The sequence below is a fragment of the Larkinella harenae genome (assembly GCF_054780515.1).
Map to the genome: position 1 here is coordinate 1 of NZ_BAAGWE010000001.1, position 57671 is coordinate 57671.

Here is a 57671-nt window from a genome sequence, read left to right on the forward strand (position 1 = left end):
GTTTGGCGAGCTTGAATTTGAGGAGCTGACATGGTTAGGGTTAAAAAGGAATAGCTAACCGAAAATAGTCTTTTTCTCAGAAACTCAGCATACCCCTAACTGTAGCGGATGTTGCGAACCATCACACCTTAACTTACTTTAACTTTTTGAGGTATGTATCAACTTCTCTTTTGTAAAACGGTGAAAAGTCGGGTGGAACAGACCGCAACAACTCAACTTGTTTTTGCTTATCCTTTACCAATTGCTCGTATTGCGGTGGTGGTTTTCGCATAACGGATTTGGCGGATTCGGCTTTGCGTTGCATATCCTCTTCCTGTTCTTTCATGGCTTTTTCTGATTCCAGTAGCCGAACCAAAACATCCTGCTGACGTTTCAGTGTGTTTTGATTAACTCGTTTATTGACAAGATCCGTTTCGGTCTCATCCATTTTGTTCATAATGTCATTAAATTCACCACCGAGCTTTTTGCCGAGTTCGGTGCCTTTTTGTGCATCCTGAAGCTCTTTCAACATCTTCCGCATCATGGCTTGCTCCGCTGCCAACCGCGAAAGCTCTTCGGACATACCGCGTCCCTGCTTCCCTCCTTGCCCTTGATTTTGGCCTTGCTTCATGAGTTGCTGCATCCGCTCATTCAATTGCTTTTGCATTTCACCCATCGCCATGCTTTTCGGCTTGCCCTTTTTCTTGCCTTTCCCGGAGCTGGAGGAAGACATTTGGCTCATTTGCTCCTGCATTTGCTTAAACACATCACTGAGCATTAATGCTAAGTTATTAATGGATGTCATCGCAAATTGCTGCTTGGACGTTGCTACATTCAATCGACGCTCACGGATAAATTTTACGCTTTCATCCATATAACCTTTCATGTTATTTAGCTCTCGCGTAACGAATGATTGAATTTGCAGCACTCGGTTGGCCAATGCGTAAAGGCTGTCCTCAATGATTTTGGCGTCATCCTGGAGCTTCAACTGATCCTGCGCAAGCTTTACAAAACGTGGATCCTGCAGCGAAACCGCTTTAAAATCTTTCATTACGCGTTCCTGATCAAAGGAAAGCTGAATGAGGTTTTCAAGAATGTCCCGCAAATCGTCAATGTTTTCCTGAGCTTCTTCCATCTCCGACGATTGCATTTGCTGTTGCAATTGTTCGCTCAGTTGCTTCATTTGTTTGGCCGCTTTTTTCTGCGATTTGGAAGCTTTACTGTTCTGATTTTGCTCCAACTGTTTCTGGCTCTCCTGCTGCTCGTTGCTTATTTCGTTTTGCATATCCTGATGCATATCCTGCTCCGGACTGTTTTTCATGTCCTGAGCCATCTTCTCTATATCCTTCAGATCCTGACGAGTTTTCTCAAACTCTTTGCTCAACTCTTCCTGCTTCTTGCTCAAATCCCCATCTTCCTTTTGAGAATTGGCATTATCCTCTTTTTTTGCCTGTTGCTCGTCGTTCTTTTTTGATTGAGCATCATCTGCTTTCTTTGACTGAGCACTATCTTTTTTCGATTGAGGATCGTCTTTTTTAGGCTGCGTCTTATCGTTTTGCGCTGATTGGTTCTCTTTTTTCTCTGTTTCAGCGGCTAATTTTTCCTGATTCTCGGCTTGCTTTTGGAGGTCTTTGATGGTGTTTTCCATCTTTTGCTCCATCTGCAATTGCTTGAAAAGCTCCAGTGCCCGCTCCAGTTCTTTCTCTAAATTCTTTTCTTTATTTTTTAGTTGATTGAGTTTATCGATCATCTTATCATCCTGCTTCTGCTCCAGAAGTTTCTTAAGCTCCTCGTAAAGCTTCTGCGTTTCCGGATCCATCAGATCGTTCATCAACTTCTGTAGTTGCTCAAATTTTTGGAGCAATTCCGGATTCTGATTGTTAAACCGTTGCTGGCGTTCGTTATTGGTTTTGTTTTGTTCCTGCAATTCTTTCAGTTCTTGCAGCAATTCTTCCCGTTTCTTCAGTAAATCTTCAGCCTGCTTTTTGTCCTGAAAATCGAGGTTTTTCTTAGTTTGAAGGCGGTTTTCGAGCGAATTTAGCTCCTTCTTAAGTTGCTGAGCTTTTGATAGAGACTTGCTAATCTGGTTCTCGGTCTGTTCAGACGAACGTTGAGCCTCTTCAGCCAGCTTATTTTGATCGGGAACGGCAAATTGGGCAAAGCTCGAACGGGCGCTCTTGTAACCATTGATGACGTCATTATCCCAAACCTGAACAAAATATTCCAGCCGGTCGCCGGGTTGCATCTTCAGACTATCAAGTCCCCATTGGTAGTAGAAGTTCTGCGTAGAAGCCGACCGATTAAAAGGAATGGCGCGGGTAAGAAATCTGTCCGGAGCATTTTGACCTGCCCGAATCACTTTGTACATCACCTTCAGATTAGAAAAACCGTAGTCGTCCGTAATGGTCCCTCCTAGCATCACATAATTGTAGAACGTCGTATCCTTAAAATTCTCCAACGATACTTGTGGGAATTTGTCATTAACCACGTTCAGCGTATACTGAATATTGTCCTGATTGGCGGCCACTTTATTCTTCAACGAGACGGAATACATGGATGAACGCTTGACCATTCGTGAAAACTCGAACTCATCAGCCGACTGTTTATCGGCTACCAAACTGCGTGGTTCGCCCGCAAACTGAACCAGCACCGAATCGGTATTGGCTGCTGAAAACCGCCAGGTCACCTGGGTCCCTTCCGGAACGAGCAGGTTACCAACATTCGAGAGTTGTTCAGACGGTTTATTGAGATAAGAGGGATAGACCAGGCTGACATCGAACGATAGCAACCCCGGACGATCCAGAACCGTTACTTTGTACCCCGCCGAATTGAATCCGGCCGCTTCAAAACGAAATGGAATATCCCGCTGGACGTTGTCGAAAGTGTGCGTGAAAAGTCCCTTACCATTGTTGGTTAACTTAAACCGGGTATTGTTCGAAACCAGGTAAACGTCCTGAGGTAAAGCACCGCCTTTCAGTTGCAGTTCCAGGGTATAATCTTCATTGCGAAAAGCTTTGAGATCTTTATTCTGCAACAGAAATTGAAAAGGAGCCTCTTCCACAAATTCCTGATCGTAGCTGATAATCCGTTTCGACGTGCTGGTTAGAAAGGCGGGATAGAGTAATAATAAACCGCCAATAATAATTGCCGGAATGATGGCGTATTTGACAAACCGCCGGTTTTGATTAATCTGAATAGCGTCAGCAAATCGGACAATCAACAATTGCTTGGATCGTTGGTTAATACTGGCCTCCAGTAAGTCACTTTCCTGGCGGTTAAGGGCTCGTAACTGCAACGTATTGAGTAGCTTATCCCCTATTTCTGGGAAAAACCGTCCAATGTGTTGTGCTGCTTCCTCATTCGTCAACGACTTGCCAATTCCATAAAGATGAATCAGGGGGTTGACGATCCAATAATATAAAGCCAGCAGCATCACCGTGAGCGATCCGAAAAAGAGCACACCGCGCACCGGCGAGCTGAACCGACCAAAAAACTCGGCCGCATTCATCACTAAATAAATCGATAGCGAAAAAGCTATAAAGAAAATAGCCCCTTTGGCGATCTGATTGATGTAAAATTTCTTTCTGTATTCCTCAATACGCAGCAGCAGCGTTTGAATGGAGTCTTGCATCTGCATCGGCTTCTTCTTAAAGGGTTAATACTGCTCTCCTATTCACGGTTCTAAATCCTACTGAAGTTAATCATTTGAAATCAGACTTCCTTCTGATAACGAAGAAGATCGTTAGACAATTTTATCAGATGGGCCGGCCTGATCACTTTCGTTCAAATCGAGGTAATCATTAAAGTATTTGATGACGTGAAGCTTCAGAAAGCTCTCCTGACTGAGCAAATCAACGTAAGGAACTTTCTGCACCAGCCGCCAGTGGGGCCAGCCATCCTGATCGGTGCCTATCAATTCGTAATAGCCGGAGTAGCTCAGAATTTTACAGATGGCAATGTGCATCAAATCCTGCTTTTGCTCCTTCGTAAAAATTTGTGTTCCACGACCTAATTCCTGTATACCGATTAAAAACAAAACGCTGTTCAAATCCGCGGGGCGCTTACCGATGGCTTTTTCAAGGTAGTCTAGAACCTGCTCCCATTCTTGTTCAATTTCCTGTGTAATCATTTTATACCTAGAATAAAGAGTTTTTCAACCCGTATTTATGACTTTTTGCGTGTTTGTTCGTCACATAGCGTAGACGAAAGAGCAACGGAAGAATCTGACCGTTGCATGTAAACTTTATTTGCTGACCAAGTTCGTGAAAACCGTCGGAAAACTATTCAAAGGCAGTATCCAGGACATTCTTAATCTGTTCTATCCAAACCCCTGTTTGTTATGCGGAACTACGTTGCAGAATCAGGAAGAATTCGTTTGTACAGGCTGCCGGATTGAACTTCCGGAAACCGGGCAACATTTGAATAAATCACTCTTATCCGGCCAGCTAAAATTTGCAGGAAAAGTGCCGGTGGAGTTTGTATATGCTTACCTCTATTTTACCAAACAGGGAAAGTCCCAACGGCTGATTCATGCCTTAAAATACCGCAATCAGAAAGAAGTTGGTCGGTTGCTCGGACGATGGTAAGGTTTTCAGCTGAGAAACGAATGTCAGCTTCACGAAAACATTGATTTGATCGTTGGCGTTCCGCTGCATTCGGCTAAGATGCGGCAACGCGGTTATAACCAAAGTGACTGGTTTGCAATGGGATTGTCGGAAGTGCTGCAAATACCGTGGAGTGATCAGGCGCTGGCGCGCAACCAGTATACGATTAGCCAAACCGGAAAGGACCGCTTGGGGCGCTGGGAAAACGTCAGCCACGTCTTTCAGGTCAAAACTCCCAATTTAGTGCGTGATAAACGCATTTTGCTCGTTGATGATGTTCTGACTACCGGTGCCACATTGGAGGCCTGTACGAGCGTTTTATTGGCCTCCAATAGCCGTTCGGTAGGGATTGTAACAATAGCGGCCGCCCGATAGTCGAGCGGCCGCTTGGAAATCCAGAAAATCAGCGATTATTTGTTCCGTCCTCCGGCAATCATGGCACAACGGAAACCGATTGTCGCCGTAGCCGAATCCTGCATCATAAACCGACGGGTACCCGGGGCCAGCCAGTAGGCTACGTCAGCCCATGACCCGCCTTTATAAACCCGTAATTTATCACTGATGATGGAGTTGGCGTTTTTGGTATCGTAGTTTTTCTCTTCATCCAGGTAACCGTCCCGACGCAGCGGGTTGAGGTCGTTCATATCCTGGTACGAGAGCGGACGATAAACGTCGTATACCCATTCGTTAACGTTTCCGGCCATGTTGTACAAACCGAAGTCGTTCGGGGGGTAGCTGTAAATTTCGGCGGTGATGATAGCAGCATCATTCGACTTTCCGGCAATACCGGCGTAGTCACCGCGACCGCGTTTGAAGTTGGCCAGCATTTGCCCTTGTTTACGACCTTTTTTCGCATTCCGGATGGACGAACCGTCCCAGGGATAAATCCGCTGATTGGATTGGTTCTCGTCCAGGTATTGCGTACCAATCATGGCTTTTGCTGCGTATTCCCACTCGGCCTCCGACGGCAAACGATAGTTAGGCAAAATATTGCCGCTTTCCATCGCGTGGGTGGTCTGCGAATTCTTAGCTACAGGTTGTTCTGCTTCGCCAGCGGGTGCCGCTTCTTCTTTCTTCTTCCGTTTCAATGAGAATCCTTTCTTGCTGCTACTTGACCCTTTTGCCGACATGTTTGCGTTCACCGCGTCGGTTCGCCAGGTCGAGTAATCCACGGCTTGCTCCCAAGTTACCCCTACCACGGGATAATACCGGAAGCCGGGGAAACGCAGGTACTGCGTCACGTAAGGATCGTTATACGACAGCGGGTTTTTCCAGACGTTGGTATCCGGCAGAGCGCGGGTGTAAATTTCCTCCGAAGAGTCCCGCTGAATGGCGTCGAGGTATTCGAGGTAGTGAATGTTCGCGATCTCGGTTTCGTCCATATAGAACGATTGAATACTAACCGTGCGCTCGCGGTTATCACGCGAATTCATGACATCTTCTTCCAGAGCACCCATCGTAAAGCGACCACCTTCAATGAAAACCAGGTTTGGCCCCGCTGTTTGTCCTCTGTACTTAGCTACCTGAAATCCATTTTCTTTATTATAATTAATACCGGTCGCGGTACTTTGCTTACCCGGTTTCACGCTGGTCGGGTGCTTGGACTTACACGCGCCTAATACCGCGGCAAAAGCCAGCAGGTAGACCATTGAACGTAACGGTTGTGTTCGATTCATTGCGATTTGGTAACTAATAGAAGTTCAAAATTACAGTATGTCAGGCAAACTTTCACGATTACGAAAAACCGGAGTCTAAATTCCGGCTATCATTCTACTATCTGGCTCAGCACTTCGTCCATCTGATCGACTGTATTTATGTCGCGCTGCGTAAAAATTAGCTTTCCTTTATAGTCTTTTAATGAGCAGGTTGCCGAATATTTCTTGACGTAATCAATTACTTTGCCAAACTGCCCGGAGTTGAAGAAAACGTCGTTCCCAGAAGAAACGAAGGTACCCTTCATGATATTATTCTTGAGCGTCAATTTTTCGAGTTGCAAACGTTCGGCTTTCCAGCGAACCGTAACCAGTTTGATCAGGTTTCCGACTTCTTCCGGTAAAGCCCCGAACCGATCAATCATCGAACGCTGAAAATTTTCCAGTTCGGTCTGGTTTTGAATGTTATCCAGCTGATTATACAACGACAAACGCTCGGAGATATTGGCTACGTATTTTTCAGGAATGAGCACCTGCAAATCCGTCTCGATCAGCGTATCCGGCAGCAGCGTCTTCAGACTATCTTCGTTCGGCATGAAGAGGTTCTTAAACTCGGTTTCTTTCAACTCCTGAACGGCTTCGTCGAGAATCTTGTGGTACATCTCAAAACCGAGGTCGTTCACAAAACCGCTCTGCTCGGCACCCAGCAGGTTGCCGGCCCCCCGAATGTCAAGATCCCGCATCGCAATTTTGAAGCCTTCGCCCAGTTCCGAAAAGTCTTCGAGTGTTTGTAGCCGTTTGCGGGCGTCGGATGTAATGGCCGAAACCGGTGGCGTCATCAGATAACAAAACGCTTTCTTGTTGGAACGCCCAACTCGACCGCGCATCTGGTGCAGGTCCGACAAACCAAACATATGGGCCTGGTTAATGATAATGGTATTAGCGTTCGGAATATCCAGTCCTGATTCAATAATGTTGGTAGAAACCAGTACGTCAGATTCGCCCTCGATAAACCGCGTCATCACCCGCTCCAGCTTTTCGCCTTCCATCTGGCCGTGCGCCACGGATACCCGGGCATCGGGAACCAGGCGCATGATCAGGTTGGCAATGGAGTCGATATCACTGATGCGGTTGTGCACAAAAAACACCTGCCCACCCCGCCGGACTTCGTAACTGACGGCGTCGCGCACAACGGTTTCGCTGAATGTATGGACTTCCGTCGTAACGGGTTGGCGGTTCGGCGGTGGGGTTGCAATAACCGAGAGGTCGCGGGCACCCATCAGCGAAAAATGCAGTGTTCGGGGAATGGGCGTGGCCGTGAGTGTCAAAACATCCACATCAACGCGCATTTCTTTCAAACGATCCTTTGTTTTAACGCCAAATTTCTGCTCTTCATCAATGATCAATAGCCCCAGATCTTTGAATTTGATGTCTTTGTTGACAATCCGGTGCGTACCGATCAGAATGCCGGTTTCACCCGAAGCAACCCGTTTCAGCGTTTCTTTGATCTGGGTTGCTGTTCGAAACCGATTGATGTATTCTATTTTGACCGGAAAATTAGCCAATCGTTCCCGGAAAGTGTTGTGATGCTGCATTGCCAGAATTGTGGTCGGCACCAAAACCGCCACCTGTTTGTTGTCTGCAGCTGCCTTGAAAGCCGCCCGAATGGCCACTTCGGTTTTACCGAAACCAACATCGCCACAAACCAGCCGATCCATCGGATGCGATTGCTCCATATCGACTTTCACGTCCGCCGTAGCCTTGGCCTGGTCGGGCGTATCTTCGTAAATAAAGGACGATTCCAGTTCGACCTGCATAAAACTATCCGGTGAAAAGGCAAAACCGGGAGCCTGCCGCCGTTTGGCGTAAAGAGCAATCAGCTCTTTGGCAATATCCTTGACCTGCTTCTTGACCCGCGACTTTTTCAGTTCCCACTCCTGCGAACCGAGCTTACTCATAACGGGTGGTGTACCTTCTTTACCCGTGTATTTTGCAATCTTGTGTAAGCTGTGAATACTGACCAGCAGAATGTCATTATCGCGGTAAATCAACCGGATAGCTTCCTGTTCGCGGCCGCCTACGTCCACTTTCTCCAGACCCGCAAACCGCCCGATACCATGATCGACGTGCGTGACGAAATCGCCCGGTTGCAGGGTTTTGAGTTCCCGCAGGGTCAACGCTTTGGACTTCGAGAACTTATCCCGAACCCGGTATTTATAGTAGCGGTCGAAAATCTGGTGATCTGTATAACACACCACTTTCGTCTGCTCGTCGATAAAACCTTCTTTGAGTGAAATGCTCAGCGGTTGAAACTTCAGGAACGGATCAAGTTCTTCAAAAATGGTTTTTAGCCGTTCCTGCTGTTTGTACGATTCGGCCGCAATAATGTTGGTATAACCTTTCGACTGGTTTTCAGACAGGTTTTCAACCAGCCGCTTAAACTCTTTGTTGAACGATGGCTGTGCTTTGGAAACATAAGCCAGTTTGTTGTCGGTCTTGAAATAAAACCGTCGGCCAAACTCAACCGTCCGGAAGGTCTTTACCTGATTTAGAAAGCCCCGGCGGGTTTCAAATAGTACGTTCGGATCTGAAACAATCTGGATGCCGCCTTTACTGCCCAACAAACTGGTCAGATTATGCTCGGCTTTTTCAAAGTTTTTCTCAATGATTTCGAGCGTAAGTTCCACGTCCTTAAACCAGAGCGTGGCTGTTTGAGCGAAAAAGTCCAGGAACGGTTCCCGAGTTTCGTGGATTAATTTGTTTTCGATATTAGGAATAATGCTGATGTGATCAACCGCATCGGTAGAAAGCTGGCTTTCAGGGTTGAACAGACGAATGCTTTCGATTTCGTCGCCGAAGAGCTCAATTCGGTACGGAAATTCGCTGGCAAACGAAAAAACGTCGATAATACCACCGCGAATCGAAAACTGGCCCGCTTCGTACACAAAATCCGTCTTCTCGAAATCGTAGCTATTGAGCAGTTCGTTGATGAAATTGGCATCCAGTTTATCGCCGGTTTTGACCGACAACGTGTTGGCGCGCAACGATCGTTTGTTGATTACTTTTTCCGATAACGCTTCCGGATACGTCACCACGATGACGTTCGATTTGGCCTCGGAATTCAGTTTATTCAGTACTTCGGCCCGCATCAGCACATTGGCGTTTTCAATCTCCTCGTACTGATACGGTTTTTTATACGACATCGGAAAAAACAACACTTCCTCGCCCAGCAGATTTTGGAGGTCGTTGTAGAAGTAAGAGGCTTCTTCCCGATCGCTTAAAACAAATAAAAACGTGGATGGATGCATGCGGTAAACAGACGCAGCCAGCACAGCATCTAAGCTGCCGGTGATGCCTTTCAACTGAATGCGGGAAGGCTCGGCGGTGTGTGTTTGGCGGAATTGTTCACCAATAATTTTGATGAAGCTATCTTCGGTATAAAGCGTAATTAAATCAGCTACTTTCATAAAAATATAAATACCAAAAGCCGCAGAGAGCACCATCTCCCTGCGGCAAAAGGCAACAGATAAACCGTTTCATGTCGGTTTTGTTGCAAAAACTAACTTATAGAATCGTAGACAAATCCTTCTTTATTCAGCAAGGCCGCCAACGAATCGCTGGGTTGAAATAAAATTACTAATTGCCGGGCCGAAAGTCCTTCTTCGTCCTCGTCCACCCATTTCCAGTCTTCGGCGGCTACGTCCAGGATGTTCAATAATTCGCCTTTGCGGGCTTCTACCTTTTCCTGCGACAGAAAGGCGTCTGGGTGCGTAACATAAATTGCAATCTTATCGTCATCCAGCCACTCCAGATCGTTCAGGGCTTCGTCCAGCGATTCCAGGTTGAATTCAAAGTAGTCGGGAAACCGAAGCTCGCGGGCAATCTGGTCGAAAAACTGTTTCAGCGTTTGGGCTTTCTGACCATTGATCCGGGCAATTCGAAAGTCAACGTAGTCTTTCAGCTCCGAATCCGATTGAATGAATCTAAAATTTGCCATGAACAAGAAAAAATAACCCGGCAAAAATAGTTTAATTCAGTGAAAACAGGGGCATTCTTAATGAAACGATATTATTGAACATCAACTCCGTAATGGTTGGATCCATGAAGTTGATCAACGGAAATTCGGAAACAATTTCCATTACCTCAAATTCCGTCTGCGCTTTCACCACGCACCATAATTTCTGGCGGTCGAGAGATAGCGCATACGTAACGAGTTTTCCGTTTTCCATCAATTCATTTACTTTCAGCCGCTGGAGCGGAATCTTAACCGTAAAATCCTCGGTCATTTCAGCCGGGAGATCGAATTCTACCATAAACTGGCTCATAGGGCGTGGTAGTTTTAGGTGTACAATTCACGGACGGGCGCGCCGGATGTGGGCGAACCGTCAATCAACTGATTAACAATCTTTAGCTCATCTTCGTTGACCGAGTGCGCAAAATTTGGATATAATTTCATTTTTACCCCCGCACCCATCGACCGGAACACACCTTCTGACTCAATAACACGCTCTTTCGGAATGTGTGGATCGATATCGCTGCAGCCCAGAAAAACCGGTGTTTCTTCCAGTTCGCCCTCGTACAAGCGGGGTGTACCCGGCGGGCCGATCAACCCGCCACTTAAGCCGAAAACACCTCCGTACGGCATGGCATTGCGAGCCACGAACTCCAGCGCCAGACAGGCACCCTGCGAAAAACCGAGCCAGAATATCTGCGGTGGTTTAAAATTATAGTCCGACTGTAACCGCGCCCGCAAACTGCTCAGTACCTGAAGAGCCGCCGACAAGTAGGGTTCATTCTCTTCAAGCGGACTCATAAACGAATATGGATACCACGTTCCCTGGTGGGCCTGCGGAGCGATGAAGGCAAAATCCTGGTCTTCGATATAATCTGACAACGACAAAATATCGCGCGCCGACGCCCCGCGGCCGTGCACCATTACCATCACTTTTGAAGCTTTTTCCAGCGGTTTTCCGGCTGTAAGGAAGTTATTGGGATCGTGTATCATAGTGTTTGGGAATATGGGCCTGCGATAAAAGGTGCGGGGCGGAGGGTCGTTTTTTCGTACCCTCACCCCGCCACCTTCTGCTCGTTATTTCACTTCAATTTTCGGTAGAGCCGCTTCTATTTTTTCACGCCGGGGTTCGTACCACTCCGGCAATTTAAGCGTTTTACCCAATTCGGCAACGGGTTCATCCACTGCAAAGCCCGGAGGATTGGTAGCGACTTCGAACAGAATGCCGCCCGGCTCGCGGAAATAAATGCTGTGGAAATAATTCCGGTCCTGAACGGGCGTCACCTGATAGCCTGCTTTCAGCAATTGCTGTTGCAAAACAAGTTGCGATTCGTCCGAATCCGTCGAAAACGCCACGTGGTGAACCGAACCGACGCCCTGGTGTGCCCGAAGCTCGTTCGCAGCGTGCCGCACATCCACGTAATTGCCAGAACCGCCTTTGCCCGCCTGGAACCGAAATAAACCGGTTTCTTCTGATACCAACGTATGACCCAGGTATTCAGTTAATAATTTTATGGTATCGTCCACTTTGACCTCGTTCAAGGTAACGGTGTGAAAGCCTTTGACGGCGAATTCGGTCGGAATAAAACCGTTCGACCAGCCCGGCCTTGTATCCTGATCATGAGCCACCAGCTCGATACCCATGCCGTCGAAATCGTCAAACCGCAGGTAGGTTTCGTTAAACCGTTGGTATGGGCCGGTAAATGGAATATTAAACTCATGCAAGCGATTAATCCAGAAACTCAGCGACGCCGTCGGAACCGAAAACGCCGTATAGGTCAACTGGCCCCCACCCTTCCGACCGCGAATGAGGCCTTTCCCGTATGGGAAGAACGTCAGAATACTACCCGGCGATCCGGTTTCGTCACCGTAATACAGGTGGTAAACATCCGGGGCGTCAAAATTGATGGTTTTCTTGACCAACCGTAGTCCTAGAATGTGCGTATAAAAATCGACATTACTTTGGGCATCACCGGCGATAGCCGTAACGTGGTGTAATCCATTAACGAGCGTTTCCATGGTCTGAGAGTTTTAATGAGTAATATGAGTCTTTTTCTTTAAATGTATCGACATTTAATGTAAATACATTTAATTTTTTGCTAAAGTTCACTACTACCTAATATTTCTGTAAATATGCTTTTTTGAATTACCTTTGCAGCGCTAATCTTACAAAAGGGGTGCCTTAATACAACGGGCTGAGATTATACCCATTGAACCTGCACCGGGTAATGCCGGCGAAGGGAACGTATTCACAGATGGTATACCTGTGCGTACTATTTACTCAAAAATCAACTAATTAGCAGATAGGTTGGCCCTTGCCTATTGTGACTTTTTCGTGCATCATGAAGAAAATTACAATTCGGCACCATGTCATCTATTTTACTGGCTTGCTAGGGCTCTTTTTTCTATCGGCGCTACCGGCCTGGGCGCAATTTTCCATTTCCGGAACTGTCAACGATGTTGAGGGCGGAGTGTTGCCCGGCACAGCCATTACCGTCGAGGGGACCTTTAAAGGCACGTTTGCCGACGCCAATGGCGAGTTTCGCCTGACCAACTTAAAACCGGGCGCGGTGAAGTTACGGTTTTCGCTGCTGGGTTATGAACCGGTTTTACAGACAGTGGAGCTCAATCGGAACGAGCAGCTGGTTGTGGCGTTGGCTAAAACCGTTGTGGTGGTGGATGAGGTGGTTGTAAGTGCCACACGCGCTAACCAGAAGTCGGCAGTTGCCTATACCAATGTTTCAGGGCGAGAACTTACCAAACAGAATCTGGGACAGGATATTCCGTTGCTCCTGAACTTTACGCCATCGCTTGTGACTACCTCCGACGCGGGCGCAGGTGTTGGCTATACCGGTTTCCGGATTCGGGGTTCGGACGCAACGCGGATCAATATAACCGTCAACGGGATTCCCTACAACGATGCGGAATCACAAGGTACGTTCTGGGTCAACATGCCGGATATTGCCTCATCGGTGAGCAGCATTCAGATTCAGCGCGGAGTGGGAACATCTACCAATGGCGCGGGCGCTTTTGGGGCTTCGGTCAACGTGCAAACAAACAGTTTCGAGAAAAATCCGTACGGCGAAGTCGACGTTTCGGGTGGCTCTTTCAATACCTTAAAAACCACGGTAAAAGCGGGTTCTGGCTTGTTAAAGTCGGACGCGACCCCGGGACATTTTGTGGTGGATGCCCGGCTGTCCCGAATCGTATCTGATGGTTATATCGACCGGGCATCGTCCAATCTGAAATCGTTTTATGTCTCCGGCGGCTGGTACGGCAAAAAGAGCTTCGTGCGTTTAAATGTGTTCTCAGGCACGGAGCGCACCTACCAGGCCTGGGATGGTGTTCCGGAAAGTCTTCTGAAAACCAACCGAACCTATAACGCTTATACCTACGACAACGAAGTTGATAATTACCAGCAGGATCATTACCAGCTCATTAGCTCCCACGAATTAAGCCGAAACTGGCGTCTGAATGCTTCGTTACATTACACAAAAGGCCGGGGTTACTACGAACAATTCCGGGCCAATAACCGGCTTTCCGACTACGGTTTGCCCAACGTGGTGATTGGCGATTCCACCATCAGCCGCACGGATTTGATTCGTAGACGCTGGCTGGATAATGACTTTTACGGAGCGGTTTTTTCGCTGGATTACAACAGTTTCGGTAAACTGACCGCCAACATCGGCGGGGGTTGGAACCAGTATACCGGCAAGCATTTTGGAGAAGTAATCTGGGCGCGGTTTGCCAGTACGAGCGACATTCGACACCGGTATTACGACAACGACGCAACCAAAACGGATTTCAACCTGTACGGGAAAGCCTATTACCAGTTCAGTTCAAAATTCAATGCGTACGTTGATTTGCAGGTGCGAACCGTTGATTACTCATTTTTAGGATTTGACAACCAGCTCCGGAATGTACAGCAGGACGATAAGCTAAGCTTTTTCAATCCGAAAGCTGGGATTACCTACACCCTGAACGACCGCAGCAGTGTGTATGCTTCATTTGGCGTTGGTCACCGCGAGCCCAACCGCAACGATTACACACAATCGACGCCGGCCAGTCGCCCCAAAGCCGAACGACTGAATGATTGGGAAGCCGGTTACAAAATGCAGACCCAGCGCCTGGCTTTCTCAGCCAATCTGTACTACATGAAATACAAAAATGAGCTGATTCTGACCGGGCAGATCAACGACGTGGGCGCGCAAAACCGGGTAAACGTGCCGAATAGTTACCGCGCCGGGGTTGAACTGGAAGCCGGAACTGTGCTGGCGAAGAACCTGCGCTGGAACGTCAACGTGACTTTTAGCCAGAATAAAGTGAAAACCTTTACGGAGTTTCTGGATAATTACGATACTGGCGAACAGCAGATCAACCAATATACCAACACTAACATTGCGTTTGCGCCAAACACCATTGTTGGATCGCAACTACTGTATACGCCCGCGAAAGGGCTGGAAATCGGCTTGCTGTCGAAGTACGTCGGGAAGCAGTACATGGACAACACCTCCAACGAAAACCGCAAACTTGATGCGTATTTTGTCAACGACCTGCGGTTTATTTATACCATACAGCCCAAAGGCATGAACGAAATCGCGTTTTCGCTGCTGCTGAATAACTTCCTCGGCGAACTGTATGAATCGAACGGCTACACCTATAGCTACCTTTCGGAAGGCCAAATCGTCACGGAAAACTTCTATTATCCGCAAGCCGGCCGGAATTTTCTGGCGGGTGTGAGAATCAAATTTTAGTTCTGAACGGGGTGAATCAAGGCTGGCATTCGATTGTAATACGGCCAACCGGAACGTAACGTCCTAATGTTCTGCTGAGTTCTTCAGAGGGGCCTCTAGAACTAGCCGATCAGTCGCATTGATTCATCTTTAATGGATGAGTCAATGCTTTTTAAAAGTCGTTCAATCGCGGCAGAGAGCATGCAATAAAGTAACATTTAGGGCTGCTTGCGCGTTAAATGCCTATGACTGATCGAAACAAAACAATCTGGGAATCGTTGGGAAGCGGCCTGGTTGGTGCCTGTGTGCTGACGGCTCTCCACGAAACCGCCCGTCACTTTATTGATGAGGCTCCCAGAGCTGACATTCTGGGGATGCGGGCTATTAAAAAGGGAATGGTGAAAGTAGGCGCTGAACCACCCTCCGACGAAAAATTGCATGACTGGGCACTAGGGGGAGATATTGTTTCCAATACGCTCTATTATAGCCTGATTGGGCTGGCCAAACCGCAGTACGCCATACTAACCGGAGCCGCTCTGGGGCTTGCTGCCGGGGCGGGTGCCGTTAGCCTGCCTGGGCCGCTGGGATTAGGGACAGCTCCCACTCAGCGCACTACCTCAACGGCGGTGATGACAATTGGCTGGTACCTGATCGGTGGATTAGCTACCGCGGGCGCATACGCTCTTCTAAAGCGCCGTTGAACGCAACGAATTGCGCAGTTGCGGTGCTACTTGGTTGGTATGAGTTAATAACCTTGCTATGCAGTTATAGCATAGCAAGGCCGGATTGGTAGTACTGTAATTCGCGAAATGATTGACCCTAATCGCCGGGGATACTTTTTTAAGTCTTGCGTTTTTGCAGCCTAACTTGAATAGCTTACCCGATTGCCTGTTCCAAATCCCCAATCAAATCGTCCGCGTCTTCAATTCCAACGCTTAGGCGGATCAGCGTATCTTTCAAGCCGTTTTTTTCCCGCTCTTCTTTCGGAATACTGGCGTGAGTCATTGAAGCCGGATGCGTGCAGAGGGATTCAACCCCTCCCAAGGATTCTCCCAGCGAAAAAACTTTAAAACTTTCCATTACACGCACAGCTTCCGGCAGCGAATCACCGTGTAATTCGAATGATACCATACCGCCAAAGCCGCGCATTTGCTGCTTCGCCAGTTCGTGCTGCGGATGATTTTCCAGACCTGGATAATTCACCTGGCTAACTTTTGGATGCTGGCTCAGGTACTGCGCAATTTTTAAGGCATTTTCGCAGTGCCGCTGCATCCGGATATGCAATGTTTTGATGCCGCGTAAAACCAGAAAACAATCCTGCGGCCCCGGAACGGCCCCGCAGGCATTCTGGATAAATTCGAGCCGTTTCGTAAGCTCGTCGTCGTTCAGCACAATCGCTCCCATCACGGTATCCGAATGGCCACCCAGGTATTTTGTAACGGAATGCATCACTATATCGGCCCCTAGATCCAACGGATTTTGCAGATACGGTGACGCGAACGTATTATCAACCACCAGCAGCGTGTTTTTGGCCTTAGTAATGGCCGCAATAGCCGCAATATCAACGATGCGCAGCAACGGATTCGTCGGAGTTTCGATCCAGACCATTTTTGTCGCGGGTGTAATTGCATCATCCAGTGCCGACGGATTTTCCAGGCCGATAAATTTGAATTTCAAACCAAATTCCTGAAAAACCCGCACCATAATCCGGTACGTGCCGCCGTACAGATCGTTGCTGGCAATAATCTCGTCACCCGGCTTAAACAGTTTCAGGATGGCATCGGTGGCCGCCAGCCCAGATGCATAACAGATGCCATGTTTGCCGTTTTCCAGGGCCGCCAGGTTGTTCTGTAAAGCCGTTCGGGTTGGGTTTTGGGTGCGGGCATATTCGTAGCCTTTGTGTTTGCCCGGCGACTCCTGTACGTAAGTCGAAGTCTGATAGATCGGCGTCATGATGGCGCCCGTCGTAGGGTCCGGTTCGACGCCGGCGTGGATGGCTTTGGTTGCGAATTTCATCCTCTAAAGTAACACGGTTTTATGAATGGTGCCAGTCATTGCCTGGAAATGCTGTAAGTTTGGGGTGTGAAAAAAGTACAGTTCAAAGCGATATCGGGACCAGCTCTGGCGGGTGTGATTCTGTCGGTGGTTCCTCTCTTATTTAGTTCGGCGCTGACTTATCTGACGGTTTCGTACGAAACCGTTGTGGCGCAGTTTGATGCCTGGGAATGGCTGGGATTGACGGTGGCCTGCTGCTTCACCTCCGCTTTTGCCCTGACACCTCCGACTTTTCTGGCCCTAATTTTTGGGTATTTTCTGGGCTGGAATTCGTTGCTACCACTGTTTGCGCTTAACATGATCTGCATTTTACTGGTCAATCGCATGGTAAACTGGGTAGATCAGGATCGATTTGTGCAGTTTATCGAACAGAATCCAAAGGCTCGAAATGTGCTGGAGCGGATTCGGGAGCAGGAGCTAAAAGTGATTTTCTTCACAAAACTGTCACCGGTTTTGCCATTTGCCGTCACCAATCTGGTGTTTGCTTTATCGGGTGCGCGTTTACGGAATATCTTGCTGGGCGGCTTTTTGGGCATGATTCCCCGCACACTTGTTGCAGTCTGGACAGCTCAGCAAGCCAAAGAAATCCGGACATTGGTCGAGAATCCGAATGCCGGAAGCTGGACCCAGATTTCCATCGGCGTGTTACTGCTGGCGTCTGTGGTAGGGTTGTATGCGGTTTTGAACCGGGCTTTAAACCGTTAAAGGAGTTTAGCCACTTTTTCAATCAGGCGATTATGGCCAGTTTTCAAAACCGTCAGCTCGTACGCCTGTAACCGGCGGGTCAGGGGAAACAGGAACGAAACTGGCAAAACCTGATCAAAATAACCCGCAAAAAACCGTATGCGAATGGAGCTATGGTTGAGCGTTGAACCGAGTTGGCGGAGGTTAAAACTCAGTTGCCGGAAATACACCCAGGAATTGTACACCTGCGCCCGTTGCGCATCCGTGGACAGGGTATTCTCGGCAAATTTTAACACACTGCGGTTGATCACACCCATCGACAAAAAGAACCCGCCAATTCGGTGCATCAGCGGCATATGGTTCAATAAATAACGGAAAATCGCTCGACCTAGCCCCGTACTGGTTGCCAGGCGATACCAGGGGCTGATGGTGATACCGTCAGGGGCTAGTAAGATCAACTCATCGATTTGTTGGTGAAAAAAATCGGCGGTGGCCAGAGCAAACCGCCCACCCATGCTAAAACCGACGACAGAAAACCGTTCGAACTGATGTTGGCGCAAAAACGCCTGAATAATTTCGTGGAAGGTTTGTTTGGTCAGTACATCGCCGATGTCCTGGGCAGGTTGCGCGCCGTGGAAAAAGAGGTCGAAAGCGTAAACGCTATACCGCCCTTCGAGGGCCTGCGCCAGCGGTTCAAAAGCACGGTGATCCTGGCCAATTCCGTGAAATGCCAATAAAGGAACGGAGCCGTTTGACAGCTTGAAAACCGGGAGCATGGCCAAACATACGATAAACGAATGTCCCCGACAACTTTCGGCTTGCCGGGGACAGTGTTGCTTAATCCTGCATCAACAGGTATGATTTGATGAATCCATCCAGGTCACCGTTCAAAACCGCGTCGGTATTGGAGGTTTGGAAACCGGTGCGGTGGTCTTTCACCCGGCGGTCGTCGAGGACATAACTCCGGATTTGCGAACCCCACTCAATTTTTTTCTTGCTGGCTTCCACTTCGGCCCGGGCCGCGTTGCGTTTTTCCACTTCGATCTGATACAGCTTCGATTTCAACAGCCGCATGGCCACTTCCTTGTTCTGCAACTGGCTTCGCTCCTGCTGACACTCAATGATCAGCCCCGACGGTTTGTGACGCAGCCGAACGGCGGTTTCCACTTTGTTAACGTTCTGCCCACCGGCCCCGCCCGAACGGAACGTATCCCATTCGATATCTGCCGGATTGACGTCAATCTCAATCGAATCATCGATGAGCGGGTAGGCATAAACCGAAGCAAACGACGTATGACGCCGGGCGTTGGCATCAAACGGTGATACCCGTACGAGCCGGTGAACGCCGTTTTCCGACTTCAGAAAACCATAGGCCAGCGGTCCGTCGACTTCCAGTGTGGCCGACTTGATGCCCGCACCGTCACCGGGTTGGTAATCGACCTGCTTTACCTTGTAACCGTGTTTTTCGGACCACATGAGGTACATGCGGTACAGCATATCGGCCCAGTCCTGGCTTTCGGTTCCGCCCGCACCGGAGTTGATTTCCAGCACAGCACTGAGTTGATCTTCCTCGTTGCTGAGCATTTTTTTTAGCTCCAGATCATCCAGCGCGGCTTTTACTTTCTCCCCTTCGGCATCGATTTCCTCTTCCGAAACATCACCGGCTTCGTAAAATTCAAAAAGGGTTTCCAGATCCCCCAGCAGCGAATCGACGTGCTCATAACCCGTAGTCCAGCCTTTCAGCATACGGACCTGTTTCATGGTTTTTTCGGCACCCTCGGCGTCTTGCCAGAATTCGGGCTGGCTGGTACGGTCTTCTAAATCAGCGAGTTGTTCTTTCTTGCTATCGTAGTCAAAGATACCCCCTCAGGGCCTCTACTCTGGCCCTCACGTCCTTTAATTGGTCGGTCGTCATAATGCGTGAAACAATGTTTTAAGTAAAAATCAGTCCGCAAAGATACGGTTTTACGAACGGCTATCCGAATTCCTTCAAAACCGTCGGTTTCGGAAAGCCTTCCTTATACAACGCTTTGGCGGTTTTTTGGTTGCTTTCGCCCGCCGATTACGACTGAATTCCGACCAGATTGAGGATGAACGCATACTCCAGTGCAATTTCCTTCAACGCTTCAAACCGTCCGGATGCCCCGCCGTGGCCCGCTTCCAGATTCGTATGCAGCAACAACTGGTTCGTATCGGTTTTCATCGTCCGGAGTTTGGCAACCCATTTGGCCGGTTCCCAATACTGAACCTGCGAATCGTGCAAGCCAGTCATAACCAGCATATTCGGGTAGGCCTGTTCTTTGACGTTGTCGTACGGCGAATACGAAAGCATGTAATCGTAATACTTCTTGATTTTCGGATTGCCCCATTCTTCAAACTCGCCCGTTGTCAGTGGAATGCTTTCGTCGAGCATGGTGGTGACCACATCAACAAACGGTACGGAGGCCACCACACCCCGGTAGAGTTCCGGCTTCTGGTTAACAACCGCGCCCATGAGCAACCCGCCGGCGCTGCCGCCCATCGCAAACAGCCGATCGGCGCTGGTGTATTGACTGGCAATCAAATGGGCCGACACATCCACGAAATCATTGAAAGTGTTTTTCTTCTTGAGCATCTTGCCGTTGTCGTACCATTTCCGGCCCATCTCCTGCCCACCCCGGATGTGAGCAATGGCGAACAGAAAACCCCGGTCGAGCAGGCTCAGGCGCGTGGAGCTAAAGCTTGGATCGATCGAATAACCGTAGGAACCGTATGCATATTGCAGCAGCGGAGCCGAACCGTCAACGGGTGTATCTTTGCGATACACGATCGAAACCGGCACTTTGGCACCGTCCCGGGACTTGACAATAATGCGTTCTGAAGTATAATGATCCGGGTCAAAATCGCCGAGTACTTCCTGCTGTTTCATCAGCGTTTTTTCCTTCGTATCCATGTTGTAATCGAAGGTGGAGCTCGGTGTGGTCAGCGACGAATAGCCAAACCGCAGAATGTTCGTGTTAAAATCGGGATTGTGCCCAATACCCGCAACGTAGGCCGGTTCGCCGAAATTGAGGTAATGTTCTTGTTTGTTCCGCTGGTCGATCACCCGCAGGTGGATCAAACCGTCTTTCCGCTCACCCAGCACCAGGTGATTTTTGAACGCATCCAATTGTTCCAGATACACATTGGGCCGGTGCGGAATCACTTCTTTCCAGGCCGAACGGTCGTTCGTTTTATTTTCTTTTACTTCCATCAGCCGGAAATTGTCGGCTTTCCAGTTGGTTCGGACGTAAAAGGTCGTTTCCAGGTGCTGGATATCGTATTCGTGCCCTTTTTCGCGGGGCAGAAATACCACAAAGCCTCCCTTCGGATTGCTGGCTTCCAGGAGCCGGTATTCCGTCGCAACGCCGTTGTGATCCGAGACCACCGCAATGTACTTCTTCGACTTCATGCGGCCCAGACCAAGGTAAAACTGGTTATCCGTTTCTTCGAACAGCAGCACATCTTCGGCCGGATCGGTGCCCAGCGTATGGCGGAATACCTGATAGCCAAGTAGCGTTTGCGGATCTTTTCGGATGTAAAAAAGCGTCTGATTATCAGCCGCCCAGGCATAACTGCCGCCTTCCGTGTCTGGAATGGCGTCGGGGTAAATTTCGCCGGTTTTCAGGTTCTTGATCCGCAGGGTATACATCCGGCGGCTGACGGTATCTTCGCCGTAGGCCACCAGTTCTTCGTTGTCCGATACTTCCAGCCCGCCGATGTTGTAATACGGGTACGGTTTTGCCATCTCGTTTACATCCAGCACAATCTCTTCGTCGGCATCCAGCGAACCCGGTTTCCGGCAGTAGATGGGATACTCACCGCCCTCCACAAACCGGGTATAGTAATAAAAATTACCTTCTTTATACGGGACCGACTCGTCCTGCTGCTTGATGCGCCCTTTCATTTCGTCGAACAGCTGTTCCCGAAACTCTTTGACGGGTGACAGAACCTGTTCCAAATACTCATTTTCGGCTTTCAGGTAATCGAGCACTTCGGGGTTTTCCCGTTCATTGAGCCAGTAATAATTATCGATGCGGGTGTGACCGTGGTTGATCAATTCGGTCGGTTTTATGGCGGCTTTTGGCGGAATTGGTGTCGTCTGCGCGTTTTTCATAGAAGGATACGAACTAAGCTAAACCCAATAAACACGTTTTTTTCGCGATTCGTTGAGTTGGGTTGATCCGGCAAAGAAACTGAAAGTTTTTTAGGTATTTACAAATGGCATTCAGCGGGTTTTTTGTTATTTTGAAGAGTTATACGGCTAGCCTCACTATGCGCAAAAAAGTTTACGTTTATTTACTGCTTTCGGGCGGTATTTATTTGTTAAGTTCCCACACCCTGCGAAAATCCGACGACTTACTTGACGGTGGACAAAACCAAAACCGTTCGTCGCTGCAAAAAGTATTTTCAAAAATTAATCAGGAGGTACTCCAAAATGGCCGCGCCTACGAAACATTAACCGAAGCTACCCAAAAAATAGGCCACCGGCTGACGGGCAGTCGCAACGGTAGCCGCGCGGAAGAATACACGCATAATCTTTTCAAACAATACGGTTATTCGGAGACGAAATACGCCCCGTTTGAAGTAGAATCATGGCTTCGGGACACGGTGACGCTGGCGGTTGTTCCCCGGAAAAGTGATAATTTCCGGGATGTTGAAGTGGTGGCGCTGGCCCATTCTCCCGTCGAAGCGCACGTGCAGGGCGACATTGTGGACGTAGGAAACGGTCTGGAAGGTGATTTTGCCGCCGTAAAAGACAAACTGAAAGGCCGAATCGCGCTCGTTAACATCGGGTTATCAGCTCCCACGAAAGGCGCCCGCAACCTGCATCGCTCCGAAAAAACGGCCCTGGCCGTGCAGCACGGTGCCTCTGGCGTCATTATGGTCAATCTGGTGCCCGGCAATGTGCTGTTGACCGGAACCGCTTCCGTTACGGGGAAACTGATTCCGATTCCATCGGTTTGTATCTCGATGGAAAGTGGACAGGAAATCCGGCAATGGATGCAGGCCGAAAAGAATTTACAGGCGTTGATCGACATGACCAACGTGAGCAAAAAAATCAAGGCGCGGAATGTCGTCGCAACGCTGAAAGGTACCAAGTACCCGGAGGAGAAAATCATCATCGGCGGCCACCTCGATTCCTGGGACCTGGCCACCGGTGCGATCGACAACGGCATCGGTTCGTTCTCGGTACTCGACATTGCCCGGACGTTCAAGGCGCTCAAAATCAAGCCAAAACGCACTATTGAGTTTGTGATGTTCATGGGCGAAGAGCAGGGGTTGCTCGGCTCGCGGAGCTTCGTTGAGGACTTAAAAAAGAACGGTCAGCTGGATAATGTGCGGTGTATTCTGAACCTGGACATGACCAACGATCCCAGCGGTCTGAACGCGTTTGGCCGCAGCGAAATGATGCCATTTCTAACCGAAATTGGCGAAACCATCAAACAGGTCGAACCCAATTTCCAGAATGTCATGTCTAATCAGGCGGGTTTGCACAGTGATCACCAGCCTTTTATGATGGAAGGCGTGCCGGTTGTGGGCATGAGCGGTCACCTTGAGCGAAATGTCCTGGATTGTTACCACGCAAATTGTGATAACATGAAACTGGTTAATAAGGATCAACTGAAAAATACCGTTCGTTATTCGGCCATGTTGCTGTATGCGCTGGCTAATGCTGATGAGATTCCGACCAAACGGATGGACGATGCCAAAACCCGCGAATTTCTGATTGCACAGGGTCTGCGAACCCCCTTGCAAATTGCTAACGAATGGCGCTGGAAAGAATAACAGAGCAAACTCAATGAGCGGAAAAGCCACGTTGATCCATTTCGGAACGTGGCTTTTTCATTTTAAGGGCCGCAATTAGACAGATCGGGTACTGGTTTTGGGCCTGATATGACCATTTATGAAGTCTTCTTGCAAAATGCCAACTATTTTTAAGACCTTTCGCCGTTCTTTACCGTAACCGTTTGTTAACCATGAGGATGCCTCTGCGCCTGTTTGTTGCTGCCTCTGCGCTATTCCTGCTGACTACCTGTTCCCACCTGAGTAACTCCGTTCGGCTTATCAATCAAAACTTTGAGGATGAAGTGGCTCAAAATCAAAATCTAGTTTTTACGTTCAGCAAAGATTTGGTATCGGAAGGGCGACTTAACGAATGGGATTCAACGCAATACATCACGTTTTCGCCGGCTGTTGCGGGAAGTTTCAAATGGACCGCGCCCAACGAACTGGTTTTTTCGCCCGCTGTATCCTTTAAACCGGCCACGGAATACAAAGCTGAACTGAACAATACGCTGGTTCGGCAGCAAAATAGCACCCAATACAGCCTTGACAACGAAACGATTGCATTTCATACGCCGTATCTCCAGCTGACAAACGTGGAGTTCTGGTGGACGCGCGGGGAAGCAGGACGCCCGGTTGCCAAAGCAAAACTGAATTTCAACTACCCGGTGAGCGGTTCTGAACTGGCGGGGTTGTTGAAAATGGAAGCGCAAGAAAAACCGTTGTCTACGCAGGTTTTGCAAGCAGCTCCTACCGAAACCATCCCGGTTGTGGTGGTCAATGCGCCGTCGGCCCGGAACGAAATGCCGGTGAAAATACAGGTTGGAAAAGGGCTGAAAATACCGAACACCACCTTCAGCACGAAAGAAAATTTTGAACAAACCGCGGCCCTCCCTTCGCCCCACAAACTGGACATCGTGGATGTGAAAACCGGTTTTGAGAACAACGAAGGTGTTATTCGGGTCATTACCACTCAGGAGTTACGGGCCGACCAATTGAGTGCGTATTACACGTTGTCGCCGGAAGCCGAAACCCGTGCCGAACTCACAGAAAACGGTTTTATCATCCGGGGCGCGTTCAATGAAACGGAAACCTACGTGCTGACGCTGACCAATCAGGTTAAGGGGGTACTGGGAGCGCAGCTGGAAGAGGGCGTTTCGAAGGACGTATTTTTCGGAAAAATGCCCGCCGGTATTTCATTTGTCAATAAAAGGGCGGTTTACCTGACGTCGAAAGGCGCGCGAAACGTGGGCGTCAGCATCGTGAATGTGCCGAAAGTTGAGGTGAAAATCGCGAAGATTTACGAGAATAATATCCTGCATTACCTGCGCTCCGGGCGTTATGAAGAATACGGCGAAGTAGACGGAACCTGGCAACCGCTCGGTACGCACACGTATTACGAAGACGAGCAACAGAATTACAGCGATCTGCTCGTTCATAAAACCGTTGAAACGGCCAATCTGCCTAAAGTGAAAGGCGTTGCTGCGCTCAATCTGTCGCTTCCCGATCAGGTTGCCGTCCGGCCGAATCCGCCCCGTGGCATTTATCTGGTCACCGTCAGTTCAAAAGAAAATGTTTACATCAACGCGACCAAGCTTATTTCGGTGTCGGACATTGGCCTGATAGCCAAGCAGGGGAAAGACGAGGTCTGGGTGTTTGCCAATTCCATCAAAACCGCTGAGCCACTGGCCAATGTATCCATTTCGCTGATTAGCAGCAATAACCAGGAAATGGCTACGGTCCAGACCAACGGCAAAGGCGTAGCACACTTCGAGAAAATCACGGAGAAAAATCCGGGTTCGAAGCTGGCGCTGGTGTTGGCCAAAACCGACGACGATTTTAATTACCTGATGCTAAAGGATGCGAAAGTAGAAACATCGCGGTTTGAAGTGGAAGGCAAGCGTGATAATTCAACGGGTTTTGACGCCTTTGTGTACGGTGACCGTACTATTTATCGGCCCGGCGAAACGATTCATTTCAATACTGTTATTCGCAACGCGGTTTGGGAAACCGTCGGCGAAATCCCGCTGAAAATCAAAGTGTTGTCGCCCAATGGCAAAGAATACCGGGTGCTCCGGCAAACGACGAACGGACAGGGGGCCGTGGTAACGGATGTTCCGATTGATTTGGCGGCTGTGACGGGTACCTACGTAACCGAGATTTACAACGCCAATGAAGTGTTGCTGGCATCACGTACCATCAGTATTGAAGAATTCATTCCGGATCGCATCCGGGTAGAAACCCACACGGAGCGCGATGCTTACAAAACCGGCGAAACCATCACCATGACGGCCACCGCCACGAATTTATTTGGCCCCCCCGCCACCGGACGAACCTACGAAATGGATTTACAACTCAAACAGCGGGTGTTTACGGCCAAACAGTTTCCCGAATACACCTTTGCCATCCAGAGTGATGCATCGTTTGAGAAGAATCTGCGCCAGGGGGTTACCAACGCTGGCGGGCAGGCCATAGAACGGTTTCCGATACTGGCCAGCTACCGCAATATCGGTGTGCTGGAAGGAAAGCTATTCGTAACGGTTTTCGACGAAAACAGCCGCCCGGTAAACCGCCTGAAACGACTTGACGTATTTACCCAGGAAACCTTTTATGGCATCCGGCTGGCCGATTCGTACGTAGGCACCAACGCTCCATTGCCCGTCGAAGTCGTGGCCGTAGACCGAAACGGAAATCTTCAGAAAGGCGCAACGGCGCTGGTGGAAGTGGTGCGGTTCGAATACCAGACGGTTATTGAAAAACAGTACGAGCAGTTGCGGTACGTATCCAAAAAGCGCGAAAAAGTCGTCTACAGCAACAGCATGACATTGGGCGATGGACGCGCTCGATTCAGCTACGTGCCGACGGTTTCGGGCGAGTATGAAGTACGCATCCGGCGGGCGGACCAAGCTGGAGAGCGAACGGCGGCTTACACGGCAGCATCGTACTACGCCTACGGCTGGGGAGCCACCCAGAGTTCCTCATTTGAAGTCAGCACGGAAGGCCAGGTGTTGATGGAATTTGATAAAGAGCAGTATCAAGTGGGTGACAAGGCGAAAGTGCTTTTTAAGACCCCGTTTGCCGGCAAACTGCTGGTGACCCTGGAGCGCAACAGCGTATTGGAAACGCACGTGCTGGAAACCGATCAGAAAGCCGCCGAGCTGTCGTTTAAGCTGACGGAAGAGCACCTGCCAACGGTTTATGTGACGGCCACGCTCATTCGGCCCGTTGATGATTCGAATCTACCCCTCATGGTGGCCCACGGTGTGGCTCCTGTTCCGGTGCAGAATCCGGATACAAAACTGCCGGTAGCGATTACGGCGGTAGCGCAGTCCCGTTCCAAAACAAAGCAGCGTATTGCCATCAAAACCAAACCCAACGCGGAGCTGACGGTTGCCGTTGTCGATGAAGGGATTCTGCAACTCAAGAACTACCAAACACCCGATATACACGGCTATTTTTACCAAAAACGCGCGCTGGAAGTCAATAGCCACGATTTGTATTCATTCCTTTTCCCTGAATTGACCATCAGTGGAAGTTCGTCGTTTGGTGGCGATGGCTACGAGCTGGGCAAACGCATCAATCCGTTGAGCAACGGGCGGGTAAAGCTGGTGGCGCTCTGGAGTGGCGTCCTGAAAGCTAATGGCAACGGGGAAGCCAGTTTTGACGTAGCCATTCCGCAGTTCTCGGGGGATTTGCGCGTGATGGCCGTAGCGTATAAGGACAAGGCGTTCGGATCGGCGAGCAAAAACATGAAAGTAGCCGACCCAATTGTCATCAGCACGGGTGCGTCCCGGTTTTTAAGTCCGGGTGACGAACTGAGCCTGCCCGTTACCATTAGTAATACCACCCGCCAACCCGCCACCGTTACGGCCTCGCTGAAGCTGAATGGTGCTTTGCAAATGACAGGGTCGACCACTCAGCCGCTAACCATCGGGCCTGGTCAGGAAGCCCGCGCAACGTTTGCCGTAAAAGCAAAAAACGCCATTGGAGCGGGCAACATCACGGTTTTGGTGAAGGGGTTAAAAGAGACCTTTAGCGAAAGCATTGACCTGACGGTGCGTCCGGTAACGTCACTGCTGAAAACCGCAACATCGGGCGTAGTAACGACTAATCAATCCCAAATCATTGACCTGACAAATGCATTCATGCCCGGCACGGTGCGGAGCCAGCTGCTCGTCAGCCGGTCGCCGATGGTTCAGTTGGGCAAAGAATTATCGTATTTACTGGGGTATCCATATGGGTGTATGGAACAGACAATTTCCAAGGCGTTTCCGCAGCTTTACTTCGCCGAATTGCTTAAAACGGTAGGCAAACCGGGGACGTATTTCGTGCGGTCGGGCGAGAATGATTTAAATCCGAACTATACTGTTCAGGCAGCGATCCGGCGCATAGAATCTATGCAACTAGCCGACGGTGGTTTTAGCATGTGGCCGGGTACACCCAAGGAAGACGGCTGGTCTTCGGCTTACGCGGTTCATTTCCTGACCGAAGCCCGGCGTGCCGGTTTTGAAGTGAATCCATCCGTTTACAGCAAAGCACTAGATCGTCTGACGACGCGCACCAACAATCCGGCGCTGGAAGAGGAAATCATTTATCAGGAAACCGGAAACATCGTTCGCAAGATTGTTAGCCGGCAGAATCTGTACAGCTTATACACGCTGTCGTTGAGTGGGCAACCTAATCGATCGGCCATGAATTATTACAAAAACACGGCGCTGCGTCCGAACGACGCCCTGCTAACGGCGGATAGCCGGTATTTGCTGGCAGCAACCTTCTACCTGACCGGCGATACGCGCAGTTATGAAGCACTACTGCCTAAAAAGTTTACCAACACCACCAACCGGCGGCAATCGGGCGGGAGCTATGCCTCTCCTATCCGCAATCTGGCGCTGGTATTGAATACCCTACTGGAAACCGATCCCGACAACCTGCAAATTCCGGGGCTGGCCCGGCAACTGTCACGGGCGTTGAATTCCAGCGCGTATCTGAACACGCAGGAATCCGTTTTTGCGGTTCTGGCGCTGGGCAAAATAGCCAAAAAAGCTGCTACATCAACGGCTATAGCTACCGTGTTGGCCGACGGGCAGCCCGTTGGACAATTTACGGGCAAACCGCTGACCCTGACGAACGGTATTGCTAACCGGAAACTGACGTTGAAGGCGCAGGGCCAGGGCAATCTGTACTGGTTTGCTCAAACGGAAGGACTGAGTACTACGGGTAGGTACACGGAAGAAGATGCGGGTTTGCGAGTTCGTCGGGAGTTTCTGAACCGGGATGGGCTTCCAGTCACGTCGTTCAAGCAGAATGATCTGGTGGTGGTCCGGATTTCACTGGCGAGTGACAACGGGCTTCCCGTCAATAACGTGGTGATTACGGATATGCTGCCCGCGGGTTTTGAGATCGAGAATCCGCGCCTGACCGAACCCCGCGAAATGCCGTGGATCAAGGGTGCTTCAGTGCCTGATCACTTCGACGTACGCGACGACCGCATTCACTTTTTTACCGCAGCCGCCGGCACAACGCCAAAAATATTTTATTACCTGGTGCGCGTCGTTTCAAAAGGGCGATTTGCCTTGGGGCCGGTATCGGCTGATGCCATGTATGATGGCAGTTTACGGAGCTATTCGGGGGGGGGAACACTAACCACAAACTAACAAAAGAAAATCGAAAAGTGACTTTTGGGGCTAAGTTGCGTCTATTAAGTATATCTCACCATTTTTGCTTACTTCCTTAGAACGATCAAACAAACGGTTTTCTCCTGATTTGGAGGCAGTTGTTAACGAGAATCTGTTTGAACGGGTTGGAGGGTGTTTTTTTGTAGACTAACTTTGTGCCACCGAAAAGTAAGTACTCTTATGCAATACAATCAATACTACCTCTTATCCAGCATGATGGGTGACGAAATTTATCGCCAGCATTCCTCCAAAAAGGATCAACCCGTTGAGGAAAGAGAGTTTTTAGAGAAGCGTTATAATATCCTTTCTGAAATTCCGCTGGATGAATTTATACGCAGTGGTATGCCGTGGCTGCGTATTCTCGAGATGCTCGAACGGCGTTGTTAATCCCCTTCCGAAAAAGCTATTAACTATATCCATACATGAACCCATTTCCAGTAATCGATTAAAGCTGGAAATGGGTTTGTTCATTTATAGGTCCTTGTCTTCGGCGAACGGTAAAAATCGTAACTTGCCTATCGATGAGGAAATTATTTTTGCTGTTTGTACTTCTTATAGGAATTATAGGGGTTTTTGCATTTCGGTCCACGCAGGATGAACAAGCCTGGATACGAATTAATTACCTAGGCTATCGCCCCGCCAGCCCCAAAGTGGCAGTATGGGCCGGAAAAACGGAAAATGTAACCGTTCCGTCTTTTCAGGTTGTCGAGGTGGCCACCGGAAAGGTCGTTTATGAGCATACGGCCGGAAAAGATTTTGGCGCTTATGGCCCGTTCTCCCAAACGCATCGCCTTGATTTTTCGGGTTTTCGTAAACCCGGACGGTATTACCTTAGAGCCGGGTCTGTCCAATCACCAGAGTTTCGAATCGGCGAAGACGTATATAACGGTACGGCTGATTTTTGTTTGCGCTACATGCGCCAGCAGCGCAGTGGTTACAATCCCTTCCTGAAAGATTCATGCCATACTCACGACGGATACACGATGTATGGTCCCATGCCCGACAGCACGCACATTGATGTGTCGGGTGGCTGGCATGATGCCTCGGATTACCTGCAATATGTGACAACTTCTGCCAACGCCACCTATCACCTCCTGGCCGCTTACCGCGATTTTCCGAAGGTATTTGCTGATCAGCACCTGGCAAACGGGCTGGCGGGCAGTAACAACCAGGCCGATGTGCTGGACGAAGCCCGCTGGGGCCTCGACTGGCTGCTGAAAATGCATCCGAAAGACGATTGGATGTTTAACCAACTGGCCGACGACCGGGATCATGCCGGGCTGCGAATTCCTAAACTAGATTCGGCCTACGGCAAAGGGTATGAACGACCCGTTTATTTTGCCACTGGCAAACCACAGGGCCTCTTTAAACACAAAAACCGGGCAACGGGCGTTGCTTCGACCGCGGGAAAATTCAGCAGTGCCTTTGCGCTGGGTTATCAGATGCTCCGCCGGCGCGATGAGGATTATGCCGAGAAATTGTGGCAACGGGCTCAATCAGCTTACACGCTGGGCATGCAAAAACCTGGTGTTTGTCAGACGGCGCCGGGTCGCACGCCCTATTTTTATGAAGAAGACAATTACGTTGATGATATGGAGCTGGCGGCTGCCGAAATGTATAATGCCGCTCGTGTTCAAGGCTATAAAGCCGCCGATTATCTCAATAGTGCTTATGCGTACGGCCTGATTGAACCCATAACACCCTGGCTGGGAGCCGATACTGCCCGACACTATCAATGGTATCCTTTCATCAATATCGGCCATTATGAAGTAGCCAAGCGGTTAGTCGATTCGCGTCGGCAGCACATTGTCGGCTTTTACCGCAGTGGTATCGAGAAAGTCCGGCAAAAAGCCGAGGGAAACGCTTTTTATCGGGGGATTCCGTTTATCTGGTGCAGTAACAACCTCACGACTTCGTTTGCTATTCAGTGTTATTGGTACCGCAAACTGACGGGCGACACGCGTTACGCACAGCTTGAGCAGGCGTGTTTTGACTGGTTGTTTGGTTGTAATCCGTGGGGAACCAGCTTTGTGTACGGTTTGCCCGCTGGGGCGGATACCCCCGCCGATCCGCATTCGGCTTTCACGCACTTAGCCAATTACCCCATTGATGGTGGTTTGGTCGATGGTCCCGTGTATGGCCGAATTTACAAAAATCTCATTGGGATTGAGCTGAAAGAACCCGATGAATACGAAGCGTTTCAGAGTGATCTGGTTGTCTACCATGATGATTACGGTGATTACAGCACCAACGAACCGACGATGGACGGCACGGCGTCGCTCATTTACCTGCTGGCGGCCAAACAGGGCGAAACAGCCGCGACGGAAACCGTAGCGCCGGTGGCTACCAAAGTGGTTAAAAAGAAACCAACAGCCGGGCGAAAATCGGTGAAGAAAAAACCGTCTGGTCGGAAAAAGGCGCCGGTTAGACGTTCATCGGGCAAGTCAAGCAAGAAGAAGCGGAGACGTTAAGAAGCGGTTGCGGGTAGGCTATCGATAGGAACTGTGCCATAGTAGCTTTAAAAGATACGGGGCATCAATATCTGTTCAATAGCCAAAAACGGCCAGAAGTAAAGTTTCTGGCCGTTTTTGGCTGGTTTTTAGTTTCGATCCAGGATGATCCGCTTCATTTTTGTTTTGATGTCAAATAATTGCGCAAACCGTTGCCCACCCGAGCGTACCTCAAAGCTATAGGTACCATCCTGCAGCGTTGAAAGATCGAAAGTAGTGACGCGGAGCTCGTGGTGTGAATAGTTATTGGCGTAAAGGATTTGCCGGTTATCGCTCATGATAAAAACAGCAACGTTATCATGCAGCTGCAACAAGGGCTGCGTAATTTCCAGCCGAAATTTCAGTTTACCTATTTCCCGGAAAGACAATTGCATGGCTGGCGTGTCTTTTTCAGCCAAAGAAACAGGTGCCTGAGCGTGCGCCAGATTAGTGTCTAACCAAATCGTTAATACGAGTATTGGCCATACTTTTTTCAGATTCATGTGCTTGTAAATTTTCCTTTTCATGGTTGTATTAAATTTGGGTAAATAAATAAAGTACAATTAAAACTATTGCCACTATTTTAAATAGATAATAGAAAGTATTGGTAATTCAATTTATAACTTATTTGAGTGCAATGTATTGCCAATCAATAAGGTTGCTAAAAGTTGTTTTTATTGTTACGGTTTGTGACGGAATTGTTCAATAAAAAATGGTTTTTTGCAAGTACGCCCTTGAATAATGAAATGAGATTTTAACCGTATCTTTACCAATTATTCGATTCATTTATAATACAATACAGGTTCATGGTTACTGAAACGGCTGAAAAGGCGGTATCCGCCGAGGTACTGGCAAAGTATGAGTTGGTAATTGGGCTGGAAGTGCACTGTCAGCTGCTGACCGCCACAAAAATCTTTGCCGCCGATTCCAATCAGTTTGGCAGCGAGCCGAATACCAACATTAGTGTGATCACACTCGGGCACCCGGGCACGTTGCCAAAACTCAATCGCAAAGCCGTTGAACTGGCGGTTCGGATGGGGTTGGCCTGCCGCTCGGCGATTACGCAATACACGGTTTTTGCCCGTAAAAACTACTTCTACCCTGATCTCCCCAAAGGTTACCAGCTTTCGCAGGATAAAACCCCTATTTGCGTTGGGGGTGAGGTGCCGGTCAAATTCAAGGATTCGAGCGGCCAGACCATTGAGCGGGCGGTTCAGTTGCACCACATTCACCTGGAAGAAGATGCCGGAAAAAGCATTCACGACAATGACTGGAACACGCTGCTCGATTACAACCGGGCCGGAACTCCGCTGATTGAAATGGTGACCGATCCGGTGATTCAAAGTGCGGAAGAAGCAGCGGCTTACCTGACCGAAGTTCGGCGGCTGGTGCGTTACCTGGATATTTGCGATGGTAACATGGAAGAAGGCTCACTGCGCTGCGATGTCAACATTTCGGTGCGGCTGTGGGGCGCTGAAGCATTCGGAACGAAAGTCGAGATCAAGAATATGAATTCCATCCGCAACGTCCAGCGAGCGATTGAAAGCGAGCTACGACGTCAGGTGGACCTGATTGAAAAGGGCGGCACCATTGTGCAGGAAACCCGGATGTTTGACGCCACTACCGGCCTGACTCATGGCATGCGGATGAAGGAAACCATGAACGATTACCGGTATTTTCCGGATCCAGATTTGAGCCCGGTGATTATTTCGGACGAATGGCTGGCTTCGATTCGTGATCAAATGCCCGCTTTGCCGAAAGAACGGTATGAAAAGCTTCTGAGCCAGTACGGTTTGCCCGAATACGACGCCACCTTGCTGGCGGATATCAAAGAACTGGCGGATTATTTCGAAGCCGTTAGCCAGAAAACTACCAACTACAAAGCGGTCTCTAACTGGATAATGGGGCCGATCAAAGCGCAATTGACCGAAAAAGCTCTGCGCGACGGACAGTTTCCGCTGATCGCCGAAAAACTGGCGGAATTGATTAATCTGGTGGATTCCGGCAAGGTGAGTTTTTCGTCGGCCAGCCAGCGGATTTTCCCAGTATTGATTGAACAGCCCGAAAAGTCGCCGGAGCAAGTGGCGCAGGAACAGAATTTGCTGCAAAATCGCAATACCGATGCCTTACAAACGTTGGTAGATGAGGTGCTGGCAGCCTGGCCCGATAAAGTCAAGGAGTTCAAAAAGGGCAAAAAAGGGTTGATGGGCCTGTTTGTGGGTGAGGTGATGAAAAAGTCGAAAGGCAGCGCCGATCCTAAACTGACCAATGAGTTGCTTCAAAAAGCGTTGTCTTCTCCCTCATAATGTACAAGGTAAGATGAAAAAAAATCGGATTGGGTTTGTCGCTTTACTGGTTTTGACCTTGCCGTGGGCAACGGTAGCTCAGGATGCCGGAAAAGAGTTTACGGTTTCGGGTACAGTTCAAAACGCCCGGCCAGGTAGCAAAGCTTATCTGGAAACGAACGAACAGCTTTCGAAAAAACTCGATTCGGCTCAGATCGACGCGTCTGGTAAGTTTGCCCTAAAAGGACGTGAAATGAACGGCGGCAGTTTCTTTAAATTAAACATTGCCAACGAACAGACGGCTAGTTTACTGGTCGATGGGGGCGAAAATCTGGTTGTTACTGCCGACGCCAAAGATAAAAGTAAGTTACAGGTAACGGGTTCCACAAACATGGAGTTTTATCCAAGAATTGTGGCTATCGATACCCGGATGCGGGAAAAGCACAAAGATTGGCAAAAACGGGCCGCGAAAGCGGCCGAAAAGAACGATTTAAAAGCCGGTCAGGCAATTGATCAGGAAGTGGTAACAGCCAATCAGGAGGTAATCCAGACCGTGAAAGCGATGATTCCGCAGATGGGAACCGCAACCGTGGCTATGATTGCTCTTAAGTATCTGGAGCCCCGGGAACATTTTGAGTTGTATGAATCGCTGGCGCAAAAAATGCAACAGGCAGGTTCGAATGGTAAACAGGCTAAAGCCTTCATCAACTTTGTGAACATGACCAAAGCGGAAATGAAGGCGCAAGCTAATCAGGTGGCTATTGTAGAGGGTTCAATAGCGCCGGATGTAACGCTGGAGAATACGAAAGGTCAGGAAATAAGCCTTTCCTCGTTGCGGGGCAAGTACGTGCTGATCGACTTCTGGGCGTCGTGGTGCGGCCCCTGCCGCCAGGAAAATCCGAATGTGGTTCGGGTTTACAATAAATATAAAGACAAAGGATTTGAAGTGTTTAGCATCTCGCTTGATGACAGCCGCGACAAATGGCTGAAAGCAATCGAATCCGATGGCATGGTCTGGACTAACGTGCTGGGCAAGAAGAACGGAAGTGCGCCGGTTGCTCTGCAATACTCGGTTCAGGTAATTCCAACCACGTATTTACTCGATAAGGAAGGGAAGATCATCGCCAAAAATCTGCGCGGTCAGGCGCTGGAGCAGAAGCTGAGCGAAATCCTGGATAAATAATTCCGGTTTTCAGGGGCTGATGCGCGCTATTTTGGGTGGCATCTACCAAAAACCGTATACCAAAAACCGCATACCGAAAACCCACTACATAATGAAGATTGCTATTGTCGGCTGCGGCAACATGGGAATGGCGTTTGCCAAATCATTTTTGCAGTACGATCTCGTAAAAAAGGACGACCTGTTGCTCATCGAAAAAAGTGCCGAGCGCTCCGAAGCTTTGAAAGCCGAAAAAACCGGTGTTGTTGTGGATACCATCAGCCCGCGGATTTCGGAGGCAGATTTAATTATTTTATCCGTCAAGCCACAAGATTTCAGTAGTTTACAAAGTGCTTTGCAGGAAGCCATCCAGCCCAGTCAGGTAATCCTGTCAATCATGGCCGGAATTCCAATTGCGGCTATTCAGGAAAAGCTGAACCACCGGCTGGTGATTCGCGCCATGCCGAATACGCCCGCTATGTTGGGCATGGGCATTACCGGTTTTACGGCGGCTAAGGAAGTGGATCTGACCAACCTGCGGAAAGTAGAGAACCTCATCAACGCGACAGGCCGGTCTATTTTTCTGGAAGACGAAGCCTTGCTTGATGCCGTTACGGCCCTGAGTGGCAGCGGTCCGGCTTATTTTTATTATCTCGTGAAAGCAATGGTGGAAGCGGGCAAGCAAATGGGCTTTGATGAATCCGTTGCTGCACTATTGGTAAAGCAAACCATGCTCGGCGCTTTCCACCTGATCAATACTGCCGATAAGTCACTGGATGAACTAATCAAAGCCGTGGCCTCCAAAGGCGGCACCACCGAAGCCGCTCTAAAGCGTTTTGAAGAAGGAGAGCTGGCTAATACGCTGATTTCCGGCATCAAGGCCGCTCAGACCCGGGCAACGGAATTGTCAAAATCGTAGTTTTTATTAGCTAATCTGATTCCAAACCTATAAGGCCTCGAAGGCCTTATAGGTTTTATTTTGCGAGTTGCTCAAATGCCTGTGTAGGTGTAAGGCGTAATGGACCGCAGCTCTGCTTTGACGTTTTCCGACACATTCAGGCCGTCGATAAACCGGGCGATAGTGCTGGCGGTGATTTTCTCGTTCGTGCGGGTGAGGTCTTTCAGAGCTTCATACGGTTTGGGGTAGCCTTCGCGCCGGAGGATGGTTTGAATGCCTTCGGCGACCACTGCCCAGTTTTCTTCCAGATCGGCTTGCAGGGCGGCTTCGTTCAGCTGAATTTTACCCAAACCTTTCAACAGCGATTTCAGGGCAATCAGTGAATGCGCAAACGGTACTCCGAGGTTCCGCAAAACCGTCGAGTCGGTCAGGTCACGTTGCAGCCGCGAAATGGGCAGTTTGGCCGATAGATGTTCAAACAGTGCGTTGGCGATGCCCAGATTGCCTTCTGAATTTTCAAAATCGATGGGGTTGACTTTGTGCGGCATGGCCGACGAACCTACTTCTCCTGCTTTGATTTGCTGTTTAAAGTAGTTCATCGAAATGTACGCCCACATATCTCGGTTAAGGTCTAGCAAGATGGTATTCAGTCGCTTGTAGGCATCAAGCGTGGCTGCCAGCATGTCGTAATGCTCAATCTGCGTCGTGTGCTGGCTGCGTTCCAGACCAAGTTTTTGTACAAATGCATTGCCGAATGAAGGCCAGTCAATATCTGGGTAGGCTACGTTATGGGCGTTGAAGTTACCGGTTGCTCCGCCAAATTTAGCCGCAGTAGGAATGTCGGAAAGCAGGAAAAGCTGCTTTTCAATCCGTTCGCAAAATACCAGAATTTCTTTCCCCAGTCGTGTTGGCGAAGCGGGTTGCCCGTGGGTTCGGGCCAGCATCGGAACGGTTTTCCACTGTTCGGCCAGTTCCTGCAATTTCACAAAAACCGCCCGGTATTGGGGTTCGATTTCCGTTTCCAGGGCATCGCTAAGCAGCAAGGGCGTAGCCGTATTGTTGATGTCCTGCGAAGTGAGGCCAAAATGAATGAATTCGAGGTGATCACCGATGTTCAGGTCGGCTAACTTTTCTTTGATAAAATACTCGACCGCTTTAACGTCATGATTCGTTTCGCGCTCGATTTCCTTGATCCGTAACGCATCGGGTTCCGTAAAATTCTCGTACAAAGCCCGCAGCTTCGGAAAAACGGCATGATCAACTTCCTTCAACTGGGGAAGTGGCAACTCACAGAGATCGATAAAGTATTCGATTTCAATCCGAATGCGGTAACGAATCAATCCCCATTCCGAAAAATAAGGAGCCAATGATTCGGTCTGACGGCGGTAACGGCCATCGATGGGAGAGATTGCGGAAAGCGCGGAAAGTTGCATAGTCGAAAAAAGAAAAGGCAAAGGTAATGGAACCGCCCGAAACCGTTCGCCAGAATAATTAAATTTCCTGTATATTGGCAACTTTATAACAGAACAAATATTTTATTGGCTTATCAGGTTTCCTAAACCCTTCCTTTTTCTATGCAGCTTTCTCCTTTTCTCGGCGAACTGATCGGCACGATGGTTTTACTTTTACTGGGTGATGGCGTGGTTGCCAACGTCGTGCTGAAGCAAACCAAGGGAGAAGCATCCGGCTGGATTGTCATCACCACCGGCTGGGCTTTTGCCGTAACGATGGGCGTTTTTGTGGCCAAAGCTTTCGGCAGTATCGACGCCCACCTGAATCCGGCCGTAACCATCGCGTTTGCCGTTGCTACGGGCGATTACGGAAACCTGTTCAGCTACATCCCGGCTCAACTCATTGGGGGGGTGCTGGGCGCCGTATTAGTCTGGATCCAGTACTTGCCACACTGGGCTGCCACGCCCGATCCGGGCGCGAAACTAGCGGTTTTTGCGACCGGCCCGGCCATCCGCCAACCGGCGGGTAACCTGATCAGCGAAATCATCGGAACGCTGGCGCTCATCATCGGTATCGCGGGCATTTCGGCCAAGGCCCTCGGAACCATTGCCATTGGGTTAGGCCCTTATCTGGTGGGCGTTCTGGTCTGGAGCATCGGTCTTTCATTAGGTGGAACCACCGGCTATGCCATCAATCCCGCCCGCGATCTGGGTCCCCGAATTGCTCACGCGCTCCTGCCCATTCCCGGTAAAGGATCGTCGGACTGGGGGTATGCCTGGGTGCCCATCGCTGGCCCTGTAATCGGAGCGGTTTTGGGCGGTTTGCTGATCCGTTGGTACGCGCTATAAACCGTTCGCTTACTTGGTAAGGTGCTTCAGCAGGCGTTCAATGGCGTTGTATACTATGTCCAGTTGTTCGTCTGTAATGCAGTAGGGTGGAAAAATGTACAACACATTCCCCAGCGGACGCATCAGAACGCCCTGCTCCTGCAAGAATTGATAGGCAACATCCCGGATGTTACTGAAATAAGAACGGCTGGAGCCCCCGGCATCCAGGTCGAAGGCCAGGATTGTACCGCGTTGCCGGACGTTTTTGACCCCTGTTTTTTGCCGTAACTGGTCCGCAAAGTTATTATGTCGCCGGACGATTCGCTGGATGGATGCTTGTGTTTCGTCGGACAAAAGCAGGTCGAGACTGGCAAGGGCCGCCGTGCAGGCCAGCGGATTGGCCGTAAACGAGTGCCCGTGAAAAAGCGTTTTAAAACGGTCTTCCGACAAAAAAGCGTTGTAAATTTCCTGCGTACACGTCGTTATTCCCAACGCCATCGTTCCGCCGGTCAGGCCTTTTGACAAGCTCATCAGATCGGGTTGCTCCCGGAGGTAATGCGTCGCAAACAGTTTTCCGGTTCGGCCAAAACCGGTCATCACTTCGTCGGTGATAATCAGAGCGCCGTAACTACGCGCCAAGGCAATGAGTTGATCCAGAATTTCCGGTTCGTACATTACCATGCCTTCCGAGCCCTGCACCAGCGGCTCTACAATGAATGCCGCTACATCTTCGTTCAACAGTACTTTTAGCTGATCCAGCGTTGCCTGCTCCTGCCCCGGAACAGGCGTCGAAATGTATTCGACATCGAACAGAAAGGGGGTGAATGGCGCCGTGAAAGCACTCCGACCGCTGACGGCCATCGCTCCGAACGTATCGCCGTGGTAAGCGCCTTCCAGTGCAATCACTTTCCGGCGCGGCTGACCAATATTGTGCCAGTATTGAAACGCCATTTTGAGCGCTACTTCCACCGCCGTTGATCCGTTATCCGAATAGAAAACCTTGTTCTGGTTGGAAGGCAAAAGGGGTAAAAGCCGTTCCGCCAGTTCGACCGCCGGTTGGTGAGTAAAGCCCGCAAAGATGACGTGTTCGAGCGTCTGGAGCTGTTGGTAGATGCGTTCGGCGATGTACGGATGGCTGTGACCGTGGATCGTGACCCACCAGGACGAGACCGCGTCAATATACGTTTTGCCGTCTTCCGCGAACAGCAGCGTTCCTTCTCCGCGGACAATGGGAATGGGCAGCGGGGCCGTTTGCATTTGCGTAAACGGGTGCCAGATCACAGCATGGTCGCGTTTAGCCAGATTATCGACGTTCGGATTTGTAGTCTTATAAGTCTCCATACTGTTGCTCGAAAACGTGTTTTAAGCTATCTGCGTTTCGGCGGACGAATTCCGGGTTAATAGCTGTTCCCCATTCAATTCGTCCGAAACTTTTCAAGCCGGTATACTTCACAATGAACTCCTCCGATGCCGGGGTTTCGGGGCCGTTGAAAATGAGACCCAGAATCGGAATCGTGCGCCGTTGCAATGCTTCGACCGACAATAGCGTGTGATTGATACTGCCCAGATAGTGTTTGGAAACCAGCAGAACGGGCAATTGAAGCTGCTGAACCAGATCGAGGTTCAGATCCCGATTGTTCAATGGAACCAACAAACCGCCGGCAAGCTCAACAATTAGATGATTGGCAGTTTGGGGTAGTTGAAATGCATCGAGTGTGATTTCCACGCCGTCGATCGCTGCTGCTGCGTGGGGAGAAAGTGGTTCGCGCAGCCGGTAAGTTTCCGGATGAAACCGGGTTATGGTATTTGAAATCAGCCGCCGAACAGTCTCGGAATCGGAATCTTCCAGCGCACCGGACTGGACGGGCTTCCAGTAATCGGCATTCAGGGCTTCAACAACAACGGATGAAATGACGGTTTTGCCGATTTCCGTACCAATACCGGCGATGATGAATTGCAACGGTTTACTCATGAATAAGCATAATTTCCTGTAAAGTCTGCACCAGCCGGTCCATTTCCTGTTCGGTATTAAAAGCGTGTAGACAAATTCGCAGTCGTTCGCGCCCCGCCGGAACCGTCGGACTTACAATGGGCCGGATGTCAAAACCCGCTTGCTGAAGCTGCTTGGCCACAGCTCGGCAGGCTTCATTGCCCGGAACAATCAAGCCTAGAATCGGGCTATCGGCAGAAGTCCATTCCGTTTGGGGCAAATGCTCCTGAATCTGCTGTTGAAAATAAGTTCGAACGTTGTGTAATCGCTCAATGAGGTCTTTGCTTTGCGGCAAAAGCCGGTATACACTCCGAATGGCCAGTAAGCTGTGAGGAGGGAGCGCCGTTGAGTACACGAACGAACGGGCGAAGTTAATCAGAAAATCGCGCAGGACCGCTGACCCCACCACGGCGGCCCCGTGAACGCCCAGTGCTTTTCCGAAGGTGTGAATCCGCGCAAACACTCGTTTTTCAAGGCCTAGCTGTTGAACCAGTCCCTCGCCATTGGTTCCGAAAACACCGGTTCCGTGGGCTTCGTCCACAATCAATGCAGCTTCATAGCGTTCACACAAGGCAACGATTTCGGGCAATGGAGCCAGATCACCATCCATGGAATAAACGGATTCGATGGCGACATACACCGTGCCGGTGGCGCGTTTTAACCGGTTTTCCAGGTCTTCCAGGTCGTTATGACGGAATTTGAAACGATGGGCCGTGCTCAGCCGTGCTCCGTCGATCATGCTTGCGTGAATCAGTTCGTCGGTCAGGAGTGTATCCCCGCGCTGGGGCAGGCTAGCCAGCAATCCCACGTTCGCATCATAGCCGGAGTTGAAAACCAGGGCGGCTTCTGCCTTGTGAAAATGGGCAATTTCTACTTCCAGCTCCTCGGCCAGTTCAGAATTTCCGGCCAGTAGGCGTGATCCCGTTGAACCATTTGCTAAAGTTGGGTAATCCGTTAGGGCCTGCTCGATGCGTTGGCGCAATACGGTCGACCGGCCAAGCCCCAGATAGTCGTTGGAGCAAAAATCAAGCAGTGAAGTCGGTTTTTTGAGTGTCCGAAGCAATCCGGCAATCCGGCGCTTTTCCAGTAATTCCAGCAATACGTTATCCGCTCTTACCACCTTATTTTCAGATTATTCGCAAAGGTAGGCAGGAAGTCCATTCGGCGAACAAATGTGGAAAAATGGTATAAAATAAGGACTTATCCACAACCTTATGTGGATAAGTCCTTCCAAATCGTCACTTTTTTGTTATAAATATTAGCCAACGGGCTTTGATGGGCTGATCTCTAAGCGTTTACCAGCAGCATACGCTGGAAAGAAATCGGTTTTGCAGCGATGCAAATGCTGTCTGCTTATTGTTCGCTGAGTTTCGTTCCGGTCGCCAATAAGCTGGCAGAATCTTCGTCGAGGTAAAGGTAGCAATCTGGATGTGATTGCAGAATGCTGGCCGGAAAAGCAGGGCTAACCGAATGCTCTAGGGTGTCTTTAACCGCCTGTGCCTTTCGCCCATCTGGAACGGAGCAGATAATGTGTTTCGATTTCATGATTTGCCGGACCGACATGCTAATGGCCTGGTTTGGCACGGCTTCCAGCGACTGAAACCAGCCTTCTCCAAATTGCTGCCGCCGACAGGCCGCGTCCAGATCGACAATCAGGTACGGTTTTTCCGTGTCAAAATCGGCCGGGGGGTCGTTGAACGCCAGGTGTCCGTTTTCGCCAATGCCAACCAGCGCGACGTCGATAGGGTGTTCCAGGATAAGGGCATCTAAGCGCTCGGTTTCCTGTTGTGGGTCCACCTCCCCATTGATGAGGTAACTGGCTTTCAGGGAAGAAACCTGGTCAAGAAAGCGCTCCTGTAGGTATTTACGGAAGCTGGCCGGATGCGAAAGCGGCAAAGCGATGTACTCATCGAGGTGAAACATCACCACTTTACTCCAATCGATTTCTTCGGCAATGAGCTGTTGGAGAGTGGCAAACTGGCTGGTGCCGGTGGCCAGAATGACGTTGGCTTGTCCGTTTTTGGCAATGGTTTGGCGGATTAGCTCCGCAGCCAATTGACCCGCACTTTGGCCGAGTTGTTCGGCGGTTTCTGAAATGGTAATAGTCATGAACTTGAGGTTTCCTGCAAAAAATAAAATGAGTTTGTTAAGCCGATCGGTTTCATAAACTTTTCACCCGGGTTGTTCCGCCCGTGGCCAGGCTGATGTCTACGGGTTTATTGGTTTTCCAGGAGCCGTTGGTAAAATCCGGAACGTCAATGGAGTTGGACCGATGGGCCACCGACCATTCGCTGAGCGGGCTAATACTGCTCCAAAGCGCGGCATCGTACACATCCTGATCCAGCGGTAAACCGTTCCGGAGGCAATCGATGAGCCGCCAGTCCATCAAAAAATCCATGCCGCCGTGGCCGCCCACCTGTTTGGCCAGCTCACCCACCCGCTTGACAATTTCGGGTTGATATTTCTTTTCCAGCTCCTGGTATTCTTTCTCCGATAGCCATTCGTGGCCCGTTGCAATCCGGCCCGGCAGCGGGTATTTCTGCGCGGTGGCTTTGGTACCGCTGATGAGATGAATCCGGGAATAAGGCCGGGGCGAGCTGACGTCGTGTTGCAGCATAATGGTCCGGCCTTTCTTGGTTCGGATGGTCGTTGTATTCATGTTGCCCCGGAACGTCTTGCCCTGGAAAGGCTTGAAATCGGCATCCTGTTGGGCCAGCTCGTTGGCTCGCTTGCCGAGCATAAAATCCTGACTGGCCATCGAAACCAGGTAATCCATCTGGTCTCCCCGATTAATATCAAGGACCTGCGCGACTGGCCCCAAACCGTGGGTGGGATACAAATTTCCGTTGCGCTGGTTTTCTTTCAATCGCCAGAGATCGTAGCGTTTACTTTTATCAAACAACGAATCGTAAATATCGTGGATATAAGCGCCCTCGGCATGGATGATTTCGCCAAAAAAGCCCTGACGCGCCATGTTCAGTGTGAGGAGCTCGAAGAAATCGTAGCAACAGTTTTCCAGCATCATGCAATGCCTTTTGGTACGCTCGGACGTTTCTACCAGCTTCCAGCAATCGTCTACGGTCGTCGCAATCGGAATTTCACAGGCCACATGTTTCCCCTGCTCCATCGCATACAGGGCCATCGGCGTGTGCAGGTTCCAGGGTGTGCAGATGTAAATCAGATCGATGTCTTTGCGGTCACAAAGCTTTTTCCATTCGTCGGCTTTTCCGCTGTAGTATGTGGGTTTGTGGGTAGTTTTTTCTAGGGTTTTCTTCGCTTCGTCGATGCGCTCCGGACGAACATCACAAACGGCCTGAACAACTACATTTTCCAGGTAAACAATTCGTTTCAGCGCCCCGGCACCCCGGTTGCCGACTCCGATGTAACCAATCCGGACGGTTTCCATTTTTGGGGCGCTGTAGCCGCACATGTTGAAGGTTTGCCGGCGAGGGGGAGCTGTGATTCCCGTGGGCTGACCGTAGCTCAGGTTGATGGTGCTCAATCCGGCACCGGCCAGACTGGTCATCTTTAAAAAATCTCGGCGTTTCGTGTTCATGGTTAGGGGTTTAGTCGAAGCGAAGTTGTCCCTTCTGTTTCGTTTTCTGACGTAATTGTACAAACTCCTGTTTAAATTCGGTAAGTTGACTTTCGGACAAGGGCCGTCCTGCTATGGTTACAGGATTAATAAACCGCACGTTTGGAGCGCCTAAAGCGGCTGCCAGTGAGACATCTCCCCAGTTCAGAATGCCCGGTACATGAACGGCCATGCTAAAATGATCGACCGAATCCCGGTTGTCGAAACGGTAGCTGACGGGGCTGTCGCGCAGTGTAACGGTTTGTACCGTCGGTGTTGTGGTGCTGAAAAAGAGGGCAGCCAGACCCGTTTCCCGACTGCCATCGATTTCGACGGTTTTGGCACCGTGTTCTTGCTGTAGATAGGCTGTAACCGTTCGCAAATCCCGGATCCAGTGCCCCATGACGGTTTTTCCGAGCCAGAGGGTCGAGCGGGCCAACGTATGGAAAGCAGGCAGTTGGCCGTCGATCTGGCGGGCGACGGTTGAAGTGCTTTCACCCGTTCCCCACACATCCAGCAGCACAATCGCCTTATCCTGGTGTTCACGAAGGATGGCCGGCGTTACGTAGTTTTTGCCCGCCGGGTGGCATACAATCACGAACGAAGTAGTCGGTTTGGCCGGTTGGCGAATCAGGAGCGGGAGTAACTGGTTGTCTGACGTTTGTAAGGCGATCCGGTTCCAGCCAGCAGTTGGGCCGTAGTGGTGAACGTTGTTCAGCGAGGCTGGTGGTTGTAACCGCAATCGGTTATGCAACGCCACCTTTTTCGCTTTGGCGTCGATGGTTGATCCACTGAGCCATTGCTTACGCAAGGTATCGCCCTGATTCTGGCAGAATGTCGCCGTACTAACAACGCGGCTATCGCGCTGGCCGGGCGGAAAAACCGCCAGTTTTTCAATGGAGAGTAGCGGATACGGCTTGGTCTTTTTGGGAGCACCTGTGCCCGTTCCTTTCAAATTCCAGTCAAACCAACCGAGCATGGCTTCCCGAATTTCCGGGCCGTACCCGTGGGGTTGGTTGAAAAGCTGGTAACTTAGTCGGTCCTTGGCTCCCAGCATTTCAAAAAGCGGGGCGACGGTTTCGTAACTGCGCAGCATTTCCGATGGCAGAAAAGAACGGTTTTGTTCGAGCAAGGCATTGCAGATTTTTAAGGCGCGGGGAGCAATGAGGCCCAAAACACCCGCTTCTTCCGTCAGCGTAAAACCGTCGGGCAGTAATTCGCAAACGCAGTTGCTATTCATAATATAAGCATCGAAGGTGCCAACGCTAACCACCGGAACACTGGCTTTGATGCGCTCGTCGAAGGCCGAAAGCCACATGCATTGATTGCCACCCCCGCTTGCCCCCGTCGCTCCGATTTTGCCAGCATCGACAAAAGGAAGCGAACTCAGCAGATCGACGCCCCGGATGTTGTCGGTCAGTTGCATACCCAGTAGCGTTTCGCCCACATTAAGCAGGGAAGCACCCAGATTGGAGCCGTGGTATTCGGGTTCGCCGTGCTTCGTACTGCGTTCTCCTGCGCCCCAGGCGTCCAGAATCAGTGAAACGTACCCCTCCTGCGCAAGAATATGACCGATTGACTGCACAATGTCGCCTATATGCCCGTTGGGCCAGTGGCCATGCGTTTGAATCACCGCCGGGAACGGCCCTTTGCCATCGGGAACGTACAGATTAGCGGTTGCGTAAATGCCGGGCCGGGTTTGGAATAGAATGTTCTTAACCGAATAGCCGTTCAGTGGGACGCTCCCGGTTTCCTGATAATGAAGTGGAAGATCAGGCTGGACTACCGCCCGGGTTTTCTCCCAAAGTTGCTGGCGAAGGGTTGTTCGCTGAGTCTGGTAGGCATCGGCTGTAGTCGGAAGCTGGTGAGCCTGAAAAGCCAGCGCGGCTTCCTGCCGTAACTGTTTATCAATTAGATCAACCATAGGATGCGCAAATACGGGCGGAATTGGTCCAGAATCCGGGTCCGGCTGCGACGGCGGCTGAGCCAGGGCGAGGGCCATGCTCAACCAGATACACAGTCCCAGTCCGGCGAAAAAATAAGGAAAGATTGGCTTCATGGTCGTTTTGGTACCGCGTCCGAAAACCGGATGAATTGAAAGGCACTTTCCGAAATAATTAGAATTCGGGAGTGGAATCAACTATTTTGCCAAATAAAGTAGCGAGAACGTTCCCGAAAACCGATTCGATGCAACGACGCCAATACATTACCATCAAGGACATTGCCCGGGAATTAGCCATTTCGGTGTCGACGGTTTCGCGTGCTTTGCGGGATGCGTACGATGTGAATAAGGAAACGCGGGAAAAAGTGCTGGCCAAGGCGGCTGAACTCAATTACAAACCCAATTTCAATGCCATTGGCCTGGTACAGAATCATACGCACCGGATTGGCGTACTCATGCCTGCTATCACGAATTATTACTTTTCGACGGTTTTTACGGGCATTGAAGAGGTGGCCAACGCCAACGGATACAGCCTGATTGTGTTTATAACCAATGATTCAGCGGATCGCGAACGGACCATTTTGCAGGAACTGTCGCTGAGTAGCCTGGATGGTCTACTAGTGTCGGTTTCTTCGAAAACCGATTCTGACGCGCATTTTCAGGAATTGATTCAAAACGGCATTCCGGTTGTGTTTTTTGATCGGACGACCGATGCAATTGCCACGTCCAAAGTAATGCAGGACGATTACCACGGCGCTTATGATGCTACCCAGCATCTGATTGATCAGGGATATCGACGGATTGCCCATATTGCGGGTTCCGCGGGGTTGACCCTTACCCAAAAACGACAGAAAGGTTACGAGGATGCGCTGCAACGCCACGGTTTTTCGATTCGCCCCGAATGGATTATTCATTCGGGCTTTTCCCAGGAGAACGGTTTTGATGATGCGGTTCGGTTGTGGAAAATGGCCGAAAAGCCGGATGCAATTTTTGCCGCCAACGACCGGAAAGCCATTGGTGCCATGCTGGCGCTGAAGGAACGACATGTGCAGATCGGCAAAGACGTCGGCGTGATTGGGTTTACCAACGACCCTATGGCGCAGATCATCTCTCCTACCCTGACCACCGTAGCCGAACCTGCGTTTGAAATTGGTCAGCGCAGTTGTGAACTGCTGTTGAAACACATCACGAAACGTAATTTCGAAGCACAGGAGGTAATTTTACCCGCCAAACTCATCGTTCGGGAATCGACCCAACGCTGAAATACCGTTCAGGATACGTTTAGCACCAGTTTACCAAACTGTTTTCCGGCTTCTATTTTTCGCAACGCCTGCTCCGTTTCGGCCAAAGGTACGATTTCGTCAATTATCGGAACCAGCTGGTGTTGATCGACAAAGTGCGTCATGTCGGTAAATTCCGGGTTGGTGCCCATCGTGGTGCCGAAAATGGTTAGCTGCTTGAAAAAGACCTTGGAAGGGGCCACGTCCGTGATGTTGCCGGTTGTGCCGCCGTAGAAAACGATTCGTCCGCCGGGCGCGGCCACATCGATTAACTTTGCAAATCCGGGCCCGGCGGCACTGTCGATAATAACATCAAAATACCCCCCTTTGCCCCCGCCGGTCTGGTTCAACAATCGTTTCGGCCAGTCGGCGTCGCGGTAAAGAACACCACCTGTTGCCCCCAGTTCCTGAGCGCGTTGCAGTTTTTCATCCGATCCGGAGGTGACCCAAACTTCGGCTCCGGCAACCTGAGCAAATTGCAAGGCTGCCAGGGCGGCTCCTCCCCCAATGCCGGTGATCAAAACCCGTTCGGTTTGGTCAGATCGGTTAATCTGAAGCCCGGCCCGGGTCATCAGGGCGCGCCAGGCGGTCAACCCCGTCAGAGGCAGGGCAGCGGCTTGCTCAAAGGACAGGTGAGCGGGTTTGCGGTGCAGGTAGTTTGCTTCAATTTTCAGGTATTCGGCGAAGGTACCGTTGTCGGGCATCCCCAGAATCTTGAAATCCGGGCCGTAAAAATGGGGATTGGCGCCCCAGTTCAGCGCCGGATTGATGATGACTTCCTGATTTTGCCAGGTCGAATCAACCCCCTCTCCCAATTCAATGACGATGCCTGCGCCGTCGGAACCCAGAACAACGGGTAGTTGCATTTTAGGGTACAAACCGTGCTGAACGTAGACATCCCGGTGATTGATGGCTGCGGCTTTGATCTGAACAATAACTTCGCCTGGCCCGGCAACGGGCTTCTCAATGTCGGTGTACCGGGCAGGCTGGTGGAGTTCCGACTGGAAAATCGCTTTCATACAAATTGGTACAACTGCTATTGGCACAATGCGGTATTAACTCAACTTTAGTAAGCTTCGGGGTCGTAATCAGAATTCAGGATTGCGCTCCGCACGTTGCCGAACTTGGCCAGCAGCTCTTCGGCTTTTTCCCGCGAGACACCGGTTTCGCTCATCACCATATTAGCGGCCCGAATTTTCAGCTTATGGTTAGTCAACTGCATGTCCACCATTTTGTTGCCTTTTACCCGACCCAGCTGAATCATGACGGAGGTAGAAACCATGTTAAGAACCAGTTTCTGAGCGGTTCCTGATTTCATGCGCGTGCTACCCGTCACAAACTCGGGTCCGACCACCACCTCGACCGGAAATTCAGCGGCCTGTGCAACTGCCGAACCAGGGTTGCACACGATACAACCCGTCAGAATTCCAGCTTCACGGGCTTTCTGCAAACCGCCAATGACGTACGGGGTTCGGCCGGACGCGGCAATACCAATGAGGGTATCCAGCGGTTCGATGTGGTAGGGCTGTAAATCCTTCCAGGCCTGCTCTGAATCGTCCTCGGCGTTCTCAACGGCGCTCCGAATGGCGCGGTCACCACCGGCAATAATGCCCACAACTAAGTCGGGCGATACGCCATAAGTTGGGGGGCATTCTGAGGCATCGACAACGCCCAGCCGGCCGCTGGTACCGGCGCCGATGTAAAACAGCCGACCGCCCTCCCGCATCCGTTTTACGATTTCGACAACCAGTGCTTCAATCTGTGGAATGGCTTGCTCCACCGCCAGCGGAACGGTTTGATCTTCTTTGTTAATATTGGTCAGCAGTTCCTTCACCGACATCTGCTCGAGGTGGTCGTAATGGGACGAGTTTTCCGTAATCATTGTATAGTGCTATTTTTTGTACGTCAAAAGTACAATGTATTCTATACTAACTATGCATAGTGAAAAAAATACTAAAAAATCAGCACAAAACTCTTGCGAAATTTATTTCAATTTTTTTCCTTTGAATCAAATTACGCTTTCAGCGAAATTTCGCTAATCGAAATTATGACAACTATAGCATCCGACAAAAAAGCCCAACTTAACCGCTACAGCGCCACTCTCACTCAGGAAGTTAGCAATCCCGCTGCTCAGGCAATGCTTTATGGCATTGGTTTGACCGAAGAAGATATGGCAAAGCCTCAGATTGGAATTGCCAGTGCTGGTTACGATGGTAACCCCTGCAATATTCACCTGAATGGGTTGGCCGCGTATGTTAAAAAAGGAGTCAACGAAAGTGGGCTGGTTGGTCTGGTATTTAATACCATTGGTGTATCGGATGGGATGACCAACGGAAACGATGGAATGTCCTATTCCCTCCCATCCCGCGATATCATTGCTGACTCTATCGAAACCGTCGTACATGCCCAATGGTATGACGGGGTGATTGCCGTTGTCGGCTGCGATAAAAACATGCCCGGTGCCCTGATGGCCGTAGGGCGCTTAAATCGTCCATCCATTCTGGTATACGGTGGCACGATTCGGTCGGGAAGCTATAAAGGTCAGAAATTAGACATTGTATCGGCGTTCGAAGCGTACGGCAAAAAAGTTGCCAACAGCATCAGCGAGGAAGATTATAAAGGCGTTATTCAGAATTCGATTCCCGGGGCGGGTGCCTGCGGTGGGATGTACACCGCCAACACAATGGCATCGTCAATGGAAGCCATGGGGTTGAGTATTCCCAATAGTTCAACGTTTCCGGCTACGCACGAAGGCAAGCAGGCCGAGTGCCGGAAGATCGGAGCGGCTATGATGAACCTGCTGGAAAAGAATATTCTGCCGCGTGACATCATGACGAAGAAAGCGTTTGAAAACGCCATGACGGTGGTAATGGCACTGGGCGGTTCAACCAACGCGGTATTGCACTACATCGCCATTGCCAAGTCGGTTGGCGTTTCGCTGACGTTGAAAGATATTCAGGACATCAGCGACCGGACACCGTATCTGGGTGATCTCAAACCGAGCGGAAAATACTACATGGAGGATATGCTGGCCATCGGTGGAGTTCCGGCGGTTATGAAGTACCTCTACAAAGAAGGTTACATCCACGGCGATTGTATGACCGTGACGGGCAAAACCGTTGCTGAAAATCTCGAAGAAGCGCCGGATCTGGATTTTGAAACGCAAAGCATTATCCGCCCGTTGGCAAACCCGATCAAGAAGACGGGACACATTCAGATTTTGTACGGTAACCTGGCGACGCAGGGAGCCGTTGCCAAAATCACGGGTAAGGAAGGTGAACGGTTTGAAGGAATTGCCAAAGTGTGTGAGCGCGAAGAGCAGTTGCTGGAGTTCATCCAAAACCGGGAAATTAAGGAAGGACATGTTGTTGTTATCCGCTACGAAGGCCCGAAAGGTGGCCCCGGTATGCCCGAAATGCTGAAACCAACCTCGGCCATTATGGGACTGGGGCTAGGCGATAAAGTGGCGTTGATTACCGACGGACGGTTTTCGGGCGGCACCCACGGTTTTGTGGTGGGGCACATTACACCCGAAGCCCAGGAAGGCGGTAATATTGCGCTGGTGCACGACGGCGATAAAATCACGATTGATGCTGTCAACAACGTCATTCACATGCACGTGTCGGATGAAGAACTGGCCGAGCGCCGGGCCAACTGGACGGTTCCGCCCCTGGAAAAATCCGCCGATCACGGTATTCTGCGGAAATACGTGAAGCTGGTGAGCTCCGCGAGCGAAGGCTGCGTAACCGATGCGTAACGACGAATCAACTCAACAAATGCCGAATCAGTAGTACTGATCCAAAAACACACAATGCAATGAATACAACAGTCAGTGAAATAACGGCAGAAGAATCGCAACCGGCTGTTCCGGCGGCCCAGTTGCTCAAACCCCTGACGGGTGCCGAAGCGCTCATGCAGGCTTTGGTCGAAGAGGGCGTAGAAACCATTTTTGGGTATCCAGGTGGGGCTATTATGCCGGTCTATGATGCGCTGTATGATTATCAGGACCGCCTGAATCATATTCTGGTCCGGCACGAGCAGGGAGCTGCCCACGCGGCAGAAGGCTATGCTCGGGTGACGGGCCGGGCGGGGGTTTGTCTGGTTACCTCAGGACCAGGTGCTACCAATCTGGTGACGGGCATTGCCGATGCAATGATTGATTCAACGCCGATGGTGTGTCTGGTCGGTCAGGTAGCGATGAAGCTGTTGGGAACTGACGCCTTTCAGGAAACGGACGTGATTGGTGTCACAATGCCAATTACAAAGTGGAACTACCAGATTACGAGCGCTGACGAAATTCCGGAAATTGTTGCGAAGGCGTTTTACCTCGCGCAATCAGGACGCCCAGGCCCCGTTGTGATCGATATCTCCAAGAATGCGCAACAGGAGTTGATGACCAAACCGTTCGAGTATAAAAAGTGCGAGAAGGTGATCAGCTACCGGCCCCGTCTGGTGCCAAAACAGGATCAACTGGAAAAAGCCGCCGAACTGATCAACAAGGCTAAAAAACCGTTTATGCTGGTTGGACATGGCGTGTTGATTTCCAAAGCGGAGCAGGAACTGCTGGCGTTTGTTGAAAAAACCGGTATTCCGGTGGCAACCACGCTGCTGGGCCAATCGGCTCTCTCGGTGGATCATCCGTTGTATACGGGCTGGCTGGGAATGCATGGCAATTATGGCCCCAACGTCATGACAGACCATTGCGATTTGCTAATTGGGGTTGGAATGCGCTTTGATGATCGGGTAACGGGAAATCCTGAATTATTTGCCCGGCAAGCCAAAGTCGTCCACCTTGAAATAGATCCGGCGGAAATTGACAAAATTATCAAGGCCGATGCACCGGTAATTGGTGACGCCAAGGAGATTCTGACGCGGTTGATGCCGCTGGTGAACGAAACGGATCATACGGCCTGGCGCAACGAATTCCGGAAGTACGACGACATTGAGGACGAGAAGGTCACACAGCCTGCCATTGCGCCAACATCCGAGAAAATTAAAATGGCCGAAGCCATTGATCTGCTCTCGAAAAAAACGCGCGGAGAGGCCGTGATGGTGGCCGATGTGGGCCAGCACCAGATGATGACGTCAGCTTACTACGAATTCAAAAAACCGCATAGCCTGGTTACCTCGGGTGGGTTGGGAACGATGGGATTTGCCCTGCCAGCCGCTTTTGGGGCCAAAGTGGGCGATCCGAGCCGTGAGGTAATTGCCATCATTGGCGACGGTTGTTTCCAGATGACGATTCAAGAGCTGGGAACCATCGCGCAGAACAAACTGCCGGTGAAAATTATCATCCTGAACAACAACTTCCTGGGTATGGTACGGCAGTGGCAGCAACTCTTCTTCGATCGCCGGTATTCGTTCGTGGAGCTGCAAAATCCGGATTTCATCACCATTGGCAAAGGGTTCGGAATCGACGGCCACACGTGTGCGACGCGCGAAGACCTGTCGGCATCACTGGATACGTTGCTGGCCTCGGAAAAACCGTATCTGCTGGAAATTATCGTCGAGAAAGAAGAAAATGTCTTTCCGATGGTTCCGGCGGGCACGAGCGTCGCATCTATTCGGCTCGAGTAACGTACCACGGACCGCCCTGTTCAGTCCATGAATAATTGAAATACCAGAAGTTACAAACAACACGGACTAAGTCCGTGGGTATGAAGATGAACACATACACCATTTGCATATTCACCGAAAATACGATTGGTCTGCTCAACCGGATCACCATTATTTTTACCCGACGGCGGATCAATATTGAGAGCCTAACGGTTTCTGAAACCGAGCGGAAAGGCGTTTCGCGGTTTACGATCGTCATCAAACACGAATCGCGGGAAGCTGTTGAGAAGCTGGTTCGCCAGATCCGGAAAATCATTGAGGTGATGGCGGTTTTCGGGTACCTGAACGACGAAATCGTATCGAACGAAATCGCGCTTTTTAAGATCGAAACACCACTGGGCTCCAAACCACTGGACATTGAATACATCAACAAGCATTTCAACGCCTGGGTGGTTTACTGGCAACTGGATTATGTTGTGATTGAAAAGACCGGTTCGGAAAAAGAGATTTTTGAGTTTTTCAGCTACATCAAGCCCCACGGTATTCTGGAATTTGTGCGATCAGGTCGGGTAGCCGTCGGTAAAACGGAGAAAGGACTCGTGGAGTATTTGCCTGAATATGAGTGGGAGTATTATTTGTAAGAAATGCGATATTTGCGCCAGAATGCGTTCGCGCTCATAGCGCACAGCATAAAACCTGGCAGTTCTGGGTGGCCCCGTCTCCAAGACTTGGCAGGTTTGCAGAGCAAATGCGTCCTACCGCAGGCAAACGTACGTTTCGGAATTCTGTATTCAATTTTAATTCAAAATAAACAAGTCAAACAATGGCAAAAATTAACTTCGGCGGAGTTGAAGAAGAAGTCGTAACCCGCGAAGAATTCCCTCTCGAAAAAGCCAGAGAAGTCCTCAATGATGAAGTCATCGCTGTCATCGGTTACGGTGTGCAGGGGCCCGGCCAGTCGCTGAACATGCGCGACAATGGTTTCAATGTAATTGTTGGCCAACGCAAAGGCAAAACCTACGACAAAGCGGTGAGCGATGGCTGGGTGCCGGGTGAAACCTTGTTTGAAATTGAAGAAGCCCTCGAAAAAGGAACTATTATTTGTTTCCTGCTGTCGGATGCGGCCCAAATCGAGCTGTGGCCGACGGTGAAAAAATACCTGACTGCCGGTAAAGCGCTGTATTTCTCGCATGGCTTCGGCGTTACGTACAAAGACCAGACGGGCATTATTCCGCCGGCTGATGTTGATGTATTCCTGGTGGCTCCGAAAGGTTCCGGAACCTCGCTGCGCCGGATGTTCGTAGAAGGCAAAGGGCTGAACTCCAGCTTTGCAATCTATCAGGATGCCACGGGTAAAGCCCGCGAAAAAGCCATCGCAATGGGTATTGGCGTTGGTTCAGGCTACCTGTTCGAAACTGATTTCTACAAAGAAGTAACGTCTGACCTGACCGGCGAGCGCGGCACACTGATGGGTGCCATTCAGGGCATTTTTGCGGCTCAATACGAAGTACTGCGCGCCAACGGTCACTCACCTTCGGAAGCCTTCAACGAAACCGTTGAAGAGCTGACGCAGTCGCTGATGCCGCTGGTGGCCGAAAACGGAATGGACTGGATGTATGCCAACTGCTCTACAACGGCACAACGGGGCGCACTCGACTGGTGGAAACCATTCCGCGATGCAACGAAGCCGGTTTTCGAACAATTGTACAACTCGGTGAAAGCGGGTGAGCAGGCTAATATTTCAATTACGCGCAATTCACAATCCGACTACCGCGAAAAACTGGAAGAAGAACTGAAAGAACTTCGCGAGTCAGAAATGTGGCAAGCGGGTACGGCGGTTCGCAGCCTGCGTCCGGAGCGCAACTAAGGTTTAAGGCAGGACTTCCTGTCCGGTTGAGGGAGTTTGGAGCCTATGTTAAAGTTTCCGGCAATTTGAGTAACTTTAAAATCCCAAATGGGCTCCTAAACTCCCCAATCCTTAAACTTCAAAACTTTTAAAACGTGGTAGAAGCGGAGAAAAATGTAACCTTTCCGGACGTAGACAACATCTATCAGGCGGCTGATCGGTTGCGGGGCGTTGCCGTGCATACGCCCTTACAGGAAAATCTGAATTTGTCAGATAAGTACGGTGCCAATATTTTCCTGAAACGGGAAGATTTGCAGGTGGTACGTTCCTACAAAATTCGGGGCGCTTATAACAAAATGGCGAGCCTGTCTGCCGAGGCACTGGCTAAAGGAGTTGTTTGCGCCAGTGCGGGAAACCATGCACAAGGGGTTGCCTACGCTTGCCGTAAAATGGCCGTCAAAGGAATTATTTTCATGCCGACGACCACGCCCAACCAGAAAGTGAAGCAAGTAAAGCTGTTTGGGAAAGAGTTTGTTGAAGTAGTGTTGAATGGTGACACGTACGATGACGCTTATCACGCAGCCATCGACTACGTCAATACGCACGATAGCACGTTCGTTCACCCTTTCGATGATTTACAGGTCATGGAAGGCCAGGCAACAGTCGGGCTGGAAATTTTTAAAGACGCCAACTTCAGAATCGATTACCTGCTGATGGCCATTGGCGGGGGCGGTTTGGCATCGGGTGTATCAACGGTTTTTCGGCAGTTGAGTCCGCGGACGAAGCTGATCGGCATTGAGCCACTGGGTTCACCTTCCATGAAAGTATCCATTGATGAAGGACATGTTGTTACGCTGGACGAAATTGACAAATTTGTTGATGGGGCCGCCGTAAAACGTCCTGGTAACACCACGTTCGAAGTATGTCGGCGCAATCTGGATCAGGTTATCCTGATTCCGGAAGGGAAAGTGTGCACGACCATTTTGCAGCTTTATAACGAAGATGCTATTGTCGCCGAGCCAGCTGGTGCGCTGACCATTGCCGCCCTGGATTTTTTGAGAGACGAAATCAAAGGCAAAAATGTCGTTTGTTTGGTTAGTGGAGGCAATAATGACATTACGCGAACGGAAGAAATCAAGGAACGTTCGCTGCTGTACGAAGGTCTGAAGCATTATTTCATCATCCGGTTTCCGCAACGGGCCGGAGCCATGCGCGAGTTTCTGAGCGGTGTTCTGGGCGAAACTGACGACATCACGTTGTTTGAGTATTCCAAAAAAACCAACCGGGAACGCGGTCCTGCGCTAGTTGGAATCGAATTGAAAAGTAAGGCCGACTTTGAACCCTTGCTGCAACGCATGCGGGAAGCCAAAATCCACTTCGAATACCTGAACGACAAGCCGGACTTGTTTGAGTTCTTGATCTAGAACGATCGCGGGAGCCACTCAAAGCCGATTGAATCATTTTTCCATCTATTTTTAAATAGGGGAGAAATATAAAATACGTAAGAACTATAGCCATGAGTCAGCCCACAACACTTTTCGATAAAATCTGGGATGCCCACGTCGTTAAGGCGATGGATGGGGGACCGGATGCCGTCTTTATCGATCGCCATTTTATTCACGAAGTAACCAGCCCGCAGGCTTTCGATGGGTTGCGGAAGCGCGGTATTGGGGTTTTTAACATTGCACGGACAACTGCAACGGCGGATCACAACGTTCCGACGAAAGATCAGCATCTGCCCATTAAAGAAGCGCTCTCGCGTCATCAAGTCGAAACCCTACGGAAAAACTGTGCAGAATTTGGTGTAGAACTATACGATCTGGGGCACCCCTTTCAGGGCATTGTCCACATTATTGGTCCGGAACTGGGCCTGACCCTGCCGGGTATGACCATCGTTTGTGGCGACAGTCACACCAGTACACACGGTGCTTTAGGCAACATTGCGTTCGGAATCGGAACCAGTGAAGTAGAACAGGTGCTGGCTACCCAGTGTATTCTTCAGTACAAACCCAAGCGGATGCGGATCAATATCAACGGGCAGCTGGCGAAAGGCGTTAGCTCGAAAGATATTATCCTGTACATCATCTCGAAAATTTCGGCCAGCGGGGCAACGGGTTACTTCGTTGAATACGCGGGGGATACCATTCGCGGTTTGTCGATGGAAGCGCGGATGACCATTTGCAACATGAGTATCGAAATGGGCGCGCGCGGTGGCCTGATTGCCCCCGATGAAACCACATTCGAATACATCCGTGGCCGGCGGTTTGCTCCGCAGGGCGAAGCGTTCGACAAAGCCGTTGAGCACTGGCGGACGTTGAAAACCGACGAAGGGGCCGAATTTGATGTGGAGCTGAATTACAAAGCGGAAGATATTGGACCGATGATTACGTACGGAACCAACCCCGGAATGGGCATTTCCGTTGATAGCCACGTGCCAAATTTGAGCGAAATCCCGCAGAGTGAACTGGCTTCTTACACAAAATCGCTGGCTTACATGGGTCTGGAACCCGGCATGGGATTGGTGGGCAAACCAGTCGATTACGTGTTTATCGGGTCATGTACCAACGCCCGGATCGAAGATTTACGGACGGTAGCCGACTTTGTAAAAGGCAAGAAAAAAGCCGAGGGTGTTGAAGTCTGGATTGTTCCGGGTTCGGTTCAGGTTTCCAACCAGGCCAAGGCCGAAGGCCTGGATCAGGTATTTCTGGAAGCCGGTTTTGAACTCCGCGAACCGGGTTGTTCGGCCTGTCTGGGCATGAATGAAGACAAGGTTCCGGCCGGCAAATATTGCATTTCAACCTCCAACCGGAACTTTGAAGGTCGTCAGGGACCTGGCGCCCGGACTTTCCTCGCCAGCCCGATTATGGCCGCTGCCGCTGCTGTGACCGGTAAAGTAATGGATGTGCGGGAATTGGTGTAAACAGAGATTCAGAATGAGCAAAGAAACCATGCATAAACTCGTCTCAACGGCGGCCCCGCTACCGATTGAGAATATTGATACGGATCAGATCATCCCGGCCCGCTTCCTGAAAGCTACCACGCGTGAGGGGTTCGGTGATAACCTTTTCCGCGACTGGCGCTTTAACAGCGACGATACGCCTAAAACAGATTTCGTCTTGAACGACCCAACGTTTGCCGGAGCACGGATTCTGGTAGCGGGGAAGAACTTTGGAA

At 50.2% G+C, this 57671-nt stretch carries 43 protein-coding genes and 1 riboswitch (1 of these 44 running past the window's edge); of the genes, 21 read left to right on the forward strand and 22 right to left on the reverse strand.

Translation table 11 applies throughout. The features are described from left to right. Positions 1-133 precede the first annotated feature (133 nt). Both ACYVH9_RS00005 and ACYVH9_RS00010 read right to left on the reverse strand, forming a co-directional pair. Entirely contained in the window at positions 134-3616 is a 3483-nt protein-coding gene (locus tag ACYVH9_RS00005) for a DUF4175 family protein (protein WP_460634230.1), read from the reverse strand. A gap of 105 nt (positions 3617-3721) precedes the next feature. Beyond that, positions 3722-4108, reverse strand: coding sequence for a hypothetical protein (locus tag ACYVH9_RS00010; protein WP_460634231.1), 387 nt, complete (start codon positions 4106-4108; stop codon positions 3722-3724). 133 nt (positions 4109-4241) lie between these two features. Here ACYVH9_RS00010 and ACYVH9_RS00015 point away from each other — a divergent pair, with 133 nt between their 5' ends. Together ACYVH9_RS00015 and ACYVH9_RS00020 are read left to right on the forward strand one after the other, a co-directional pair. Next, positions 4242-4565 (forward strand): ComF family protein, encoded by a 324-nt coding sequence (locus tag ACYVH9_RS00015; RefSeq protein ID WP_460634232.1) that lies wholly within the window; start codon positions 4242-4244, stop codon positions 4563-4565. 45 nt (positions 4566-4610) lie between these two features. After that, positions 4611-4958 carry a ComF family protein gene (locus tag ACYVH9_RS00020; RefSeq protein ID WP_460634233.1) on the forward strand — a complete coding sequence of 116 codons (348 nt, stop codon included), beginning with the start codon at positions 4611-4613 and terminating at the stop codon, positions 4956-4958. A gap of 35 nt (positions 4959-4993) precedes the next feature. On the opposite strand, the gene ACYVH9_RS00025 is transcribed toward ACYVH9_RS00020, so the two are convergent. From ACYVH9_RS00025 to ACYVH9_RS00050, 6 genes are all read right to left on the reverse strand, one after another. Beyond that, positions 4994-6259: an SUMF1/EgtB/PvdO family nonheme iron enzyme gene (locus ACYVH9_RS00025; protein WP_460634234.1), complete on the reverse strand. Its 1266-nt coding sequence runs from the start codon at positions 6257-6259 to the stop codon at positions 4994-4996. A gap of 89 nt (positions 6260-6348) precedes the next feature. Next, on the reverse strand, positions 6349-9702 hold the full coding sequence (gene mfd, locus ACYVH9_RS00030) for a transcription-repair coupling factor (protein ID WP_460634235.1): 3354 nt from the start codon (positions 9700-9702) through the stop codon (positions 6349-6351). 92 nt (positions 9703-9794) lie between these two features. Next, positions 9795-10232 carry a barstar family protein gene (locus ACYVH9_RS00035; protein WP_460634236.1) on the reverse strand — a complete coding sequence of 146 codons (438 nt, stop codon included), beginning with the start codon at positions 10230-10232 and terminating at the stop codon, positions 9795-9797. A 31-nt stretch (positions 10233-10263) separates the two neighbouring features. Beyond that, positions 10264-10560: a muconolactone Delta-isomerase family protein gene (locus tag ACYVH9_RS00040; protein WP_460634237.1), complete on the reverse strand. Its 297-nt coding sequence runs from the start codon at positions 10558-10560 to the stop codon at positions 10264-10266. A 14-nt stretch (positions 10561-10574) separates the two neighbouring features. After that, positions 10575-11240: an alpha/beta hydrolase gene (locus tag ACYVH9_RS00045; protein WP_460634238.1), complete on the reverse strand. Its 666-nt coding sequence runs from the start codon at positions 11238-11240 to the stop codon at positions 10575-10577. A gap of 84 nt (positions 11241-11324) precedes the next feature. After that, on the reverse strand, positions 11325-12266 hold the full coding sequence (locus tag ACYVH9_RS00050) for a ring-cleaving dioxygenase (RefSeq protein WP_460634239.1): 942 nt from the start codon (positions 12264-12266) through the stop codon (positions 11325-11327). 144 nt (positions 12267-12410) lie between these two features. Beyond that, a riboswitch (TPP riboswitch) is annotated at positions 12411-12508 on the forward strand. A gap of 81 nt (positions 12509-12589) precedes the next feature. Between ACYVH9_RS00050 and ACYVH9_RS00055 the strand changes: the two genes are divergently transcribed. Both ACYVH9_RS00055 and ACYVH9_RS00060 read left to right on the forward strand, forming a co-directional pair. Further along, entirely contained in the window at positions 12590-15001 is a 2412-nt protein-coding gene (locus ACYVH9_RS00055; protein WP_460634240.1) for a TonB-dependent receptor, read from the forward strand. A gap of 224 nt (positions 15002-15225) precedes the next feature. After that, a complete protein-coding gene (locus ACYVH9_RS00060; RefSeq protein ID WP_460634241.1) occupies positions 15226-15681 on the forward strand; it encodes a hypothetical protein in 456 nt (151 codons plus the stop codon). A gap of 175 nt (positions 15682-15856) precedes the next feature. On the opposite strand, the gene ACYVH9_RS00065 is transcribed toward ACYVH9_RS00060, so the two are convergent. Beyond that, positions 15857-16996 (reverse strand): cystathionine gamma-synthase, encoded by a 1140-nt coding sequence (locus ACYVH9_RS00065; protein ID WP_460634242.1) that lies wholly within the window; start codon positions 16994-16996, stop codon positions 15857-15859. Between the two features lie 66 nt (positions 16997-17062). Here ACYVH9_RS00065 and ACYVH9_RS00070 point away from each other — a divergent pair, with 66 nt between their 5' ends. Further along, positions 17063-17740: a TVP38/TMEM64 family protein gene (locus ACYVH9_RS00070; RefSeq protein WP_460634243.1), complete on the forward strand. Its 678-nt coding sequence runs from the start codon at positions 17063-17065 to the stop codon at positions 17738-17740. Here ACYVH9_RS00070 and ACYVH9_RS00075 read toward each other — a convergent pair. The 3 genes from ACYVH9_RS00075 to ACYVH9_RS00085 form a co-directional block, all read right to left on the reverse strand. Continuing rightward, positions 17737-18495 carry an alpha/beta fold hydrolase gene (locus ACYVH9_RS00075; RefSeq protein WP_460634244.1) on the reverse strand — a complete coding sequence of 253 codons (759 nt, stop codon included), beginning with the start codon at positions 18493-18495 and terminating at the stop codon, positions 17737-17739. The genes ACYVH9_RS00070 and ACYVH9_RS00075 overlap by 4 nt on opposite strands. 61 nt (positions 18496-18556) lie before the next feature. Continuing rightward, positions 18557-19634 (reverse strand): peptide chain release factor 2 gene (gene prfB / locus ACYVH9_RS00080; protein WP_460634245.1). Its coding sequence is split into 2 segments (ribosomal slippage): positions 18557-19573 and positions 19575-19634, totalling 1077 coding nucleotides; the frame shifts between segments, so codons are not numbered across the junction. Positions 19635-19781: 147 nt separating this feature from the next. Continuing rightward, a complete protein-coding gene (locus tag ACYVH9_RS00085; protein ID WP_460634246.1) occupies positions 19782-21854 on the reverse strand; it encodes a S9 family peptidase in 2073 nt (690 codons plus the stop codon). A 158-nt stretch (positions 21855-22012) separates the two neighbouring features. On the opposite strand from ACYVH9_RS00085, the gene ACYVH9_RS00090 reads away from it, so the two are divergent. The 4 genes from ACYVH9_RS00090 (at position 22013) to ACYVH9_RS00105 (ending at position 31670) form a co-directional block, all read left to right on the forward strand. Then, positions 22013-23527, forward strand: a complete 1515-nt coding sequence (locus ACYVH9_RS00090; protein WP_460634247.1) for a M20/M25/M40 family metallo-hydrolase — start codon at positions 22013-22015, stop codon at positions 23525-23527. Between the two features lie 191 nt (positions 23528-23718). Further along, positions 23719-29178, forward strand: coding sequence for an alpha-2-macroglobulin family protein (locus ACYVH9_RS00095; protein WP_460634248.1), 5460 nt, complete (start codon positions 23719-23721; stop codon positions 29176-29178). A gap of 201 nt (positions 29179-29379) precedes the next feature. After that, on the forward strand, positions 29380-29586 hold the full coding sequence (locus ACYVH9_RS00100) for a hypothetical protein (RefSeq protein ID WP_460634249.1): 207 nt from the start codon (positions 29380-29382) through the stop codon (positions 29584-29586). 134 nt (positions 29587-29720) lie between these two features. After that, entirely contained in the window at positions 29721-31670 is a 1950-nt protein-coding gene (locus ACYVH9_RS00105) for a glycoside hydrolase family 9 protein (RefSeq protein ID WP_460634250.1), read from the forward strand. 128 nt (positions 31671-31798) lie between these two features. On the opposite strand, the gene ACYVH9_RS00110 is transcribed toward ACYVH9_RS00105, so the two are convergent. Next, on the reverse strand, positions 31799-32215 hold the full coding sequence (locus ACYVH9_RS00110; RefSeq protein ID WP_460634251.1) for a hypothetical protein: 417 nt from the start codon (positions 32213-32215) through the stop codon (positions 31799-31801). Positions 32216-32494: 279 nt separating this feature from the next. On the opposite strand from ACYVH9_RS00110, the gene gatB reads away from it, so the two are divergent. The 3 genes from gatB (at position 32495) to proC (ending at position 36051) form a co-directional block, all read left to right on the forward strand. Continuing rightward, positions 32495-33994 carry an Asp-tRNA(Asn)/Glu-tRNA(Gln) amidotransferase subunit GatB gene (gene gatB / locus ACYVH9_RS00115; protein WP_460634252.1) on the forward strand — a complete coding sequence of 500 codons (1500 nt, stop codon included), beginning with the start codon at positions 32495-32497 and terminating at the stop codon, positions 33992-33994. Positions 33995-34007: 13 nt separating this feature from the next. Then, entirely contained in the window at positions 34008-35156 is a 1149-nt protein-coding gene (locus ACYVH9_RS00120; RefSeq protein ID WP_460634253.1) for a redoxin domain-containing protein, read from the forward strand. 91 nt (positions 35157-35247) lie between these two features. After that, positions 35248-36051: a pyrroline-5-carboxylate reductase gene (proC, locus tag ACYVH9_RS00125; protein WP_460634254.1), complete on the forward strand. Its 804-nt coding sequence runs from the start codon at positions 35248-35250 to the stop codon at positions 36049-36051. 71 nt (positions 36052-36122) lie between these two features. Here proC and purB read toward each other — a convergent pair whose 3' ends face one another. Then, positions 36123-37463, reverse strand: coding sequence for an adenylosuccinate lyase (gene purB / locus ACYVH9_RS00130; RefSeq protein WP_460634255.1), 1341 nt, complete (start codon positions 37461-37463; stop codon positions 36123-36125). Between the two features lie 141 nt (positions 37464-37604). Between purB and ACYVH9_RS00135 the strand changes: the two genes are divergently transcribed. After that, complete coding sequence (locus ACYVH9_RS00135; RefSeq protein ID WP_460634256.1) at positions 37605-38330, forward strand: MIP/aquaporin family protein; 726 nt, start codon at positions 37605-37607, stop codon at positions 38328-38330. Positions 38331-38339: 9 nt separating this feature from the next. Here ACYVH9_RS00135 and bioA read toward each other — a convergent pair whose 3' ends face one another. The 6 genes from bioA to ACYVH9_RS00165 form a co-directional block, all read right to left on the reverse strand. Then, positions 38340-39650 carry an adenosylmethionine--8-amino-7-oxononanoate transaminase gene (gene bioA, locus ACYVH9_RS00140; RefSeq protein ID WP_460634257.1) on the reverse strand — a complete coding sequence of 437 codons (1311 nt, stop codon included), beginning with the start codon at positions 39648-39650 and terminating at the stop codon, positions 38340-38342. After that, a complete protein-coding gene (gene bioD, locus ACYVH9_RS00145) occupies positions 39637-40281 on the reverse strand; it encodes a dethiobiotin synthase (protein WP_460634258.1) in 645 nt (214 codons plus the stop codon). Before bioD ends, bioA begins: the two co-directional genes overlap by 14 nt. Beyond that, complete coding sequence (locus ACYVH9_RS00150; protein WP_460634259.1) at positions 40274-41419, reverse strand: aminotransferase class I/II-fold pyridoxal phosphate-dependent enzyme; 1146 nt, start codon at positions 41417-41419, stop codon at positions 40274-40276. Before ACYVH9_RS00150 ends, bioD begins: the two co-directional genes overlap by 8 nt. 233 nt (positions 41420-41652) lie before the next feature. Then, complete coding sequence (locus ACYVH9_RS00155; protein WP_460634260.1) at positions 41653-42408, reverse strand: glucosamine-6-phosphate deaminase; 756 nt, start codon at positions 42406-42408, stop codon at positions 41653-41655. Positions 42409-42460: 52 nt separating this feature from the next. Further along, positions 42461-43855, reverse strand: a complete 1395-nt coding sequence (locus ACYVH9_RS00160; RefSeq protein WP_460634261.1) for a Gfo/Idh/MocA family protein — start codon at positions 43853-43855, stop codon at positions 42461-42463. 10 nt (positions 43856-43865) lie between these two features. After that, positions 43866-45932, reverse strand: a complete 2067-nt coding sequence (locus tag ACYVH9_RS00165) for a dienelactone hydrolase family protein (RefSeq protein ID WP_460634262.1) — start codon at positions 45930-45932, stop codon at positions 43866-43868. 128 nt (positions 45933-46060) lie between these two features. On the opposite strand from ACYVH9_RS00165, the gene ACYVH9_RS00170 reads away from it, so the two are divergent. After that, entirely contained in the window at positions 46061-47077 is a 1017-nt protein-coding gene (locus ACYVH9_RS00170; protein ID WP_460634263.1) for a LacI family DNA-binding transcriptional regulator, read from the forward strand. Between the two features lie 8 nt (positions 47078-47085). On the opposite strand, the gene ACYVH9_RS00175 is transcribed toward ACYVH9_RS00170, so the two are convergent. Then, the gene (locus ACYVH9_RS00175; RefSeq protein ID WP_460634264.1) at positions 47086-48114 is read right to left on the reverse strand and encodes a zinc-binding dehydrogenase; all 1029 of its coding nucleotides are present in this window, start codon (positions 48112-48114) and stop codon (positions 47086-47088) included. Positions 48115-48161: 47 nt separating this feature from the next. Beyond that, entirely contained in the window at positions 48162-48977 is an 816-nt protein-coding gene (murQ, locus tag ACYVH9_RS00180; protein ID WP_460634265.1) for an N-acetylmuramic acid 6-phosphate etherase, read from the reverse strand. Positions 48978-49142: 165 nt separating this feature from the next. On the opposite strand from murQ, the gene ilvD reads away from it, so the two are divergent. The 7 genes from ilvD to leuD form a co-directional block, all read left to right on the forward strand. Next, a complete protein-coding gene (gene ilvD / locus ACYVH9_RS00185; RefSeq protein WP_460634266.1) occupies positions 49143-50852 on the forward strand; it encodes a dihydroxy-acid dehydratase in 1710 nt (569 codons plus the stop codon). Between the two features lie 59 nt (positions 50853-50911). Continuing rightward, positions 50912-52672, forward strand: coding sequence for a biosynthetic-type acetolactate synthase large subunit (gene ilvB, locus ACYVH9_RS00190; protein ID WP_460634267.1), 1761 nt, complete (start codon positions 50912-50914; stop codon positions 52670-52672). An 86-nt stretch (positions 52673-52758) separates the two neighbouring features. Then, complete coding sequence (gene ilvN / locus ACYVH9_RS00195; protein ID WP_134031721.1) at positions 52759-53292, forward strand: acetolactate synthase small subunit; 534 nt, start codon at positions 52759-52761, stop codon at positions 53290-53292. 182 nt (positions 53293-53474) lie between these two features. Beyond that, positions 53475-54518, forward strand: coding sequence for a ketol-acid reductoisomerase (ilvC, locus tag ACYVH9_RS00200; protein WP_460634268.1), 1044 nt, complete (start codon positions 53475-53477; stop codon positions 54516-54518). A 134-nt stretch (positions 54519-54652) separates the two neighbouring features. Then, on the forward strand, positions 54653-55921 hold the full coding sequence (gene ilvA, locus ACYVH9_RS00205) for a threonine ammonia-lyase IlvA (protein ID WP_460634269.1): 1269 nt from the start codon (positions 54653-54655) through the stop codon (positions 55919-55921). A 92-nt stretch (positions 55922-56013) separates the two neighbouring features. Then, positions 56014-57417, forward strand: a complete 1404-nt coding sequence (gene leuC / locus ACYVH9_RS00210) for a 3-isopropylmalate dehydratase large subunit (RefSeq protein ID WP_460634270.1) — start codon at positions 56014-56016, stop codon at positions 57415-57417. 13 nt (positions 57418-57430) lie between these two features. Next, positions 57431-57671: the 5' portion of a 3-isopropylmalate dehydratase small subunit gene (gene leuD / locus ACYVH9_RS00215; protein ID WP_460634271.1), read on the forward strand. It continues 362 nt past the right edge of the window; only the first 241 of its 603 coding nucleotides appear in the window; it begins with the start codon at positions 57431-57433; its stop codon lies off the right edge, out of view.

Coding starts and splice junctions, on each gene's coding strand:
- ACYVH9_RS00175 (WP_460634264.1), bottom strand. CDS start 48,114: ATGAAAGCGATTTTCCAGTCGGAACTCCACCAGCCTGCCCGGTACACC.
- ACYVH9_RS00135 (WP_460634256.1), top strand. CDS start 37,605: ATGCAGCTTTCTCCTTTTCTCGGCGAACTGATCGGCACGATGGTTTTA.
- ACYVH9_RS00055 (WP_460634240.1), top strand. CDS start 12,590: ATGAAGAAAATTACAATTCGGCACCATGTCATCTATTTTACTGGCTTG.
- ACYVH9_RS00065 (WP_460634242.1), bottom strand. CDS start 16,996: ATGAAATTCGCAACCAAAGCCATCCACGCCGGCGTCGAACCGGACCCT.
- ACYVH9_RS00155 (WP_460634260.1), bottom strand. CDS start 42,408: ATGACTATTACCATTTCAGAAACCGCCGAACAACTCGGCCAAAGTGCG.
- ACYVH9_RS00075 (WP_460634244.1), bottom strand. CDS start 18,495: ATGCTCCCGGTTTTCAAGCTGTCAAACGGCTCCGTTCCTTTATTGGCA.
- ACYVH9_RS00085 (WP_460634246.1), bottom strand. CDS start 21,854: ATGAAAAACGCGCAGACGACACCAATTCCGCCAAAAGCCGCCATAAAA.
- ACYVH9_RS00025 (WP_460634234.1), bottom strand. CDS start 6,259: ATGAATCGAACACAACCGTTACGTTCAATGGTCTACCTGCTGGCTTTT.
- ilvB (WP_460634267.1), top strand. CDS start 50,912: ATGAATACAACAGTCAGTGAAATAACGGCAGAAGAATCGCAACCGGCT.
- ACYVH9_RS00045 (WP_460634238.1), bottom strand. CDS start 11,240: ATGATACACGATCCCAATAACTTCCTTACAGCCGGAAAACCGCTGGAA.
- ACYVH9_RS00100 (WP_460634249.1), top strand. CDS start 29,380: ATGCAATACAATCAATACTACCTCTTATCCAGCATGATGGGTGACGAA.
- bioD (WP_460634258.1), bottom strand. CDS start 40,281: ATGAGTAAACCGTTGCAATTCATCATCGCCGGTATTGGTACGGAAATC.
- purB (WP_460634255.1), bottom strand. CDS start 37,463: ATGCAACTTTCCGCGCTTTCCGCAATCTCTCCCATCGATGGCCGTTAC.
- ACYVH9_RS00090 (WP_460634247.1), top strand. CDS start 22,013: ATGCGCAAAAAAGTTTACGTTTATTTACTGCTTTCGGGCGGTATTTAT.
- ACYVH9_RS00120 (WP_460634253.1), top strand. CDS start 34,008: ATGAAAAAAAATCGGATTGGGTTTGTCGCTTTACTGGTTTTGACCTTG.
- ACYVH9_RS00005 (WP_460634230.1), bottom strand. CDS start 3,616: ATGCAGATGCAAGACTCCATTCAAACGCTGCTGCTGCGTATTGAGGAA.
- ACYVH9_RS00010 (WP_460634231.1), bottom strand. CDS start 4,108: ATGATTACACAGGAAATTGAACAAGAATGGGAGCAGGTTCTAGACTAC.
- ilvN (WP_134031721.1), top strand. CDS start 52,759: ATGAACACATACACCATTTGCATATTCACCGAAAATACGATTGGTCTG.
- mfd (WP_460634235.1), bottom strand. CDS start 9,702: ATGAAAGTAGCTGATTTAATTACGCTTTATACCGAAGATAGCTTCATC.
- leuC (WP_460634270.1), top strand. CDS start 56,014: ATGAGTCAGCCCACAACACTTTTCGATAAAATCTGGGATGCCCACGTC.
- ilvD (WP_460634266.1), top strand. CDS start 49,143: ATGACAACTATAGCATCCGACAAAAAAGCCCAACTTAACCGCTACAGC.
- ACYVH9_RS00040 (WP_460634237.1), bottom strand. CDS start 10,560: ATGAGCCAGTTTATGGTAGAATTCGATCTCCCGGCTGAAATGACCGAG.
- gatB (WP_460634252.1), top strand. CDS start 32,495: ATGGTTACTGAAACGGCTGAAAAGGCGGTATCCGCCGAGGTACTGGCA.
- ACYVH9_RS00170 (WP_460634263.1), top strand. CDS start 46,061: ATGCAACGACGCCAATACATTACCATCAAGGACATTGCCCGGGAATTA.
- ACYVH9_RS00050 (WP_460634239.1), bottom strand. CDS start 12,266: ATGGAAACGCTCGTTAATGGATTACACCACGTTACGGCTATCGCCGGT.
- ACYVH9_RS00105 (WP_460634250.1), top strand. CDS start 29,721: ATGAGGAAATTATTTTTGCTGTTTGTACTTCTTATAGGAATTATAGGG.
- proC (WP_460634254.1), top strand. CDS start 35,248: ATGAAGATTGCTATTGTCGGCTGCGGCAACATGGGAATGGCGTTTGCC.
- ACYVH9_RS00160 (WP_460634261.1), bottom strand. CDS start 43,855: ATGAACACGAAACGCCGAGATTTTTTAAAGATGACCAGTCTGGCCGGT.
- murQ (WP_460634265.1), bottom strand. CDS start 48,977: ATGATTACGGAAAACTCGTCCCATTACGACCACCTCGAGCAGATGTCG.
- ACYVH9_RS00095 (WP_460634248.1), top strand. CDS start 23,719: ATGAGGATGCCTCTGCGCCTGTTTGTTGCTGCCTCTGCGCTATTCCTG.
- ACYVH9_RS00110 (WP_460634251.1), bottom strand. CDS start 32,215: ATGAAAAGGAAAATTTACAAGCACATGAATCTGAAAAAAGTATGGCCA.
- ilvC (WP_460634268.1), top strand. CDS start 53,475: ATGGCAAAAATTAACTTCGGCGGAGTTGAAGAAGAAGTCGTAACCCGC.
- bioA (WP_460634257.1), bottom strand. CDS start 39,650: ATGGAGACTTATAAGACTACAAATCCGAACGTCGATAATCTGGCTAAA.
- ACYVH9_RS00060 (WP_460634241.1), top strand. CDS start 15,226: ATGACTGATCGAAACAAAACAATCTGGGAATCGTTGGGAAGCGGCCTG.
- ACYVH9_RS00035 (WP_460634236.1), bottom strand. CDS start 10,232: ATGGCAAATTTTAGATTCATTCAATCGGATTCGGAGCTGAAAGACTAC.
- ACYVH9_RS00165 (WP_460634262.1), bottom strand. CDS start 45,932: ATGAAGCCAATCTTTCCTTATTTTTTCGCCGGACTGGGACTGTGTATC.